This window comes from Nonomuraea sp. K271 (assembly GCF_009908215.1).
Lineage (GTDB): Bacteria > Actinomycetota > Actinomycetes > Streptosporangiales > Streptosporangiaceae > Nonomuraea > Nonomuraea longispora.
The window spans coordinates 1-48,317 of record NZ_JAAAHR010000056.1; the positions used below are offsets into that span (position 1 = coordinate 1).

The window sequence follows — 48,317 nt, forward strand, 5'->3', positions numbered from 1 at the left end:
GGGTGGGGGTGGCCGTGACGGTCACCGTCGGCTGCGCGGTCTTCGTCCTGGTCGGGACGGACGTCGGCGTGCCCGTGGGCCGCTCGGCCGAGCGGGTCGGCACGGCCGTCGGCTGGACCGCCGTGGGCGTGTAGGTGGGGATCGGCAGGGGCGTGGGCGTGTCCTTCTGGCCGAGCGCCTCGTCGTACTTGCCGACCCGGTGGCCGCTGCCGTCCTTCTGGATGACCAGGGCTGTCTCGCTGAACTGGTCGTTCACCCAGAGCAGCCCGTCCTTGACGAAGACCTCCAGCGGCCCGGCCTTGCCCGTGACGACCTTCTCCGGCTCGAACTTCTTGGCCACGGTGTCGTACACGATGAGCCGGCCCGTGCTCTCGTTCGCGATGTAGATCCGCCGGCCGAGCGCCTGCGGCCTGCCCAGCTTGCCGCCCTTCACCGCGACGGTCGTCAGGGCTCCGCTGGCCGTGTCGACCAGGACGAGCGCGCCCTGCGCGGGCGCCAGCACGGGCACGACGTTGCTCTCGGCCACGGCCGGTACGAGCAGTCCGCCGGTGCCCGCGTCGGTGACGGTGCTGGGCAGGCTGACCTCGAGCCGGGTGCCGGTCGCTCCGATCACCATGGCGGAGGCGCGGGCGGAGTTGGTGACCAGCGGCACGCCGTTCGCGATCGTCAGCGTGAGCGGGTCGCCCGGCTCGCCGACCGTCACGGCCTTGCCCTTCTGGGCGCCGTTGATCTGGACGAGCGTGCCCTCCTCGGGGACGGGCACCCAGAGCGTACCGTTCTTGTCGATGCCCGCCTGCCCGAACGGCGGCTTCAACGTGATGGGCGTGCCGACCGTGGCCACGGTGAGCGGGTCGAGCTGCTGGACGGTGCCGCCGCGCGGGTCCAGCGCGTACGCCTTGCCCGCCGCCATCACGATCTCCATGCCGCCCGCGCCGAGCTTGCCGGTCTGGGCGACCTCCAGCTGGGTGGAGTCAATGCGGCTGACCTTGCCCGTGGACTCGTCGACGACGAGCACGTTGTCGCCGTCCTGCACCACCTTGAGCGCGTCGCCCTCGGAGGAGGCCAGGTCGACCCGGCCGTCCACCTGCCCGGACAGGCCGTTGGCGTGCACGACCTCGCCGTTGAGCGCGCTGGCCAGCCAGGCTCCCACGTCGGAGAGCTTGGGCCGGGCGCTCGACACCCCCGCGCCCAGGAACAGACCGGCCCCCACCAGCACGGCGACGAGCACGGACGCGACGATTCCCGCCACGCGCCGCCCCGCCGCACCCCGCCACCTCATGGCCACTTATTCACATCCCGCGACATTTGTGCACATGCGTATCCGCGCACACCCTAGGGCCGGGCCCGTGCCTGAGAACGTTCCTTCAAACAACCTGGAAATGTCGGTCAGCGCCCGTCGCGCTGCCGATCCTCGATGGCGCGCAAGTGTTCCTCCATCGACGTCTCGTACGACTCCAGCAGATCGCTGAAGTTCTCGTCGGGCAGGCCCACGCCGAGCGTGCCCGCCATGACCGCCTCCACCTTCCGCGCCACGTCGTCCTGGGCCTCCTGCGCGGCCCGCAACATCGCCTCGGCCAGACGCCGGCTGTCCATGCGCATGGCCCGCGGCGCCAGTTCGACCTCCGTCAGCCGGCCCGAGGGGCCGACCGTCACACGCACCTGCCCGTCGGCCGCCTCGCCGCGGCCGACCGCCATGTCGATCTCACTCCTGAGCTCCTCGACGCGGGCCAGCATCTCCTCCGCCCGCGCGGTGATGCGTTCCAGATCCTCGGGGTCGAAGTCGTTCACCGTACCTCCCGGCTCTTCTGCGGGGAGAGTACGGCGGGCCGAGTCCACTTCGGAAAAAGTTGAAGGGTGTCAAAATCGATTGCGCGTACACGAACATTAATGGAGCATTCCCACCAAGTAGCCGGCGGGGAAATACGCCTTACCGATGGCGGCACGCGCACGCCACCGGCCGCCTGTCCCGGGTCCGCGAGTCCTCTCCAGGGAAGGGTGTTCGTGTGAGTCAAGGGTTCGTCTCCATCGGCCCCGGCGGTCTCGACGAGCTCCACAAGGCTGGCAAGGCGTGCGCCGACACGGCCGCCGCGCTGTCCGGCGTCCTGCGCGAGTTCCAAGCCGGCGCCGCCCCCGAGGTGGACACGTACGACCTCATCGAGGAGGGCGCCGCCGAGTTCGCCAAGGGCTACGAGGCGTTCTTCAACGGCCTGTCGTCGGCCCTGTGGAAGCGCGAGACGACCCTGGTGCAGCTCGCCGAGGGGCTGCTGGCCGGCGCGGCCACCTACGACGCGGCCGGCAGCGGGCGGTCCGAACCGCAGCCGGCGCCCACGGCGGCCGAGCCACCGGACCCCGGCACGGTGTCGATCATCTGGAACGCCACCCTGGACATGCTCGGAATGGGCGGCGCGTACGAGGAGCAGCTCGCCCAGATGCGCGAGAGCTGCCTGGCCACCGCGAAGAGCCTCAGAGACGTGCACGACAAGCACATCTCCGCGATCGAGGCGCACGTGAGCCGGGCGGACTGGGCGGGCGACGCCGCCGACGCCTTCCGCGAGACCTGGCGCACCCACGTGAACCCGCCGGAAGGCAATACCGAGACGCCGGGCCTCCCCGACCTGGCCGCGCGGGCCGACGAGGCGGCGGCGATCATCGACAACGCGATCAAGGCCACCCAGGAGACCAAGAAGTACGTCGCCCTCTTCCTGGCCAGCCTCGGGGTGACCGTGGGGGTGGGCGCGGCGCTGAGCCTGGGCGCGCGGGCCGTCAACCGGCTGGCGGCACGGCAGGCGCTCGGCAGGGTGGCGCTCCTGCTGTCCACCCGCCACGCGAAACTCGGCGCCATGCTCCTCCGCCTCAACAGGATGCTGGGGCTCCGCTCCGGGACGCGGCTGCTGGGAGCCAAGGAGGCCGGACGCACGGTGCTGTCGGCGTACGCGAAGAACGCGGGGCTCGTGGCGGGCACCAACTACGTCAACTCCAGCCTGGCCAACACCTTGCGGGGACGCGAGGACCCGTGGGGGATCAACGTCAAGATGGCCGGCACACTGACCGGCCTCTCGCTCCTCGGCGGAGGGGTCGGCTTCGTGAAGGGCCTCGCCCCCGTTGCGCGGCTGGCGCAGAACCATCCGATGGCGTTCGCCATCGGGCTCGAAGGGGCGCTCAACGCGGGCGCCAGCACCGGCCTCAGCCTGCTCTACGACGGCAAGCCGCTGGGGGCGGCGCTGAAGGACGGCCTGACCGTCGGCGGCGTCAGTGCCCTCTTCGGCGGCGGGTACGCGCGGTTCCTACGCGACAGGACCGGCCTGCGCCACCACGCTTTCCACAAGGCGGACAAGTGGGACCTCAGACTGTCGGCGGCGGACCCGTCGAAGCCGCTGACGCCGATGAACGCGCAGTTCACCCCCCGCCGCCTCTTCTCCTGGATGGACCCGGCTAAGCACGGGTACGTGCCGGTGGTGGGGAGAGGCGCGGGCGACCCCACGACCGTCTGGGCGCCGAAGAACAGCGTGTCGGCCAGGGCGCGGGAGTTCCAGTTGTGGAACCCCCAGTCGGCCCTGAACAAGATCAGCAACTGGCCCAAGGCCGCGCAGGTGCCCGCGCAGGGGCTGGTGAACTTCAGCTCCAAGCCGGTCAGCGCCTTTCTGGACGGCTCGCCGTTCGTGAAGGGCCGCCTGCTGGGTCTTCTGCCCGGAACGATCTCCTACGGCCTCGTGCCGCGCGGCCAGGTCGACACCCCGCCGTTGTCCGTCCCCGGGCACGACGACTGGACGTCCGAGGCGCCCGTACCGACCCTGCCGCCGCCCACGCCGGGCGGCGGGGAGCGGATCGTGGCGCCCGGCGACACGCTGAGCCACATCGCCGTGGACGAGTACGGCGACCCGCGCCACGCGCAGACCGTCTACGAGGCGAACGACGACATCGAGGGCATCACCCCCGACCACATCGAACCCGGATGGCGCCTCGACATCCCCGAGATCCCCACCGGCGAGAAGCCCCGCTGAGGTGCGGGAACGTTGACGGTTAACCGTTTCTTGAAGTGGAACGCCCGGTCAATGTTCGTCGCTAGCCTCTGCTGGATGTTCTCTGCTATCAGAAAGTCGGCGGTGGCCGTCGCGGCGCTCGCCCTCGCCTTCGTCGCCGGCGCCGCACCCGCCCACGCCGCCGGGCTCGGCACGTACGGCGATTTCTCCCGCATGTTCGACAAGAGCGCCGGCCAGTTCTGGTCGGGCTCGTGGCGCAACCAGTGGGCATGGGAGCCGAAGGGCGGCAACGTCTCGCACATCAGGTGGGGCGACCCGGCCAAGTGGCCGCCGGCCAACTACGAGAAGTTCCAGCGCGTCGGCGACTGGGTCAAGCTCGACGGCTACGGCAACAGCGAAGGCATGCTCAAGCAGCGCGTCACCAAGGAGCGGATCGGCGACGTCAACTGCAAGAACATGAAGCCGCTGCTGTCGCTCGACGGCAAGCAGCACTATGTGAAGTGGACCGTCCAGCCGGAGGCGTACTGTCTCGAGGCCTGGGGGAAGATCCTCATCCCCGGCGGCACCGACGTGGACTTCTACCACAAGCAGGTGTGGTTCCCGCCGTCCGGGCCCACCTGCGCCAACAAGTACTTCAAGGGCCGAACCTGCATCAAGCAGTTCGAGATCTGGAAGGACAACAACCGGGGCAACGGCGACGTCGGCGGGCCGCTGGAACTGCGGCACAAGCGGGACAACATCTTCGCCAAGGGCATGGGGCCGGCGTTCATCATCCACAACTACTTCCCGAACGACGGCTGGCAGGCCGAACTGCGCCAGGCCTGGACCTACTGACCTCCGTCCTCTCGCCGGCGCGAAGCGGGAGCGGTCAGCCCGGACGGCGGGCGACCAGGGCGAAACGGCGGGCGGTCACCTGCTGGGTGACGAACGTGCCCCCCGGGGGCGAGGAGACGGCGGACCTCGTGCGGGTCGTACGCCTCGTGCCGGTCGACGATCAGCTCGAACGCCCCGGTGGGGAGCGGTAGCGTCCCCTCCCCACCGGCCGCCACCACCTCGACGCCCAGCGGCTCCAGGCGGCGTCGGGCGACCGGCACGTTCGGCGGGTGCCCTTCGGTGGCCACCGTGCGCGGCGGCAGCGGGGCCAGCGACGCCAGCAGCTCGCCGCCTCCCGTGCCCAGGTCGAGAAGCGAAGCCGTGCCGGGCAGCCGCTCGCGCACCATGCCCGCGTAGTCCCACGGCAGGTCGCCCGTCACCGTCATGCGGCCGTCGAACACGGCGAAGTCCCAGCCCTCGAACGGCGTGGCCAGCGCCTCCTGGATCAGCTCGTCGTAACCCACACCGCGATCATGCCTTCTCCTCCGGCCTGGCGCATCCCCGTCGTGTCCTCGGCGTCACGCGGTCGCGTCGTTCCGGACGGCCGGATGTCAACCATCGGATGAAGGGTCGCAACCTCCGGCCGTACCGGCGGGCGGGGCGGCGTTCCTAACGTGCGGGTCATGGATATGAGACGGCGGAACACGGTGGTCGCGGGGGCCGTGGCGCTCCTGCTCGCCCAGGGCTGCGCCACGCCGCAGGGCGGCGCGACGCCCGCGCGGGGTGCCGGTGCGGGCGGTCCTGATGCGGTGCTGGACAGCGGACGGATCCGAGGAGTCCATGACGGGGATGTCGTGCGATATCGCGGTATACCGTACGCCCAGCCGCCCACCGGGGACCTTCGCTGGCGCCCGCCCCGGCCCGTCGCCCGGTGGCAGGGCGTGCGCGACGCGACGACGTCCGGCCCCGCCTGCCCCCAGGCCAGCGAGAACCCCAAGGAGAGCAGCGAGATGGAGAACTGCCTCACCCTCGACGTCACCGTCCCCAGAAAGCCGGCCCCCAGCGCACCTGTCCCCGGTGAACCGGGCTCCCGGAAGGCGGGCTCCGGGAAGACGGGTTCCGGCCAACCAGGCTCGGGCCAAGCCGGCTCGGGCGCGTCGGGCGGCGCGGGCAGGCCGGTGATGGTCTGGTTGCACGGCGGCGGCTTCACCGCGGGCCGCGGCGCCGACTACGACCCGCGCCGCCTGGCCGTCCAGGGCGACGTCGTCGTGGTCACCGTGGAGTTCAGGCTCGGCGTGCTCGGCTACGTCGCGCTGCCCGGCATGCCCGGTGGCGGCACGTTCGGGCTGCAGGACCAGCAGGCCGCGCTGCGCTGGGTACGGCGGAACGCGGCGGCCTTCGGCGGCGATCCGGGCAACGTGACGTTGTTCGGCGAGTCCGGCGGCGGCATCGCCACGTGCGGCCAGCTCACCGCGCCCGGCGGCAAGGGCCTGTTCCACAGGGCCATCGTCCAGAGCGGCTCGTGCGGCACGGCCCTGCTGCCCAACGCGACCGGTCCCGGCACGCCGAAACTGTCGTTCTGGCGCCCGCTGAAGGAGACGTACGCCGCCACCCGCTCGGCGGCGCGGCAGGTGGGCTGCCCGGCGGGGAAGGACGCGGCGAAGACGCTCCGTTGCCTGCGCGGCAAACCGGTCAAGGAGCTGCTGGAACTCACCGGGATGTTCACGGCGGCCTCGTACGGCGGCCCGGCGCTGCCCCTCTCCCCCGAGCGGGCGCTGCGCAAGGGCGACTTCGCCCGCGTGCCCGTGCTCACCGGGCACACCAGCAAGGAGGCGCTGGTGTTCGCCGGCGTGATGAGCCTGCTCGGCGAGCCGGTCACCGACGAGAACCTCCCCGAACTGCTCCGTCAGGGCTTCGGCCGCAGGGCGGAGGAGATCGCCCGCCGGTACCCCAGGGACGACTACGCCACCCCGAGCGAGGCGTGGGCCGCCCCCAACACCGACGCCATGTTCGCCTGCCCCCACGCGAGGGACGGCGATGCCCTGGCCCGCCGGACGAAGGTGTACGCCTACGTCTTCGGCGACGACACCGCGCCGCCGTTCGTGCCGACGTTGCCGGGGTTCCCCGCGGGGGCGCAGCACGCCTCGGAGCTGGCGTACCTGTTCGACGTACGGGACAAGCCGATCAACCTGGACGGCGAGCCCGTGCCGCTCACCCGGACCCAGCTGTCGGTGGCCCGGGATATGGTGGCCGCCTGGGCGTCGTTCGCGCGGACCGGCACGCCGTCCTCCGGCGACCGGGCCTGGCCGCGCTGGGGCTCCGGCGGGCGGGTCGCGCACCTGATCACCGAGCGGCCGGGAAGCACCGCCACGACGCCCGCGCCCCGGTGCGCCCACTTCGATCGACCATGACCGACACCACACCGTCTTCGAGCGACGCCAGGAGGGTCCAGGCCTTCCTGGTCGTCGTCATGGCGGCGTTCGCCCTGCTCGACCTGGCACTCTACCGGAGCGTGCAGCGCACGAGCGGCCCGTTCGGCCCGGCCGCGGGGCTGGCGCTAAGCCTGGCCGCCGACGCCTGCCTGCCGTTCCTCGTACGGTTCACGCGGGTGGTCGCCATGCTCGTCTGCGCGGGCTCGGCGCTCGCCGCCGTCGGCGACACGCTGGCTCCCGGGTCGTTCACGCCGCTCGACCCTGTGACGCCGACGACCGTGCCCCTGTGCACGCCGGCGATCGTGTGGTTCGTTGTCAACAGGCTGCCGCGCCGGGAGGCGGTGGCGTACGTCGCGGTCCTGGCGCTGGCCGCCACCCGGTTGTGGAGGCCCGAGTGGGAGATCGCCTACGGCGGGATCGTCGCCACGGTGCTGCCCGGCGCTCTCGGCGTGTACGCCCGCGCCCGCCGCGAGCTGCTGCGATCGTTGCGGGAGCGGGCGGAGAGCACCGAGCGCGAGCGGCGGCTGCTCGCCGAACGGGCGAAGGCGGCGGAGCGGCAGCGGGTGGCGGGCGAGATGCACGACATCGTCACCCACCACGTCACCGAGATCGTCCTGGCCGCCGGGGCGTTGAAGGTATCGGCGGCCGACCACGAGGTCCGGGCGGCGGCCGAGCACATCCGCGACGCGGGCTCGCGCACGCTGACGGAGCTGCGCGACCTGATCGGCGTCCTGCGCCGCGGCCACGCGCACGAGCCCTGCCAGCCTGCGCGCGTCACGCTCGACCCGTCCGGTCTGGGCGTCCTCGTCGGCTCCGCCACCTCCGCGGGCAACCCGGCCACCCTGCGGGTCACCGGCACGCCGGAGGCGGTGACGCCGGCGATCGCGAGGGGCGCGTACCGCGTGGTGCAGGAGGCGCTCACCAACGCCAGGAAACACGCGCCCGGCGCGCCTGTCGAGGTCGAGCTGGCCCATGACCGCGACCGGCTGACCGTCACGGTCGCCAACGCCCCTCCACCGGCGGGTTCGGCGGCGAGCTCGGCGGCGGTTTCCGTGGCGGCCGGGTCAGGGCTGGCGGCGAGCGGTTCCGGGCTGGGGCTCGACGGTCTGCGGCGGCGGGTGTCGCTGCTGGGCGGCCGTTTCGCGGCTGCCCCCGAAGCGGACGGCGGATTCCGGGTCTCGGCCACCCTGCCCGTGTCAGTGCCCACGGACGACCGCCTGGACACCCCATGATCAGAGTACTCGTGGCCGACGACGACCCCATGGTCCGCCACCACCTTCGCGCCATCCTCACCTCGACGGGCGAGGTGGAGGTGGTGGCCGAGGCCGAGGACGGCGCGGAGGCGGTGGAGGCCGTGCTGCGCGCCGCTCCCGACGTCGTGCTGATGGACATCAGGATGCCCGGCGTGGACGGCATCACCGCCACCGCCGAGATCGCCAGGCTGCGCACGCCCCCGGTGGTGGTGGCCCTGACCACGTTCGACTCGGACACCCACGTGCTGCGCGCGCTCCAGGCCGGCGCGAACGGTTTTGTCGTGAAGTCGACCCCACCGCAAGACCTGATCGACCTGGTCAAGGTCGCGGCCCAGGGCGCCACCGTGTTGTCGCCGTCCGCCGCCCGTCACCTCGTGTCCCGCTCGGCGCCGGCGGACGACGCCGTGCGGGAGAAGCTGGCCGGGCTGAGCGAACGCGAGCGCGACGTGCTGGCCTGCCTCGGCGAGGGCCTGACCAACGGCGAGATCGCGGCCCGCCTGTTCCTGTCCGACTCGACCGTCAAGAGCTACATCTCGCGCCTGCTGGGCAAGCTCGACCTCGCCAACCGCACCCAGGCGGGCCTGCTCGCCCATCAGGCGGGTCTGGTCGGTCCCTGACCAAGACCTATGTCATGACGTCGACATGACGTCTGTCATGTCGAGCCGGTGACAGCGCGGACTGCCCATGACCAGGCTGGATGGATCAGGATAATCGTCATGATCTCCCCTCGAATGCGACACACCAGGCGGCTGGCCGCCGCAGCCGCGCTGCTCACCACGGCGACCCTGATGGCCCCGGGCACCGCCGCGGCCGCTCAGGATCCCGTGCTGGACCGGCAGGCGCTGCAGCAGTCGCTGGACGCCGCGCACAAGGCGGGGATGTACGGCATGCTCTCGACGGTCCGCGACGGGAACCGTACGTGGCAGGGCGCCACCGGCGTCGCCGACGTGACGACCGAACGGCCGATGCACCCGAGGATGACGCACCGGGTCGGCAGCATCTCCAAGACCTTCGCGTCCGTGGCCGTGCTGCAGCAGGTGGCGAGCGGCACCATCGAACTGGACGCCCCCATCGGCCGTTACCTGCCCGACCTCGTTTCCGGCGAGCGCGGCAAGAGGATCACCGTACGGATGTTGCTCAACCACACCAGCCACATCGCCGACTACCTCGCTCCGGCGTTCCCCTCGCTGCTGGAGGGCAAGACCAGCAGCCTGGACGAGCACCGGTTCCGTAAGATCAAGCCGGCGGAGCTGGTGAAGATGGGCCTGGAGGGAACCCCGACGGGCGAGCCCGGCGCGACGCCCGGCTCCTACTCCAACACCAACTACGTGATCATCGGCCTGCTCCTGGAGAAGGTCACCGGCGAGAACGCCGAGCGCCACATCACCCGCAACGTGATCCGCAAGGCGGGCCTGCGGCACACGTCCTACCCGCGCACGCCCCGCATCCCCGGGGCCCACTCGAAGGCGTACGAGTCGTGGTACGGGCTGATCGACCCGCCGCGCGACTACAGCGTCTACGACATGTCGTTCGTGCGCACGGCCGGTGACGTCGTGTCCACGATGGACGACCTCAACCGGTTCTACCGGGAGTTGCTGCGCGGGCGGCTGGTCGGCGCGAAGCAGCTGGCCGAGATGCAGAAGACGGTGCCCGTGAACGCGGGCGGCGGATACCTGCTCTACGGCCTCGGGCTCTACGCCGCCGACCTGCCGTGCGGCCGGTTCTGGGGGCACGACGGAGCCGTCTTCGGCATGGGTGCGCAGTCGCTGTCCAGCCCCGACGGAAAGCGCCAGATCTCGTTCGGGATGAACTTGATGAAGTACCAGCGCGTCGGCGACGACGGCCAGCTGGAGCCGAGCGAGATCGACAACGCGATGGGCAACCATCTGGTCCTGGCGTTGTGCGGGAAGGGCGGCGCGACCGCGAAGTCGGAGCAGAAGCCGTTCGTGCCGTTCCCGACGGGCCGGACGACCGTCAAGCGCTGACCTGCACAAAGGCCGATATATCGCCATACTCGGCCCCTCCGGGGCCGCCTGCGCAAGGTGCCTGGTCTGTGGACTTATCCACATAAGTGCTGTGTGTGGATTTGTCCACAGATGATCGCGGCGAGTCTCCGTAATGTCCCTGGTGTGCCGGGAACGACCGGCACACCGACACGGGGAGGACCCAATGCGTAAGACCCTTGCGATCGCGACTCTGGCCGGCTCGATGGCCGTCACCGGCATCGCTCTCACCCCCGCCGCCCAGGCCGCCACCCAGGCCGCCACCCAGTCCACCGCTACGACCGCCGCCGACGCGTTCCACAGCGGTGGCAGCTGGGGCAAGTTCTTCTCCAGCGACCGCAAGGCGTACACGTTCGGGAAGACCTGGAAGCAGCACGGCAAGGTCCACACGAAGTGGTACGGCGTCGACAAGCGCGGCGGCAAGAAGGCCTGGGTCTGGTTCGAGGTCTACCAGAACGGCCACTGGAAGAGGTTCAACAAGGCCTGGGACGGCAAGGTCGTCGGCAGCTGGAGCGGGCGGGGCGTCAAGAAGGCCTACACGTTCACCTGCTGGGCGGGCAAGTTCGACAACTGCGGCCGCAAGTACCGCATCTACTAGACACCCATCCCCGAGGCCCGGCGGACACCCGCCGGGCCTCGGCCGTGTCATAGAACACGCCCAGCACCGTGGCGAGCCGGCCGGGACGGCTCCGCAGGGATGCCGGAGCCGCGGATCCTGGCCTTACATGATCCGAGCCTAGGCCCCGCCGCGGAAACGGTCGGTGGCCGCGACGAGCCGGTGCAGCGTGCCGGGCTCCGCACCCGCGTGCCCGGCGTCGTCCACGAGCTGGAAGTCGGCCTCCGGCCAGGCCAGATGCAGGTCCCAGGCGGCCTGCGGCGGCGTCTTCATGTCGTAGCGGCCGTTGACGATCACGCACGGGATGTGCCGGATCGCGCCGACGTCGAGCAGCTCGCCGTCGCGCAGGAAACATCCCTGGCTGAAGTAGTGCGCCTCCACGCGCGAGAACCCCACCACGTCGCGGTCGTCCAGCGCCGGCGGCGGCACGGGCAGCAGCCAGTTGGCCGACAGCTCCCAGGCGGCCCACGCATGTGCCGCCGGCACGTGCACCGCCGGGTCCGGGTCGAACAACCGGCGATGGTAGGCGTGCACCATGTCGTCGCGCTCTTCCGCCGGGATGTGGTCGCGGAAGGCCGCCCACTCCTCGGGGAACAGCCGCGCCGCGCCCGTGCCGGTGAACGCCCACGCCTCGTCGGCGGCACTGGCCAGGTAGATGCCGCGCAGCACGAGTTCGCTCACCCGGCCGGGGTGGCGGCGCGCGTACGCCAGCGCCAGCGTGCTCCCCCAGGACCCGCCGAACACCAGCCACCGCTCGATCCCCAGCAGCTCTCTCAGCCGCTCGATGTCCGCGACCAGATGCCAGGTGGTGTTGGCCGCCAGCGACACGCCGGGGTCGCCGGCGTGCGGCCGGCTGCGCCCGCAGTTGCGCTGGTCGAACAGGATGATCCGCCTCGTCGCACTGGGCGATTCCTTAGAACGGAATTCGGCAGCCGATAGACTCGAACCAGTGGCGCCGCCGACCGGGAGAGCACTCAGATGATCTTCATTACCGCCAAGTTCCGCGTCCTGCCGGAGCACGCCGACCGCTGGCCGGAGATCACCGCGGAGTTCACCGAGGCGACCCGCGCCGAGCCCGGCTGCCTGTGGTTCGACTGGACACGCAGCCTCGACGACCCCACCGAATATGTCCTCGTCGAGGCGTTCCGCGACGACGAGGCCGGCGCGGCGCACGTGGGCTCCGACCACTTCCGCAAGGCCCGGCAGACGCTGCCGCCCCACCTCGCCGAGACCCCGCGCATCGTCAACACGACCGTCCCGCAGGACGACTGGTCCGAGCTCGGCGAGATGGCCGTGCCCTCCCGCGGCTGACTCAGCCCCGCAGCCCCAGCAGGCGTGCGGCGTTGTCCTTCAGGATCAGGGGGCGCACCTCCGGCTTGATCTCAAGCTTGTCGAAGTCGGCCAGCCAGCGGTCCGGCGTGATCACCGGGTAGTCGGAGCCGAAGAGCACCTTGTCCTTCAGCAGCGAGTTGGCGTAGCGCACCAGTTGCGGCGGGAAATACTTCGGCGACCATCCCGACAGGTCGATGTAGACGTACGGCTTGTGGGTGGCGACCGCGAGGGCCTCGTCCTGCCAGGGGAACGACGGGTGCGCCAGCACGATCCGCAGCTCGGGGAAGTCGACCGCCACGTCGTCGAGCAGCATGGGGTTGGAATACCGCAGCCTGATCCCGCCGCCGCCGGGGACGCCCGCGCCGATGCCCGTCTGGCCCGTGTGGAACAACGCCGGCACGCCGAGCTCCTCGATGGCCTCGTACAACGGGTAGGCCATGGGATCGTCGGGCGAGAAGCGCTGCACGCTCGGGTGGAACTTGAAGCCGCGCACACCGTAGTTCGCGACGAGACGGCGGGCCTCGCGCGCACCCGCCCTTCCCCGCCACGGGTCGATGCTGGCGAACGGGATCAGCACGTCGGCGTGCTCGGCGCAGCTCTCGGCCACCTCCTCGTTCGCGATCGGCGGATGCCCCGTGGCGTGCTCGGCGTCCACCGTGAACACGACCGCCGCGATCCGCCGCTCCCGGTAGTACGCGGCCATCTCCGGGATGGTCGGACGGGGATGCGCCTTGAAGTATGTCGCCGAGGCCTCGAACAACTCAGGGCTCAGGGACCCGTGCCCGTTCCTGGAGACCTCGGCGTGCGTGTGCACGTCGATCGCGAGCAGGTCGTCGAGGTTCAGCCGCCCCGGCATCTGGTCTGGCACGTGTCCGGCCTCCTGCGTCTCGCCGCGGCGCGACGCCGCGGAACCACACCGGTGACAAATGTACGCCGCGCGGGTCGAAGCCCGGCGCCCTCGCTCCCGCGCGGCGGATCGTGCACCCCGGCTAGACCTCCGGCGCCACGGCCGGGGCGCCGACCTTCTTCACGGGCTCGCGCGCCGCCGCGGTGTACTTGATGCCGCTCACGGCCACCAGGCTCACCGCGCCCAGCACGGTCAGGAACACGGCGACCGGCGTGGACGAGCCGAACGCGGCGTACAGGGCGGGGAAGGCCGGGGTGACGGCGCCGGCGACCGTGCCGCCCGCGGCGTAGGCGATGGAGATGCCGCTGTAGCGGACCTTGAGGTCGAACATCTCGCTGAACAGGCCGCCCTGCGCGCCGGCCATGATGCCCTGCACCACCGCCGCCACCAGGAACGCGATCAGGGCCGGCACGGTCTCGCCGGTGTTGACCAATGCGAACATCGGCACCGGCCACACCACCGCGGTGATCGCGCCGACGATGTAGAGCCGCTTGGCGCCGTACCGGTCGGACAACACCGCGGACGCGATGATCGCGAGGATCCACACCGAGGTCGACGTCAGGATCAGCGTGAGCAGCGTGTTGCGCTCGAAGCCGGCCACCTGGGTCCCGTAGGTGAGCATGTACACGGTGACGGCGTAGCCCACCGCGGGCGGCGCGATCGCGGCCAGGCCGCCCAGGATGAGGTTGCGCGGGTGCCGGCGCAGCAGTTCGGCGAAGGGAACCTTGCTGATCGTGCGCTCCTTCTTCGCCTTGGCGAATTCGGGCGTCTCCGACAGGCGCAGGCGTACGACGAAGCCGACGATGACCAGCGCCGCGCTCAGCAGGAACGGGATGCGCCAGCCGTAGGAGAAGAACGCCTCGTCGTCCATGCCGGCGACGGCCAGGAACGCCAGGTTGGAGGTCAGCACACCGATCGGCACCCCGAACTGGGCGAAACTTCCATAAACCGCGCGACGGTGTGGTGCGGCGTTCTCCGTGGAGATGAGCAGCGCGCCGCCCCACTCGCCGGACACGCCGAAGCTCTGGACGAGACGGAGCGAGACCAGAAGCAGCGGCGCTCCGATGCCGATCGCCGCGTACGTCGGCAACGTTCCGATGAGGAAGGTGGACCCACCGGTCAGGATCAGCGTCAGCACGAGCATCGACTTGCGGCCGATCCTGTCGCCGAAGTGACCGATGACCGCGGCGCCCAGCGGCCGGACCAGGAATCCGGCGGCGAACGCCGACAACGACGCGAGCGTGGCGGCCTCGGGCGACGCGTCCGGGAAGAACAGCCGGGGGAACACCAGCGCCGCGGCCGTGCCGAAGATGAAGTAGTCGTACCACTCGATCGACGTGCCGATGAAGCTGGCAGCGAAGAGCCCTTTGATCGATGGAGGCTTGGACGTGCCGTCGTGGGTCATGGGTGGCACTCCTCAGAGCGGGGTGGATGTCGGCGGTTTGCGGAGTTGTAGGGACCGTATTTCGTACGGGTGCCGCAGATCGTGGGTCATCTGCGGCACCTGGACTACGTCATCTGTCGCGGTCGCGGCCGGCAGGGGCCGCGACGGGCGGCGGCCGGCGCGAGGGCCCGCCGTCGACGTCGAGGAGGTGCCCGGAGATCCACCGGGCCCGGTCGCTCAGCAGGAACAGCGCGGCCTGGGCGACGTCCCAGGCGGTGCCCTCGGTCATGAGCGCGGTGCTCTCGCGCCGCGCCGCGCGCGCCTCCTCGGGCATGTTGGCGGCGGCGAACGACCCCCAGATCATGCCGACCCGCACGCCGTTGACCCGGATGCCCTGCGGTCCGAGGGTGGCCGCGGCGCCTTCGGTCAGATTCTCCAGCCCCGCCTTGGCCAGGGAGTACACCATCCCGGGCCCGCGCGCCCGCACGGTCACCGAGGAGATGTTCACGATCGAGCCGCCACGCGGCAGCACGGGGACGGCGTGCCGGGTGACCTGCCAGGCTGAGGTGAGGTTGACCGTCATCAGTTCGGCGAACCGGTCGGGAGTGACCTCGAACAACCCCGCGGGGTCGCCCGACGCGACGTTGTTCACCAGGGCGTCGAGCCCGCCGAGGCGGGCCGCCGCCTCGGTGACGGCGGCGGCGCACGCCCGGTCGGAGGTCACGTCGGCGACCACGGGCACCGCATCGCCGCCGTCCTCGCCGATCACCTTCACGGTACGGCCGGCGGCGGCCGCGTCCCGGTCGAGCACCGCGACCCGCGCGCCGTGCGCGGCGAGCACCCGGGCGATGGCGTAGCCGACGCCCGGCAGCGCTCCGTTCTGCCCGGCCCCGGTGACCAGGGCTGCGCGACCCGCCATCCACCGGGCCCCGGCACCGGCGAACGGATCGGCCGGCGGATCGTCGGACATGAGCTCCTCCCCTGTCGAACGGCCCTGCCACGAGCCCCCGGGACCGCGCGGAAGGTCCGGGGCCGGGGTCGTGTGCTTCATGGGGCCGGAGGCGCCGCGCCGTCGCGGGGTGGTTCGACCCTGGCCGAGATGCCGGACCAGTTGGAGAACACCCGGACCACCATGGAGATCCCGGCGTTGCGGGCCCCCGCCACGACGATCGGCAGGTTCTTGGGCGCGCCGTCGGCGAAGTACCGGTGGAAGGCGCCGGGCTCGCCGTCGTCGCTCTGGCGCCGGACGTTGCCGTGCACGTGGTTCTTGCCGGCCCTGGCCAGGTCGGCCTCGGACCGCCCGCAGCGCTCGATCAGCCAGTCGCGCACGTCGGCCTTGCTCATTCCGGCCGCGGCCAGCATCTGGGCGTGCTCCGGGCAGAAGACCACGCCCGCGCTGGCGTGGCGGAAGATCCAGCTACCGGTACGCGAGATCGTGTCGGCGAAGTCGCCGAGCAGCGCCTCGGGGTCGTCGGTGTGCCGGTTGTCGACGAACTCACTGGTCCTGAGCAGGGTCGTGGAGACGGCGTCGACGCCGGCGGCCACCCCGCCGTCCACCGAGAGCGGCTCCCACGGGCTTTCCTCCTCGTTCTCGGCGACGCACATCGCCCACCGTCCGGGAACGCCCTGGGTCGCCTGCTCCAGCACGTGCGGCACCACGCCGAGCCCGTTGCGCACGATCAGCCCGATCGCCCTGGCCACGGTGGCGTTGGCGCGGAAGCCGGGCCCGAACACGCCGCCGGTGGCGTTGAAACCCAGCCGCCGGCGTACCGGGCCGTTGACCACGATGAGCGGCGCGGGGCCGCTGGTGCTCTGCCAGCCGCCGCCCACGGTGGAGCGTTCGGCCATCAGCGCGTCCCAGGCGCCCAGCACCACAGGGAAGTATTCGGGCCGGCAGCCCGCCATCGCCGCGTTGATGGCGGCCAGCTCGACCGAGACCTCCCGTTTGAGGTGGTCGAGCCGGCCGATGACCTCGTCGGCGGGCCGTGACGTGGTGGCGAGGAACGTGTCGACCAGTTCGCGCGTCGCCGGCACGACGGGCAGGCCGTCGGTCCAGCCCTTGTCGTACATGTACTCGATGGACCTGTGCGCGCCGTCCAGAGGGTCGGTGACCTGGGCGTCGAGGGTGCCGCCGGTCATCGGGAGGGCTCGCAGACCCGGCCGGCCACGTCGGCGACCAGCTGGGCGGCGCGTTCGGCGATCTGCTCCTCGTTGAGCACGGCCACCGGGTGCGGGGTCAGCAGCATCTCGAAGTTCTCGTCGCCGTGCACGCCGGCCATCGCCCGCGCGGTCACCTCGAACGCGTCGCTGACGATCACCGCGGCCGGGACGCCCACCCGTTCGAAGGCGATGCCGTCGGCCGCCGCCGCCGCGCTGCACGACCCGCAGTCGCCCACGCCGGTGATCACCACGTCGCTGACGGCGGCGATCTCCTTGAGCATCGGCTCGTCCACCGGGAAGGCGACATGCGGCTTGGTGCGCTGGATCGTCACCACCGCGCCGTAACGGTCACGGAGCAGGTCGCCGAGCTCGGTCAGCAGCTGCGCGGCGTTCCGCTTGGTATTGTTCAACAATCCGACGCGGGCGCCGGCCAGACTCAGCAGCCTTCTCGCGGACACCGCCACGTTCGCGGGCCGTACTGACAGGCCGGTCGGGTCAAGGATTCGGTCGAACATCCCTCAAACACCTCTTCTCGGCTCGTGGCCCCTCATCAGGCGTGGTTCGCCGGAGCGACGTCGCTGGGATAGGAGAGCCGGATGCCGTCGGGCCCCACGCCGAGGATCGGCGCCAGCATGCTCACCATCATGTTCTTGGGGACCAGGCAGTCGGGGCAGCTTCCGGCTCCGGCGGTGATCCGCACGTCGAAGCCGGGGCCCGCCTCCTCGACGGTCAGCTTGTAGCCGTCGACGGCCAGGGTGGACCGGATCTGCTCCAGGCGTGTTTCGTCGCGCATCTTCGCCTCACTCGTGATCGGGGCCGCGGGGTACGTCCGGCGGGGTGACCGGGTGCGACTACGACCCTGCTCAGAGCAATGTAGACCGTGGCATCTCAGATGAAATCTCGACTTTCGTGACACGGAAGGGCTAGTTGCATTTCGTCCGCATGCCCTGTTTGCCGTTCGAGAGGGAAGCCCCCTTTCCGTCCAGCGGAAGGGATTTTCGCCCAATTTGTGCTACTATCGAAAGGCTGTCCGTTTATGTAGCCTGGTTTACGCCCATGTAACCTAGGTCACGTCATACGGACAGGCAGGTGAATTGGTGACTGTCCTGGCAGACAAGTCTCTCGAACCCCATCGCCTGACATCGGCCCAGCGCGTGCTCTGCATTCTCGGCGTCTTCGACACCGAGAACCTGGCGCTGTCCCTCAGCGACATCAGCCGCAGGACCGGCCTCACGCTCAGCACGACCCATCGGCTGCTGAACGAACTACGCCGCTGGGGTGCGCTGTCCCGGCACAGCGACGGCAAGTACAGCATCGGCCTGCGCATCCTGGAGCTCGGCACCCTGGCGCCGCAGGGCGGCCAGCTGCGGGAGATCGCGCTGCCGTACCTGCACGACCTGCAGCACGCCACCCGGGGTAACATCCACCTCGGCGTGCCGGAAGGGCACGACGTCATCTACGTCGAGTCGTTGCGCGCCCGCGACACCGTCCCCGTGCCGAGCCGGCTCGGCGGGCGCTGGCCCATGCACGCGACCGGCACCGGGCTGGTGCTGCTCGCCCACTCCTCCCAGGAGTTCCAGGAGGAGGTGCTCGCCTCCAAGCTGCGCCGCTACACCGACCACACGCTCACCGACCCCGACGCGCTGCGGCACTTCCTGGCCGAGGTGCGCAAGTCGGGCGTCGCCATCGTGCAGAGCCAGCTCACCTACGACGTTATGGCCGTCGCCGTCCCCATCCGCGGCCCGCGCGACCGCGTCGTGGCCGCGGTCGGCATCACCGTGCCGCTCGGCTCGCCGTCCCCGCACTCCCTGGTGCCCGCGCTCGCCGCGACCTCCCGCAGCATCTCGCGCGCGCTCGGAGCGCCCTCGGCCGTCGCCGACGCCGGGGTGCCGCGCCAGACCGCGCACTGGCAGGTGCGCGAGGTGAAGTACTCCAGCCCCGTGGGCTCCTGAGCGGCGCGCCTCACGCGAACGCGCCGGGAACGGCCCGCTCCCCTGACGCGGGCCGGTCCCGTACGCGGCCGGTCACTCCCCCGACGGCACGGAGGTGATCGGCTCGATCGAGTAGCGGTGCGGGGGGCCGCCCTCGACCGGCATGATGTGCCCGGATATCCACCGGGCCCGGTCGCTCAGCAGGAACAGCGCGGCGTGGGCGATGTCCCAGGAGGTGCCCTCGGTCTTCAGCGAGGTGCCCTCGCGGCGCTGTTCGCGCATCTCCTGGGTCATGGGGCCCTTCGCGGCGAACGCCCCGTAGATGGCGCCGACCGCGACGCAGTTGACGCGGATGCCCTGCGGCCCGAGCGTGGTCGCCGCGCCCTCGGTCATGTTCTCCATGGCGGCCTTGGCCACGCAGTAGACCAGTCCGGGCCCGCGCCTGCGCGCCCCGACGGACGAGATGTTCACGATGGAGCTGCCGCGCGGCAGCACGGGGACGGCGTGCCGGGTGATCGACCACGCGGACTTGAGGTTGATGTCCATCAGCCGGTCGTAGTGCTCGGGGGTGGTGTCGAACAGCCCGCTCCGGTCGCCCGCCGCGACGTTGTTGACCACCGTGTCGAGAGCGCCCAGGCGGTCGACCACCTCGGCGACCGCACTCGCGCAGGCCCGGTCGTCGGTCACGTCGGCGATCACGGAGATCGCCTCACCGCCGTCCTCCGCGATCAGCTTCACCGTGCGCTCGGCGGCCTCCACGTTCCTGTCGAGCACGGCGACCCGGGCGCCGTGCCTGGCCAGCACCCGGCAGATGGCGTACCCGACACCCGGGTAGGAGGTGTTCTGGCCGCCCCCGGTGACCAGCGCGGTGCGTCCGGTCATCCACCGGGGCCCCGCGTCGGCGAAGGGGTCGATCATCGGATCGTCTGACATTGCCTGCTCCTATCCTGGTGTGCCTGACCGGCCCGCCCGCGGCCGGGCCGTCAGCCGGCGATCCGGGTCAGGCGGGACTTCATCTCCGTACGCTCCAGCGAGCCCGGCGGCACGAGCACGACAGTCGCCCGTACGGTCAGCCGGGCCCTGATCAGCTCCTCGATCTCCTGCCGCAGCCGCTCCTGGTCGCACGGTTCCTCGCCGAGCTCCACGTCGACCCGCAGCGGCGGCTCCACCCGCGGTCCAGGGCCGGGCAGGACGACCTGGACCACGCCGTTCGTCCGGGGATGCAGGGTCTGCGCCAGATCGCGGATCGCGGTGGGGAACACGTTCACCCCCAGCACGATCAGCATGTCGTCGGTACGCCCCACGCACCGGATGAGCGGCGCGCCGTCGCCGGCGAGCCCCGTCACCAGCACCCGGTCCCGCGTACGGAACCGGACGAGCGGGCAGCACTCGCGGTCCACCGAGGTGTAGACGAGCTCGCCCGTGGCGCCCGGCTCGGGGTCGATCGGCTCCCCCGTGTCCGGGTCGATGAGCTCCACCACCACGTGCCGGCCACCGGTGAACCGCATGCCGCCGGCCCCCGGAGGCTCGGCGAACAACACCGGCGCCATGTCCGCGTTGCCCAGCCCCTCGGTGACGCGGGCGCCCCACTCCTCCTCCATGCGCTGCTGGAACGCGGGCTCCCCGCCGCCGGGCTCGCCCCCCACGAAGATCTTGGTGATGCCGAACTCCCTGGGGTCACGTCCCAGCTTGCGTACGTATTCGGCCAGGTAGCGCACGTACGAGGGGGTGGCGTGCAGCGCGGTGACGCCCAGGGACTCCAGTGCCTGCACCGCCTTGTCCGACGCCCCGGTGCCGATGGGGACCATCGTGCAGCCGATGCGTTCCAGCGCGTCCCTGATCGGCAGCCCGCCCACGAACAACGTCAGCCCCGAGCCGTGCAGCACGACGTCCTCGCGCCGCGCGCCCATGGTCATGAACGCGCGGGCCACCATCTCGGTCCACGTTTCGGAGTCACGCCGGGTCACGCCCACCCAGCTCGGCTTGCCGGTCGTGCCGGTGGAGGCGTGGACGCGGATCACGTCGGCCATGTCCGCGCCCGCGTGCCGCCCGAGCGGGGGCGAACCGGCCTGGGATTCGCGCAGCAGCTGTTTGTCCGTGAAAGGCAGTTTGCGCAGGTCGTCGAGGGAGACCAGCGCCGCCGTGTCGACTCCGTGCCCGGCAAACAGGTCGGCGTAGAACGGAGAGCGCGCCGGCAGCCCGGCGAGCTGCGCGCGGAGCATCGCGGTGACGGTCTCTCGGTCCTCTGCCGCGACGAAGCCGGGTTTGATCACTGATCGTCCTTCCGGAGAGGTGGGAGTGCCGGTGCTCGGATGGGCGGCGGAAGCACTCACGGTGCCCCGCGCCACGAAGCCGTGGCGAAGCGGCCGCGGCGCATGAGTCGGAGTCGAGGCGAGGCCTTCGAGCGAAGGTCAGCGGTGCTTCACTATGCCCAGCGGGCCGGATGACGGGCCACCTGACTTTCGCGTCGCGGAAAGCAAATGCACGCCCGTGAACAGCGCGCATGATTGCTTTCCGTGACGTGAAATCCTCGTCGCATTCCCCTGCCGTCGCCGACATCCTGGCAGCGAAACCCGCCAGGAGAGAGGCCCGCATTCGATGGCAGACACGGTACGCGCGGCAGTGCAGATCGCCCCCAACAAGATCGAGGTGCGCGAGTTCCCCCGTCCGCGGATCGGCGAGGACGACGGACTGCTGCGCGTTGAGGCCAACGGCGTCTGCGGCAGCGACGTCGAGATCTTCAGGGGGCACCTCGGGTCGATGGACCAGGAGAACCCGAAGCCGTTCGTGCCCGGCCACGAGCCGATGGGCATCGTCGAGGAGGTCGGCGAGCGGGCCGCCGAACGGTGGGGCGTCAAGCCCGGCGACCGGGTGGCCGTCGAGATCATCATCCCGTGCCACGCCTGCCGCCGGTGCCTGACCGGGCACTACCAGTCGTGCCCCAACCGCAGGCCGGGCCACGGAGTGGCGTCGCTGGACGTGGCGCCGTCGCTCTGGGGCGGGTTCGCCGAGTACATGTACCTGTCGCCCCACACGATCCTGCACCCCATCGACCCGGCCCTCCCCGCCGAGGTGGCCGCCATGTTCAACCCCCTCGGCGCGGGCGTGCGCTGGGCCTGTCATCTGGGCGGCGTGGGGCTCGGGGACACCTTGCTGGTGCTCGGGGCCGGGCAGCGCGGCCTGTCCGCCGTCATCGCGGCGCGGGCGGCCGGCGCCGGCACGATCATCGTCACCGGCCTGGAGTCGGACGCCCACAAGCTGGCCCTGGCCCGCGAGTTCGGAGCCGACCACACGATCGTCGTCGACGGCGAGCAGGCCGAGGACACCGTGGAGCGGGTACGCGAGATCACCGGCGGCGAACTGGCCGACGTCGTGCTGGAGCTCACCCCCATGGCCGCGGGGCCGGTCACGGACGCGCTGCTGTCGGCGCGGCACGGCGGCCGGGTGGTGCTGGCCGGGCTCAAGGGCCGCCGCGAGATCCCGCTGCGCACCGATCTGATCATCAACCGCGCCCTCACCGTCGTCGGCGCGTTCGGCGTGGACCACCGTGCCTACCGCGAGGCGATCGGCATCATCGAGTCGCGCCGCCATCCCCTGGAGAAGCTGCACACCCACTCCTTCGGGCTGGACGACGCCGTCCTCGCCATCGAGACCCTCGGCGGCGGCGTGCCGGGTGAGGCCGCCGTACACGTCTCGGTACACCCCCACTCCTGAGGTCTCTGAGGTTCGCCATGCTTGTCGACGCCCACGCCCACCTGCTGCCCCGCGACTACCCGGCCGACGCCCCCGGATGTTTCCCGCGCATGGAGCCGATCGACGGCGACACCGCGCGCCTGCTGGTGTTCGGCGCGACCCGGTTCCGCGCCCGCGAGGTGTTCTTCGACGCCGAGCGCCGCGTCGAGGCGATGGACGCCTCCGGTGTCAGCGCCGAGGTGCTCACGCCCATGCCGCCGCTGCTCCGCTACGACCTGCCACCCGCCGACGGGCTGTCGCTGGCCCGGCACGTCAACGAGTTCACCGCCACGCTGTGCGCCGCCGACCCCCGGCGGCTCATCGGCTTCGGCATGGTGCCGATGCAGGACCCGGACGCCGCCGCCACCGAGCTCAAGGCGGTACGCGAGGCGGGCCTGCACGGCGTGGAGATCGCCTCCAACGTCCTGGGCGCCTCCATCGGCGACGAACGTTTCCTGCCGTTCTTCGCCGAGGCCGAACGGCTCGACCTGCCGATCTTCGTGCACGCCATGCCCGCCCCCACCGACCGGCTGCCCCGCTCGGCCATGGGCACGTACGTCGTGGGCCTGGAGGGCGCGCTGGCCGCCGCGTCGCTGATCACCGGCGGCACCGCCGCGGCCTGCCCGGACCTGCGTGTCTCCTTCAGCCACGCCGCGGGCGGTTTCCCGCTCATGCTCCCCCGCGCGCAGTACTTCTGGAGCGGCACCTGGAACGAGGAGCCGCCCGTCCCCGAACGCGCGATCGCGCACACCGAGGGCCCGTCGCCGCTCGACCACGCCCGCCGCTTCTACTACGACTCGATGGTCTTCGACCGCCGCGCCCTGCGCTATCTCATCGACCTGCTCGGGCACGACCGGCTGCTCGTCGGCTCCGACTTCCCCGCCATGGAGCGCGAGGACCCGGCCGGGCGCACGCTGCGCTCCCTCGACCTGCCCGAGGCCGTCCTGGCCGACATCACGTGGCACAACGCCTACCGCTTCCTGGGCGTCGACCCGCCCCGATGAGCCGGTCCGCGCTGGTCACGGCAACCGTGTCACGGCCCCCGGTGAAATCTTTTCGCAGGGCGAAAGGGCGGTGGCGGGCCGATATCGGCCAGCACATAGTGGCGTGACAAGAGTCGCACCCGATGAGGTCGCGGCGATCTGCCGCGCGCCGCCGGACCCTTTCTGACCACGCGGGCCGCCCCTCCCTAGCAACTCCCCGATGACGAAGGAGCGACGACGGTGCCGTCCCCACCGCTGCTCGAAGTGAAAGATCTATATGTCCGTTTCCCTACTCCAGCCGGACCGGTGAACGCCGTCGCCGGCGTGTCGTTCACGGTCTCGGCCGGTGAGACGGTCGCGGTGGTCGGTGAGTCGGGTTCCGGCAAGAGCGTGTCGTCGCTCGCGCTGCTGGGGCTGCTCGGCTCGGGCAACATCTCGGCGGGCTCGGTGCTGCTGCGGGACGAGGAGCTCGTGGGAGCCGGACCCGAGCGGCTGCGGCAACTGCGCGGCTCCGAGCTCGCCATGATCTTCCAGAACCCGATGAGCTCGCTGGACCCGCTGTTCACGGTCGGCGACCAGCTGGTCGAGGCGTTGCGGGCACACCGGCCCATGTCGCGCAGGGCCGCCAGGGCACGCGCCGTGGAGTTGTTGCGGGAGGTCGGGCTCCCGGATCCGGAGCGGCGCGTACGTGCCTATCCGCACGAGTTGTCCGGCGGGCAGCAGCAGCGGGTCATGGTGGCGATCGCCCTGACGGGTGAGCCGGCGCTGCTCATCGCCGACGAGCCCACCACGGCGCTGGACGTGACCGTCGAGGCGCAGATCCTGGAGCTGCTGCGTACCATGCAGCGCGAGCACGGCACGGCGCTGCTGCTCATCACGCACGACATGGCAGTGGTCGCGGAGACGGCCGACCGGGTCGTGGTGATGTACGCCGGGCGGGTGGTGGAGCATGGCCCGGTGGCGGAGGTGCTGCGCTCGCCGCGCAACCCGTACACGCGGGCTCTGATCGACTCTATCCCGACGCCGGCCACCCCGCGCGACCGGCCCATGCCGGCCATCGCGGGGAGCGTGCCGACGCCGGCGGAGGCGCCTTCCGGCTGCCGGTTCCATCCGCGCTGCCCGTCGGCGCTGGAGCGCTGCTCGGAGGCGGAACCCCCGCTGTACGGGCTGGAGCCGGGCCGGGCCAGCCGGTGCTGGCTGCACGAGGGCGCGCCGCAGACCCCGCCCGCGACGGCCGGCGAGGTGCACCATGTCGCCTGACGCGCCCACGTCGGAGGCGCCGCTGTTCGAGGCGCGTGACCTGGTCAAGCGGTTCCGGTCGCGGGGCACGGTGGTCCAGGCGGTCAACGGCGTCTCGCTGCGGATCCCGCGCGGCCGCACGGTGGGGCTGGTGGGCGAGTCGGGGTCGGGCAAGTCGACGGTGGCCCGGCTGGCCCTGCGCCTGCTCGATCCCACCTCGGGGCAGGTGACCTTCGACGGCGTCGACCTGCTGCGCGCCTCGCGGGGCCAGATGCAGGCGCTGCGGCGCCGGATGCAGATCGTCTTCCAGGACCCGCTCGGCTCGCTGAACCCGCGCATGCGGGTGCTGGACGCGGTCGGGGAGCCGCTCGCCGTGCACCGCATCGCCAAGGGCTCCGCCCGGGTGGACCGCGTGGTGGAGCTACTGGAGCGGGTCGGGCTGCGCTCGTCCGACCTGTACAGATTCTCCCACCAGTTCTCCGGCGGGCAGGCGCAGCGCATCGGCATCGCGAGGGCGCTGGCCACCGCCCCCGACCTCATCGTGTGCGACGAGGCCGTCTCGGCACTCGACGTCTCGGTGCAGGCCCAGATGCTGAACCTGCTCAAGCGGCTGCAGTCCGAGCTCGGGCTGTCCTACCTGTTCATCGCGCACGACCTCAACGTGGTGCGGTACATGGCCGACGAGGTCTGCGTCATGTACCTCGGGCAGATCGTGGAACGCGGCGACGGTGACACGTTGTTCGCCGACCCGCGTCACCCGTACACCGAGATGCTGGTCTCCGCTCTGCCCGAGTTCGCGCCCGAACGGGCCGACGGGCGGGCGCGACGGGCGGTGCCGCGCGGCGAGCCCGCCAGCCCGAGCAGTCCCCCGCCCGGGTGCCGATTCCATCCGCGCTGCCCGAAGGCGATGCAGCGGTGCCGGGAGGAGGCGCCCGCCCTGCACGGCGTCGCGGACGGAAGGGCCGTGGCCTGTCACCTGTTCGACGCCGGGCGGGAGGCGAGCGCACAATGATCGGCTACACGCTGCGCAGGCTGGGGTACGGCGTGGTGGTCATGTGCCTGGTCACGGTCTTCGTGTTCGTGATCATGCGGCTGGTGCCCGGCGACGCGGTGAGCCTGCAGTTGCAGGACACCGGCGTCAGCAAGGAGGCGGCCGACGCGCTGCGCGGCGAGTTCGGCCTGGACGACCCGGTGTGGGTGCAGTTGGGGGAATGGCTCGCCGGCGCCGTCCAGGGAGATCTCGGCACCTCCTTCTACAACAAGGAGCCGGTCATCGACCTGTTCCTGGCGCGGGTCCCGGTGACCGTGCAGCTCGGTCTGCTGGCGATGCTGGTCGGCACGGCGCTCGGCCTGACGGTCGGAATCATCGCCGCCGTCACCCGCGGCTCGGTCACGGACAGCGCGCTGCGGGTGTTCGCGGTGGCGTTCCTGTCGGTCCCGAACTTCGTCATCGCCCTGCTGCTGCTGACCGCGTTCGCGCTCTGGTTCGCCTGGTCCCCGCCGCTGGTGTACGCCCAGCCGACCGAGGACTTCACCAGCTGGGCCCAGCAGATGGCGATCCCGGTGTTCGCCCTGGGCACCGGGGGGATGGCCGCGGTCGCCCGGCTGACCCGCTCGTCGATGCTGGAGTCGCTGGGCTCCGACTACATCCGCACCGTGCGCGCCAAGGGCGTGCGGGAGCGCACCGTGGTGCTCAAGCACTCGCTGCGCAACTCGACGATCGCGGTGCTGACGCTGCTCGGCCTGGAACTGGCCACCGTGCTCGGCGGAACGGTGATCATCGAGCGCATGTTCGGCCTCCCCGGCACCGGACAGCTCATCTACCAGGCGGTGCTCGACCGGGACTATCCGGTGGTGGTGGCCTGCACGATCTTCTACGCGGCCCTGTTCGTCGTCACGATCATCCTGATCGACCTGCTGTACGCGCTGGTCGATCCGCGGATCCGGACCGGGAAGGCGCTGTCGTGACCGAGAAGCAGACCTTGACCGGGACGCGCCCGGTCTCTCCCGCGCCCCGGCCGCCGCGCGGAGCCGCGCTCCGGCGCGGGCTGAAGGCACTGCGCGTCTTCATGCGCTCGCAGCCGCTGGGCGCCGCCGCGCTGCTGCTGATCTGCTTCTTCGTGCTGGTGGCGCTGCTCGCTCCGTGGATCTCACCGTACGATCCGCTGGAGCAGTTCCGCAGGGACATCCTGGAGCCGCCCTCGGGCACCTACCCGTTCGGCACCGACGACCTGGGCCGCGACGTGCTGAGCCGGACGATCCACGGCGCACGGACCTCGTTGATCGTCGGCGTCACGACCACCGGTGTCAGCCTGGTGCTCGGCACCGTGATCGGCGTGACCTCCGGCTATTTCGGCCGAGGGCTGGATCTGGTGGTGCAGCGGGTGATGGACGCGGTGCAGGCCGTCCCCGGGATCGTGCTGCTGCTGTTCATCGCGGTGATCCTGGGCCCGTCGGTGCGCAACACGATCATCGCGCTGACCGTGGTCATCACCCCGTCGTTCAACCGCATCGCCCGCGCCGAGACGCTGCGGGTCCGCCAGGAGCCGTACGTCGAGGCCGCGAGGGCGACCGGAGCACGCGCGCCGCGCATCCTGGCCCTGCACGTGCTGCCCAACATGCTGGCCTCGGTGCTGACCCTGGGCAGCCTCATCTTCGCCGGCGTGATCATCGCGGAGTCGGCGCTGAGCTTCCTCGGCATCGGCGCGCCACCGCCCACCCCGTCATGGGGCCTGATGCTCTCCGAAGGGGTGCGCTACGTGGAACGCGCCCCCTGGCTGATCATCGTGCCCTCCGTCGCCCTGTCGATCGCCGTGTTCAGCTTCAACCTGCTCGGCGACGCCCTGCGCGACCATCTCGACCCCCGCCTGCACCGGTCGGCCACCGACCGGGTCACCGGGCTCTGGTGGGGGCGCCGCATGCTGTCCCGGCTGGCCCCGAGCCTGGCCCGTGCGACCGAGCAGAACGTTTCCACCGGCGGGGCGGCCGGTGGAGCCCCCCGTCCCTCGGAGCCACCGCGCTGAGGCGCGCTGATCAAGTGGAGGCAGGAACATGGAACACGCACGGAAAGGACGGTACGCCCCGACCGGCGAGGCTGCCGGCGAGGCTGCCGGCGAGGCGAACCTCCCATCGGCCCGCGCGACGATCGCCGTTTCTCCCCGGAGGCCCGCGTGATACGCCGTACGCGACGGGGCGCGGCGGCACTCATCGCGGCGCTGCTCCTGTCCGCCTGCGGCGGTGACGGCGGTGACGACGGCGAGGCGAGCGGCAACGCCGCCCCGGCCGGCGACCCCAGGCCGGGCGGCTCCCTCGTGCTGCAGCTCCCCACGGAGATCGACGAGGGCCTCAACCCGATGACCACCAGCGACCCGTCCACGATGGGGCTCATCTCGGGCGTCGTCTACGAGAAGCTGGTGGAGTACAAGACCGGGCCGGACGTCACGTCGCTGGAGATCGTGCCCGACCTGGCCGAGTCGTGGAAGATCTCCAAGGACGGCAGGACCTACACCTTCAAGCTGCGCGAGGACGTGCGCTGGCACAACCTCCCCCCGGTCAACGGACGGCCCTTCACCTCCGACGACGTGGTGGCCACGTTCGAGGCGCTGCAGAAGACGACCGAGGTCCACAAGTGGATGATCGAACCGGTCGAGAGCATCGAGGCGCCGGACGACCACACCGTGGTGTTCAAACTGAAGCACGCCTACAGCCCGCTGCTGGACTACCTCGCCTACCACTTCAACATGATCTTGCCCAGGGAGGGTCTCGAGGGCGAGTTCGACATGCAGAAGCAGGCGATCGGCACCGGCCCGTTCATGCTGGACAAGCACACCCCGAACGTCGAGTGGGTGTTCAAGAAGAACCCCGACTACTACATCAAGGGCAGGCCGTACCTCGACGAGATCCGGCGCCCGATCATGAGTGACATCGCCGCCGTCACCGCCGCGCTGCGCAGCGGACGCCTCGACGTCGGCACCACCAGCGACGTCAACGTGGCCAGGAGCCTCGACGACAAGGGCTTCACCGTCAACGAGACCCCGGGCGCCCCGGTCAGCGTCTTCATCAACCCCGAGAGGGAGCCGTTCGACGATCCGAAGGTCCGGCAGGCCTTCATGGAGGCCATCGACTGGGACGGCATGGGTCAGAACATCCGGGGCCGCTACAACCTGACCTCCCTGGTCAGGCCGGACATCTCCACCGCGGCGCTGAGCAAGGAGGAGGTGCTGAGGCTCAGGCCGTACAGTCCGCAGAACGCCAAGAAGCTGCTCGCGCAGGCCGGGCTGCCCAACGGGTTCAGCACCAAGCTCATGGTGCAGCGCGTGGACGACGAGGACGTGCGCGAGGCGCAGTGGATGCAGGACGACCTCGCCAAGGTCGGCATCAAGATGGAGCTGGAGATGGTCGACCCGAGCACGGGCATCGACCGTCGGCGCACCCACGACTTCGCGGTGGCCAAGGCGCTGCGCGGTGTGCACCTGCCCGACCAGGTCTGGCGGGACTTCGAGCCCGACTCGCTGGAGAACTACACCCAGATCGACGACAAGGAGCTGTACGAACTGCTCGACCGCTCGCGCACCGAGCTCGACGACGACAAGCGCAACGAAATCTACAAGCAGATGCAGATCCGGATGGAGACGGTGATCCGCCAGGTCCACTACCCGATCCAGAAGTTCGACTACTCGATCTACAGCGAGCGGGTGCGCGACCTGTACGACAGCCCGATCTATCAGGGCAAGCGGCTGGCGGACGTGTGGCTGAGCGACTCGTGACGGCCGCCCGTCGCGATCACGCAGCGCCCGGGGCCGTTACGTGAACGTTATAGTTCGCCCTCGAACTCTTTCGTGCCCGCGCCTTCGCAGCTCAGGAGGGTGATCGGGGGCAAAGATTGATTTTTCCGGGTTATTGACGAAAAACACGGTGGCTAGGCAGACTCGGCCGTATGTCACAACCCGGTGGCCCCCTGTCACAGCTCCGGCGCGGGCACGAGGAGCTCGTGCTCGGGCTGCTGCGCAAGCACGGCCCGCTCAGCCGCGGCGAGCTAGGCAGGCGCTGCGGGCTGTCCCGCACCACCCTGTACGACATCCTCGCCGAGCTCGTGGCCGCCGGCGCGGTCGTCACCGCGAGCCGGCGTGAGGCGCCGCGCGGACGCGGCAGGCCGGCCGAGACCCTGACCCTCAACCCGGAGGCCGGCCAGGCGATCGGCATCGACTTCGCCCGTCGCGGGCTGCACGTCGCGGCCGTCAACCTGGCGCACGAGATCGTCGGCTCGGCCAGCGAACCGCACGACGCGGACCTGCCGTGGGAGCAGCGGGCCGAGCTGGCAGGCCGGCTCGTCGGCTCCCTCACCGGCGGCACACTCAACCTGGGAGCGCTCAGCGCGATCGGCGTCGGCGTGGTCGGCCCGGTCGGCGACCCCGACGACGACTCCGGGAAAGGAACGGACGGTCCGCACCCGGCGCAAGTGCTGCTGCGCGAGCGGTTCGGCGTGCCCGTGCTGCTGGACAACAACACCAGGCTCGCCGCTCTGGGCGAGGCGATCTGGGGCGCCGCGGCCGGCGTACGCGACGTGCTGTACCTGCGGTTGTCCCACGGCGTCGGCGGCGGGCTGGTGGTCGGCGGATCGCTGCACCGCGGCGCGTACGGCCTGTCCGGCGAGTTCGGCCACATCACCGTCGACCAAAACGGCGCCCGCTGCGACTGCGGCGGCGCCGGCTGCCTGGAGACCGTCGCATCGATCAGGGCCGTCCTCGACGCCTACCGCGCGGCCGGAGGGCACGCCGGCCACGCGGCAGGCGTGCCCGAGCTTGCCAAGGCGGCCAGGGCAGGCGACGCGGCGGCGCTGACCGTGCTGGACGGCGTGGGCACCCACGTCGGCGGCGTGCTCGCCGCCCTGTGCAACGCGATCGGCCCCAGCGTGATCGTGGTCGGCGGCGAGCTGGCGGAGACCGGGACGGCCCTGACCGACCCGATCGAGCGGGCACTGCGCGCCCACGTCATGCCCGTCTCCCGGCACCGGGTCAGCCTGCGCCGCGCCACCCTCGGCGAGGTCGCCGGCGCCCTCGGCGGCATCGCCCTGGTGCTGCACGAGTCCCCACTGCTTTCTCGTTATCCGGCCGGCCCGGATCTCGCGAAGGAGCCCCAATGACACCTCACCACACCGAAGCGGCGGAGGTGGGCTCGTGACACCGCTCACCGCGCTGGGCAAGTCGCCGGCGGCCCCGGCCGCGCGGCGCGGTCCCGGACGTCCCCGGCGCGCCATCGCGCTCAATCTGCTCGCGGTCGTCCTCGGCCTGATCATCTGGACGTTGCTGGCGTCGATCGGCGTGCAGGGCCTGCCCGGCCCGCTGCAGGTGGCGGCCAAGGCGGGCGAGCTGATCGCCGACGGCACGCTGCTGGACGACGCCCTCGCCAGCCTGCGCAGGGTGCTGCTGGGCTTTCTGCTCGGCACTTTCCTGGCCGTCCCGATCGGCTTCCTCATGGGCTGGTACACCACCGCGCGCGGCCTGCTGGAGCCGTACGTGCAGTTCTTCCGCACCATCCCGCCACTGGCGATCATCCCGCTGGCGATCGTGCTCATGGGCATCGGCGAGGTGCCGAAGGTCTTCGTGATCTTCCTGGCGTCGTTCCTGTCCAGCGTCGTGGCGACGTTCCAGGGCGTGGTGGACGTGGACAAGACGCTGATCAACGCGGCCCGCGTGCTCGGCGCCTCCGACCGGACCATCTTCCTCAAGGTCGTGGTGCCGGCGTCCACGCCGTTCATCCTGGTCGGGATGCGGGTCGGGCTGGGCTCGGCCTGGGGCACGCTGGTCGCCGCCGAACTGATCGCGGCCCAGGAGGGCCTCGGCTTCCGCATGCAGCAGGCCCAGCTCTACTACGACCTGTCCACCATCTTCGTGGGGCTGATCGCGATCGGCCTGCTGGGCCTGCTGATGGACCGGCTGCTGCTGCTCGCCGAGCGGCGCCTCACCGGCTGGCAGGAGCGCCGATGAACACCAAGATCTCTTTCACCGACGTGGCCAAGACCTACCCGGTCAAGGACGGCACGTTCACCGCGCTCGACCGGGTGTCGCTGGACATCGCCGACCGCGAGTTCGTCACGGTCGTGGGACCCTCGGGCTGCGGCAAGAGCACGCTGATGAGCATGGCCGCCGGGCTCGTCGAGCCGACCTCGGGCGAGGTGCTCGTCGACGGCGTGCCCGTCGCCGGCCCCGGACCCGACCGTGGGGTGATCTTCCAGCAGTACGCGCTGTTCCCGTGGCTGACGGTGCGCAAGAACGTCGAGTTCGGGCTGAAGCTGACCGACCTCCCGGCCGGGGAACGACGACGGCGGGCCGAGCGGGCGATCGAGCTGGTCGGGTTGTCCGACTTCGCCGACGCGCTGCCCAAGACGTTGTCCGGCGGCATGAAGCAGCGCTGCGCGATCGCCCGCGCGTACGCGGTGAACCCGCAGGTGCTGCTCATGGACGAGCCGTTCGGCGCGCTCGACGCACTGACCAGGGTGCAACTGCAGGACCAGCTGCTGGACACCTGGAGCCAGGAGCAGCGCACGGTCATGTTCATCACCCACGACGTGGACGAGGCCGTCTACCTGGCCAGGAGGGTCATCGTCATGGCTGCGAGGCCCGGCCGCATCCAGCAGATCATCGACGTGGACCTGCCGTACCCCAGGACGGAGGAGATGCGGCTGTCGCCCGAGTTCGGACGGATCCGCAACGAGGTCTGGCACGCCGTCTACCACCAGGCCCCGGCCTGACCCCTCCGGACCCCGCTGTCACCACCAGGAAAGGACTGATCCGCCATGCGTTCTCTTCGCCGCGCCCTGACGGCCGCCTCGGCGGTGAGCCTGCTGACACTCTCCGTGACCGCGTGCTCCGACGACGGCTCCACGGTCAGGTTCGGCTACATCAGCGACTACAACGGCGCGAGCCTCCTCGCCATCGCCGACAAGCAGGGCCTGTGGGACAAGCAGGGCCTCACTCCCGACATCAAGGTCTTCACCAACGGGCCCCTGCAGATCCAGGCGCTCGGCGCCGGCGACCTCGACTTCGGCTACATCGGCCCGGGCGCCATGTGGCTGCCCGCCACCGGCAAGGCCAAGGTCGTGGCGGTCAACACGCTCGCGTACGCCGACCGCGTCATCGGGCGGCCGGGCGTCAAGACCATGCAGGACCTCAAGGGCAAGAAGGTCGGCGTGCCCGAGGGCACGTCCGGCGACATGGTGCTCAACCTGGCCCTGGCGAAGGCGGGCATGACCGCCAAGGACATCCAGAAGATCCCCATGGACCCGGCCACGGTCGTCTCGGCGTTCTCGGCCGGGCAGATCGACGGCGCCGGCATCTGGTACCCGCTGATCGACACGATCAAGCAGAAGGTGCCGGGCATGGTGGAGCTGGCCAGCACCAAGGAGTTCCCCGACAGTTCGTTCCCGACCGCGTTCGTCGGCGGCACCGGCGTGGACAAGGAGGTCACCCGCAAGGTGATCAAGGTGCTGCAGGAGGCCAACGACTGGCGGGCCGCGCATCCCAAGGAGTCGGTCACCGAGGCGGCCGCGCTGCTCAAGCTCGACGAGGCCAAGGTCACGGCCGACGCGGCGAACGTACAGGTCATGAGCACCTCCGACCTGGTCGCCAAGACCAAGGACGGCACGGTCGCCAAGTGGCTGAACAGCCTGGGCGACTTCTTCGTCAGCACCGGCCAGCTGAAGTCGCGCCCGGACCCCGCGACCTACTACACCGGCGACCTCTACACGGAGGCCTACCAAAAGTGAACCTGCTGTTCCTGATGACCGACCAGCACCGCGTCGACACCCTGGGCTGTTACGGCAACCCGCACGTGGCCACGCCCAACCTGGACCGGCTGGCCGCGACCGGCACGCGGTTCGACCGGTTCTACACGCCGACGGCCATCTGCACGCCGGCACGGGCGAGCCTGCTCACCGGGCAGGCGCCGTTCCGGCACCGGCTGCTGGCCAACTACGAGCGCAACGTCGGCTACCTGGAGGACCTGCGCGAGGACGCGTTCACCTTCCCCGAGGCGCTGAAGGAGCGCGGCTACCAGCTCGGGCTGATCGGCAAGTGGCACGGCGGCACGAGCCGCAACGCCGCCTCCTACGGCTTCGACGGGCCCGACCTGCCGGGCTGGCACAACCCGGTCGACCATCCCGACTACCTGGCCTACCTGGAGGAGCGGGGGTTGCCGCCGTACCGGATATCGGACCTGATCCGGGGCACCACGCCCAACGGCAACCAGGGCAACCTGCTGGCGGCTCGGCTGCACCAGCCGGTGGAGGCGACGTTCGAGCACTACCTGGCGACCCGGGCGATCGAGCACATGGAGCGCTACGCCGCCGACGGGCGGCCGTTCTTCCTGGCCACGCACTTCTTCGGGCCGCACCTGCCGTACCTGCTGCCGGACGAGTACTTCGACATGTACGACCCGAGCCTGGTGGAGCTGCCGCCGTCGATCGCGGAGACGTTCGAGGGCAAGCCGCCGGTGCAGCGCAACTACAGCGCGCACTGGACGTTCGACACGATCCCGATCGAGGTCACCCGCAAGCTGATCGCGGTCTACTGGGGTTACGTCACGCTGATCGACGAGCAGATCGGCCGCATCCTCGACCGGATGGACGAGCTGGGGCTCACCGATCAGACCGCGGTGTTCTTCACGGCCGACCACGGCGAGTTCACGGGCGCGCACCGGCTGCACGACAAGGGCCCGGCGATGTACGAGGACATCTACCGCATCCCCGGCATCGTCCGGATTCCCGGCGAGCAGCCGCAGGTCAGGAACGAGTTCGTCTCGCTCACCGACTGCACGGCGACAATCCTGGAACTGGCCGGGTGCGACACCAAACCGGCCGTGGACAGCCGCAGCCTGGCGCCGATCGTCCGCGGCGAGCAGCCCGAGTGGCCTGGCGAGCTGCTCGCCGAGTTCCACGGCCACCACTTCCCCTACCCGCAGCGGATGATCCGCGACGACCGCTACAAGCTGATCGTCAACCCGGAGTCGGTCAATGAGCTGTACGACCTGCACGCCGACCCGCACGAGCTGAGCAACCGCTACACCCACCAAAAGCTGGCCGCGGTCCGCCGTCGCATGATGCGCCGCCTGTACGACCTGCTGCGCGAGCGCGGCGACAACTTCTACCACTGGATGACCCCGATGTACGACATCGGCGCACTCGACTACGACCCCACGCTGAGCTCCTTCGAGAAGGAGGGCACCGCCGGATGAGGACCCCCTTGGCCATCGCCGCGTTGCTGGCCGGCATGGTCACCGCCCCGTTACCCGCGGCCGCCTCCCCCACCTACACCAACCCCGTGTCGGCGGGTGCGGTGGACACGTTCCCCGACCCGACGATGATCCACGCCAAGGACGGCCTCTGGTACGCCTACGGCACCCAGAACCCCGTCTTCAACAGCAAGGGCGAGGACGGCGAGCGCATCCTGCCGATCCTGCGTTCGAAGGACATGGTCACCTGGGAGTACGCGGGTGAGGTGTTCACCCCGCAGACCCAGCCGGCCTGGCACGACGGCGCCCGCCTCTGGGCGCCCGACATCAGGTACATCAACGGCACGTACTACCTCTACTACTCGGTCTCCCCCAAGGGTGGTGACCTCGGGCTGGCGACGGCGCCGACCCCGGCGGGCCCGTGGACGGACAAGGGCGGCATCCTGCCCGCCGCCACCCGGGCGACGTGCCCTACCGGCCACATCGACTCGGCGCAGTTCACGGACGTCGACGGCGCCCACTACATGTACTGGGGCAGCTACGACGTCGTCTGCGTGGCCAGGATGAACGCCGACGCGACCCGCGTGGAGGGCGCGGCGACGCAGGTGGCCAGAGGCCGCAGGATGGAGGGCGCCTACGTCGTCCGCCGCGGCGGGCACTACTACATGCTCTACTCCGACGGCGGCTGCTGCCAGGGCTCCTTCAGCGGCTACCAGGTCAAGGCGGGCCGCGCCACCAGCCCGTTCGGTCCGTTCACCGACGACGAGGGCGCCGGCCTGATGGACCTGACCAGCAAGGGCGCGATCGTCGCCGGCGCGAACGGCAACCGCTGGACGGGCACCGGGCACAGCGGCTTCCAGACGGACCTGTCGGGCCAGGACTGGCTGGTCTACCACGGGGTCTCGACGGACGACCCCGACTTCCCGCCGATCGGCGGCGGGAGGCTCACCAACCTCAGCAAGCGCCCGTTGCTGATCGACCGGCTGGACTGGATCGCCGGCTGGCCGGTGGTCCGCGCCGGCGCCGGTCCGTCAGAGGGCGCCCAGCCCGCGCCGGTGACCTCGTTCGACGCCGGAGGCACCCTCAACGAGGGCCTGACCGGCTGGCGGGCCGAGGGCGGCTGGTCGCACAAAACCGAGCAGGACGCCAAGGGCTACGCCACGCACGCGGGCCACGGAGACTCCTTCCTGGTCTCGGCGCGCAGGACCGCGTCCGCCGACGTGCGGGCCCAGGCGGACCTGCGGGTCACGTCGGGTAAGGCGGGGCTCGCCCTCGCGCACGTCAACCGCCGCAACCACGTGGTCGCCTGGCTCGACAGGAACCGCAAGGCCCTGGTCACCGACGTGGTGATCGGCGGCAGGAGCCGCGGCGCGTCGGTGACGGCGCTGCCTGCCGGGTTCGACTTCGGTGTCTGGCACAACGTCGTAGCCGAGCTGCGCGGCACAAAGCTGACCGTCCAGGTGAGCGCCGGCCGGCTGGGCGACCCCGTCGCTGAGCAGACTCGCAGCGTGCCGAGAGCGGCCGCCCGTCGCGGCGCGGTGGGCGCGGTCGCGCGCGGCACCGCCGACGCCGACAACGCCGGTGCCGCCAGGCTGTACACCCCGGTCACCGAGCGGGTACCCGAAAGGGAGCCCGGCGAGCCGCTGCCCGCCCACAGCGACGAGTTCGACGGCACCTCGGTCGGCGAGCCCTGGCAGTGGGTACGCGGCCAGGCCGCGGGGGTCACCGTGTCCGGCGGCGTGCTGTCCTGGCCCACCCAGAACGCCGAGCTGTTCCGGGACACCAACACCGCGTCGGTACTGCTCAGGGACGCGCCGGAGGGCGACTACACGGTGGAGGCGAAGCTGAGGTTCGCGCCGGCGCAGGGCAACCAGCAGGCCGGCATCCTGCTGTACGAGAACGACGACCGCTACTTCAAGCTGGCGCACTCCGCGCTCCCGCTGTCCAGGGGGGACGGGGCGGTGCTGCGGATGAGCGAGTTCGCCAAGGAGGGCGAGCGGCCGACGGCCACGCCGCCGATCTCCGATGCCAACGGCGCGATGTTCGGCGGTCCCGCCGCGGAGACGATGTGGTTGCGGTTGTCGTACCACCATGACACCGCGAACGACGAGAGCGAGGTGCGCGCCGCGACGAGCAGGGACGGCGAGCACTGGGTGCGCAACGGTGTCTGGACCCTTCCGGCGAAGGACCAGCTCAGGATCGGCCTGTTCTCGATGAACAAGGCCGGCGCCGTGGCCGGGTTCGACTATGTCCGGACCTACCGACACTGATCACCGCCCGGTGGCGGACGTCCCCGCCCGCCACCGTGGGCCTGTTGCTGTCGCGGGTGACCCGTCGCAAGTGCTCGTCAGCGCATGGCGTCCAGGCCCCTCACCACGCTGGTGGTCAGCGTGCCGACGTCGGAGATGGTGATGGTCACCGTGTCACCGTCCTGGAGCGTGAACGGCAGGTCGGGGACGAGGCAGGTGCCGGTGGCCAGCACCGCGCCGTCGGGGAAGACGTCGGCGCGGAACAGGTAGGAGGCCAGGTCGTCGAGGCGCCGGTTGAGCTGCGAGGTGTTCGCCTTGCCGTCCCACACCGTCTCGCCGCCCCTGGTGATGGTGAGCGTGATGTCCAGCGCGTACGGGTCGGCGACCTCCCACGCGGGCCTGATCCCGGGGCCCACCGCGCACGCGCCCAGATAGATCTTGGCCTGCGGCAGGTAGAGCGGGTTGACGCCCTCGATGGTGCGCGAGCTCACGTCGTCGACCACCGTGTAGCCGGCGATCTCCCCTGCGGCGTTGAGCACCAGGCCGAGCTCGGGCTCCGGCACGTCGATCTCCGAGTCGTCGCGCGCCGCGATGCGTCCGCCGTGCCCGGAGACCTTCCAGGCCGCGGACTTGAAGAAGAGCTCGGGTCTTTCCGCGTCGTAGACCAGTTCGTACACGTCGGCGGCCCGCTCGCTCTCCACGACCCTGGCCTCGCGCGAGCGCCGGTAGGTCACGCCGGCGGCCCACACCTCCATCCGCCCGTCCACCGGAGGCAGGAGCCGTACGTCGGCCGGGGCGTGCCGGGGACCGTCGGCGTCCTCGCACAGCGCGCGCATGCCGGCGGACGGGTGCCGGAGCAGTTCGCCGACGGTGGTGATCCCGGGCAGTTCCACTACCTGTTCACCGTTGTCGATCCCGACCGCGTCCGCACCGGTCAGAGGGTTGGTGAACCGTACGATCTGCATTGCCTGCTCCTAGCTCCATCAGACGAGGGGCAAAGTGTCATCGGATGAATTGTCCCCTATCTCGTCAAGTGTGGAGGTTTGTCCGCCCGAGACCGGACGCCACGGCATCGCCGGGCGAACACCCCGGAAAAACACCGCGCCTCTACGCATCCGAACGGGTACGCTGCGTGACTGCGGATCGTACGCTTCGATGGCGGTGACCAGTGGCACAGGACGGCGCGCTCCTCTTCCCTCCCCGGCCCGACGCGGCCATGACCTGGGACGGCTACGTCGCCGGCCTGCGGGCGCTGCGGGCCTGGGCGGGAGCTCCCGGCGACGCCGAGCTCGCCGCGGCGGTGCGCGGCCTCACCGCTCACATGATCGACGACGTGCTGGGCGAGGGTCGCACGGACATCCCCGACCGCCGCACGTCCGAGCAGATCGTACGCGCCTGCCTGCTCGTACGGGGCCGCTCCGACGAGGAGATCGCCCAGGAACAGGCCCTGTGGCGCACGGCGTGGGACCGCGTGCACGGCGCCGAGCAGGACCCGGCCCCGCGGGGCAGGACGTTCAAGGTCGCCCTGAGCGTGCTCTTCCCGGCCGTGACCGGTGTGGCGGGCAATCTCGCCACCAGCAACCTGCACAACCCATGGGTGTGGGGCGCGCTCGCTGCGGTGCTGGCCGTGCACGCCGGTCTGCTGCTGGCCGGGCCGTCACGGTGGGTGCGCGGGCCGCTGCGGGTCGCGGCCGCCTCGCTGGCCGCCGTCGTCGTGACGGGCTGCCTGGTCCTCGTGCCCGTGTCCCCTGGCACACCGCCCGCGTGCTGGAGAGCCGACCCCCGCACCTACATCAAGCCGCCGGTCGACGACCCTGACCTCGGGGTCACCTGGGAGAAGGGCTTCGCCTGCGAGAACGCCGGAGGAACGGTGCACGCGGGGCCGGGCGCGGCCACCACGAAGGTGGGACGGCTGGACCGCGAGGGCCCCGACATCTTCCTGTGCGTCGTCGAGGCGGACGACGGGCACTGGTACCGCACCATGGCCGACGAGTCGTGGGCGAACCGCGGATGGGGCTACATCCCGCAGGCGCACGTCAGGGCCGAGCATCCCGTGCCCGGCATGCCCCCCTGCCCGGGGGTCTAGAGAAACACGAGGAACTCGTCCTGCGACGGCGGTGTCCTCCGGTCGGTCCGCGCCTCCGGGTGCGCTGACGCGCGGGCGTCAGCCGTTGACCGGGGTGCCGAGCGCGCTGCCGGCCAGCCAGTCCTCCCACGACTTCGCCCACGGCGTCGGCCCGTTGCCGAACCTCAGCTTCCTGGACGTGCCGGTGACCTCGATGATGTCGCCCCGCTGGGTGAACTCGTAGAACCAGCGGGCGTTCTCCGGGCTCGCGTTGACGCAGCCGTGGCTGACGTTGCGGCTGCCCTGCTCGCCGGTCGACCAGGGCGCGGCGTGAAAGAACGTGCCGCTGTAGGTCATGCGCACGTTCCACTTCGTACGGATGCGGTATTCGCCCGGCTTGCCGACGGTGGCCGAGTCCATGACGATCTCCGGCGCCTTCTCCTGGGCGATCATGACGCCCGAGTAGCTGTCGTCGTCCGGCTTGCCCAGGCTGACCGGCATGGTCTTGACGACGTCGCCGTTCTTCCGCACCACCGCCTTGTGCGCCTCCGCGCTGACCTTGGTCACGTGCTCGGGCCCGACGGTGAACGTCAGCCGGCGATCCTTGGAGCCCCACAGGCCGTCGCCCGCCCGTACGCCCGCAAGATGCGCCACCACCGTCACCTGCTCCCCCACCGGCCAGTACTCGCGCGGCCTGAACTGCACCTCACGGTCGCTCACCCAGCTCCACGCCCCCTCGACCGGCTGGGACATCCGCACCTCCAGCGACCGCTCGACCGCGGCCCGGTGCTTCCCGCCCGTCACCGGCCGGGACAGCAGCAGTTGCACGGGCATCCCGACCCCCACCGTCTCGCCGTCCAGGGGCGACATGCCGCTCTTCAGCACACGCTCCGGCTTCAGCGTGGTGAACGTGGTCGTGCCGGTGACCGGCCTGCCGTCGGCGCCCGTGGCCCGTGCGTTGACCGTGTACCGGGTCGAAGGCCGCAGCGACCAGCGGGGACGCCACGTGCCGTCGGCGCCCACGGAGCCCCGTACCTCGCGTCCCTTGGCGTCGGCCACGGTCAGCGCGACGACCTCGCCGCCCGTGACCTTGACGCCGACCCCGGTGTCCGGGGCGACCCGCTCCGCGCCGTCGGCGGGGGTGATCGACAGCTTGGCCGCCGGTGGCCGTGCCCCGTCCGGGGCCTGCGAGCCGCCGCCCGCCGTGCATCCGGCGATCAGGAGCAGTGCCGCTGTGAGGGTGCCGCCGTGGGTCGTGCCGGTCCGGCCGTTCCGCATCACTGATGCCTCCGTGCCTGACGGATAGGGGTTTCGCTGCCAGATGCCCTACCTGCCCAGAACGGGCGGGGCCCATGCGGCGGCTCACCGGCGAGCCTCCGCGCGGGACGGTGTTGCGACCGTGACCGGCCGCCGAGGATCATCGACGGGGTGGACTACTACGTGATCACCACGTCGGGCGAGCCGTCAACGGCGGCCATCCTCGTCGAGGAGTTCCTCCTCGACGACGACTACACCGCCACCGGCATCGACACGACCGTCTGGCGACCGGCACCGGACGGGCCGGGGGGCGAACCGGCGCGTGCGGCGGCCGGTGGAGAGGGGCCGTCCGACGTGGTGCCCGGGGCCCGGGGCTGGGCGGGCGCCGCGCGGCTCAGCCGCGCCCTGCGTTCCGACGCCGGGTTGCGGGCGAGGATGACGGCGGTGGACCGGCGGGCGGCGGCGGAGGCGTACACGCGGGTGTGCGGCGGCGAGCTGCCGTCCGAGCCGGAGCTGCGGACGCGCTCCGAGCGCCAGCCCCTTCCCGGGGAGACCCCGCTCGACCTGGGGACCCTCGGCGGCTCGTCGGGCGGCGCACGCCGCTACCGCATCCTGTTCGCCGGAGAGCTCGACGCCGGCGCGCTGGCGAGCGCGCGCACCGCGCTGCGGCTGGAGCCGAGCGACGACCCGCGCGTGGCCGGGGCCGCCTCGGCCGGCGCCGACGGCCACGGCTTCTCCTGGGAACTGCGCCGGATCGGTACGGGCATCGCCTGGTGCGTGGACGTGACCGCGCGGCTGGGCCCGGCCCCCGCCACGGCGCTCGGCACACTGCTGCACCACCACCGGCAGGCGGTCCGCGCGCTGGGGCCGGTCCCCGTCACGGTCGAACGCTTCGCCTGAGGCCGCCCGGTGTCACATCCTCCGCGCCTGTCCCGTCTTGTTAGGTAACGGGCTAACCATGACATAGGCGGGTTGAGGATGAAGGCCAGCTCTTTGGCGGGAGCACTCGACGACCGGATCGGCGGGGCCGGTTTCCTGAAGAAGGCGATGCGGAAGATCTTCCCCGACCACTGGACGTTCCTGCTCGGCGAGATCGCCCTGTACGCGTTCGTGGTCGTGCTCCTCACCGGTGTCTTCCTCACGTTCTTCTTCAAACCGAGCATGCAGGAGGTGATCTACGACGGTTCGTACGTGCCGCTGCAGGGCGTCGCGATGAGCGAGGCGTACGCCTCCACCCTGGAGATCAGCTTCGAGGTGCGGGGCGGCCTGCTGATGCGGCAGATGCACCATTGGGGCACGCTGATCTTCCTCGCCGCCATCGTCGTCCACATGCTGCGCAACTTCTTCACCGGCGCCTTCCGCAAGCCGCGCGACCTGAACTGGCTGATCGGCGTGGCCCTGTTCGGGCTGGTGATGCTGAACGGGCTGTTCGGCTACTCGCTCCCCGACGACCTGCTGTCGGGTGCCGGACTGCGCATTCTGCACGGGGTCACGATCTCGGTGCCGCTGGTGGGCACGTACCTCGCGATGTTCCTGTTCGGCGGCGAGTTCCCCGGAGGGGACATCATCCCTCGCCTGTACAGCCTCCATGTCCTGCTGATCCCCGCGCTGCTGCTCCTGCTCATCCCGCTGCACGCGGTGGTGCTGACCTGGCGGCAGACGCACACGCAGTTCAGGGCGAAAGGGTTGACCGACCGGGTGGTGCGCGGCGCCCCCTTCTTCCCCACGTTCCTGGCCAAGACGACGGTGTTCTTCCTGTGGGTGCTGGCGGTCATCACGCTGCTGGCGACGCTGTTCCAGATCAACCCCATCTGGTTGTACGGACCGTACCTGCCGAGCACGATCAGCGCGGGCTCGCAGCCCGACTGGTACATGGGCTTCCTGGAGGGCGCGCTGCGCATCATGCCGCCGTGGGAGTTCACCGTGCTCGGGCACACGGTGACCATGGGTGTGCTCATCCCGGCCCTGGTGGCGCCGGGACTGCTGTTCACCGCGCTGGCGCTCTACCCGTTCCTGGAACGGTGGATCACCCGCGACCACGCCGTGCACCACCTTCTCGACCGGCCGAGGGACGTGCCCGTACGCGCCGGCCTCGGCGTCGCCGGGATCGCCTACTACGGCGTGCTCTGGCTGGCCGGCGGCAACGACCTGATCGCCTCGACGTTCCACATCTCGTTGAACGCCACGACGTGGATCTTCCGCGTCGCCATCGTCGCCGCGCCCGTGCTGGGCTACGTGATCACCCGGCGGATCGCCCTCGGGCTGCTGGCGCGCGACCAGCACACCGTCGCGCACGGTGTGGAGACCGGGGTCATCGTACGGGGCCACGACGGTGCGTACAGCGAGATCGAGAGGCCGGTCACCGAGGAGGAGGCCGCCGTGCTCGTACCCGCCGAGCTGCCCGCCCTCCCCCGTGGGAACGGTTCCCCGGACGACGGGGTGCCGCCGCCCCGGGGCCGCAGGTTCCGGGACGCCCTCCAGCGTTCCTGGAACCGCTGAAGGGGCCGCTCGCACGCGACCAGGGCCCCTGAGGCCGGCTGAGCGAGCCGGTGAACTGGAGCGACCGCTGCTGTCGTTCGTCGAACCGACCAGGGCGGGGCCGGGCTCGATGCACTGCAACCCTCTGACCCATCGTCCGAGCGTCCTTCCGTTCCAGGCACCGGCAGCGCAGTCTCGGGGACTTCACCTAAGGGTGGGGCAGGCACTACCGACGAGTGGCCCGCCAACGTCAATGTCGCCGCTCACAAGGATCTCTAGAGTCTTTCCCATGACGGCCACCCAGCGCCTCACCGACGTCGGCCACGTCGACCACAATGTGCCGGTGCGCAGGGCCCTGCCGAACATGGCCCGAGCGATTCGCCTCCAGGGGACCGCCGGAGTCCTGTACAGCCGGAACACTCAGTATTGGACATCATGAAGACGCAGAGAACGGCGGTGACCGCGAGCCTCCTCGCGCTCGTGGCGGTGTTGACAGGGTGCGGCTCCAGCGGCTCGCTGGATGAGGCGGTCGTGTCGTACGACGTCACCGACAAGGTGGCGGCGCTGCACGTCGGAACCGACGCAGGGACCGTCGAGGTGGTCCAGTCGGATCGCCGGGGCATCCGCGTGACGGAGCGGTTGACCTGGCGCAAGAACAAGCCGGAGACCAGTCACAAGGTGAAGGGCGACACGCTGGAGCTGACGTTCGCCTGCCCCACCACGTGGGGGTGGGGCGCCATCGGCGACTCCTGCGACGTGAACTACCAGGTGGAGGTGCCCGAAGGACTCCAGGTCAAGGTGAGCTCCGACTCAGGGACGCTGACGCTGAAGAACCTGTCGGGCGACGTGGACGCCCTCACCGACTCCGGGACGATCGGAGCCACCGGGCTGACGGGCCGGCGCGTCGTCACGAGGACCGACTCGGGTGACACGAACCTGGCTTTCACCGGGCGGCCCGACCAGGTCACGACCACCACGGACTCGGGCAGGACCGTGATCGAGGTGCCGCGGGGGCCGTACAACATCGTGGCCCGGACGGACAACGGCGACAAGGACATCAAGGCGCCGAGCGACCCCTCGGCCCAGCGGACGATCGAACTGAACAGCGACTCGGGAGACCTGGCGGTCGTGACACCCTGACGGGCGCCCCCTGGGTGCTGAACCGTTGCCGGGCGGCCGCCGTATCTCCTCGTGTGAGCGGTGATCGCGTTTGAACGCCGACCAGAAAGGAAGCGGCACCGGCAGCAGGGACACCGCGCGGGCCGGCCGGGCCGGCCTGCGCGGGCTGCGGGCGGCGGTGTTCGCGGTGGTCAGCGTGTTCGCCGCGCTGGGCATGCACGTGCTGGCCGGAGGCCCGGACGCCCGCCTGGTGACCGTCGTCGCCGCGACCCTGGTGACGGGTGCGGGCGCGTACGTTCTCGCCCGGCGGCAGCGGTCACTGGGCACCCTGCTCGCCGCCTCCTTCGCCGCGCAGTACGGCATGCACCAGCTCTTCGGCTCGGGCGCTGCCGCCTTCCCCGGCCATCATGGCGGCGGCCTCCACACCGGGACCGAGCTCGGCCCCGGGACCGGCATGGTGTTGGCCCACGTGCTCGTCGCGGCGGTGTCGGCGTGGTGGTTGCGGCGCGGCGAGACGGCGCTGCTGGCGTTGGCGTCCCTGCTGGCCTGCTCGCTGCGCGGCCTCTGGGACCGGCTGACCACCCGCCTTGCGCCGACCCCTGCGCCACGCCCCGGGCTCGTCCCCGCGGCTCCCGGCGACGTCGCCGTCCCGCCCGTGCTGGCCTGGACGTTGTGCCGGCGGGGGCCGCCTCGGTAACGGGCGCCCGCCCGCGATCTCGTACCCACCGGAACGTTCCGCCCCGGCACCTCGGCAGCGCGCACAGGACGTGCCGCCCACAACGCCTCGGCAGCGCTCACACCAGACGTTCCCACCCACGACGCCTCGGCATCCCACACGCCGGACGTTCCGCCCAGGGCCGCTGACCGTGCCCGCCCGCCTTCGGCGCGGCTCGCCGTCCCGCTGTGAGACGGCCGGTTCGTCATGGCCGCCTGCCGGTCACGCTGCCGGTCACGCTGCCGGTCGCGCTGCCGGTCGCGCTGCCGGTCGAGGCCGCCCCGCGTTTCCCGCGCCCGCCCTTCGCGTGCGCGCACTCCGGAACGGAGCCCCCATGACCTCTGTCCAAGCGCGGCCGGAAACCTCCCGGCCCGCGGCAGCACCCTCCCCCGCCTCCTCCCAGCGGTACCGGGTCGTCTGGCGCTGGCACTTCTACGCCGGTCTGTTCGTGGCCCCCGTCCTGCTGGTCCTCGCCGTCACGGGCTCGATCTACCTGTTCAAGGAGCCGTTCGAGGCGTGGCGCTACCAAGACGTACGCACCCTCGCCGAACCCGTCACCGCGCCCCGCCCCCTGTCCGAGCAGATCGCCGCCGCGCAGAGCACGCTTCCCGGTACGCCCGTCATGTCCGTCATCCCGCCCACGTCCCCCGACCGCACCACCCGCGTCATTCTCCAGGGCTCGGAGTCGGGCCCGTTCGCCGAGGGCATCTCGGTGTACGTCGACCCCTCGACCGCGCAGGTCGTGGGCCGGATCGACGACTCGGCCACGTTCATGCGCGTCGTACGGACGGTCCACGGCGAACTGATGTCCGGCACGGTCGGCGACCGGATCGTGGAGATCGCCGCGTGCTGGGCGCTGATCCTCGTCGCCACGGGCACGTACCTGTGGTGGAGCGGCCGGCGTACCCGCACGAAGCCCGCCAGGTCGGGACGCGGCCGGCTGCGTCGCGTGCACATCGTGACCGGCGTCGGCGGGGGCGCGGTGGTGGTGTTCCTCGTCCTGTCCGGGCTCCCGTGGTCGGGCGTGTGGGGTGACGGCCTGCAGCGCATCCAGGCCGGTACGGGCTCCACGACCCCGAGCGCGGACGACTACCCGAACACCTCCGCCCCGCCCCTGTCCGGGGACCTGTCCGACCACCCGGACGCCAAGGTGCCCTGGGCGGCGGAACGCCTTCCCGTGCCGCCGTCCGGCGACGAGCACGCCGGGCACGGCAGCACGGCCGGCGTGCTGCAGCCCGGCGCCCTGCCCGTCGAAGCCGCCCTCACCGCCGCCGAGCCCAGGATCAGGCAGTGCCCGGCCGCCGAGTGCGACGTCAAGGTGCTGCTTCCCGACGGGCCGCGCGGCGTCTACACGATCGTGACCGACCACCGCCGGGACCCGTCGGCCGCGCAGACCCTCCACGTCGACCAGTACAGCGGCCGCGTGCTCGTCTCGTACGGCTGGGACGAGTACGGCGTCATGGCCAAGGCCGTCGAGCAGGGCATCGCGCTGCACGAAGGCCGCAGGTACGGCACCGCCAACCTGGTCGTCATGCTCGGCGCCTGCCTGACCCTGATCACGCTGGTCGTCACCGGGACATGGATGTGGTGGAAGCGCCGCCCGCGCGGCCGGGCCGGCGCCCCCGCCCGCGCCACGAACCGGCGCACGGCGTACGGCGTGATGGCCATCATGGCGCTGCTCGGCCTGCTGTTCCCGCTGGCGGGCGTCACGATGGTCGCGGTGCTGCTGCTGGACTGGCTGGTGCTGCGCCGGATCCCGGCGGCCGCGCGCGTGTTCGGCTGACCCCGCTCGTGTCGATGCGCTGGTCCCCGAGGTAGTCCTGGCACTAGTTCGGGGACGGGCCGCTGCACGATCGAGATCCGGCGGTGCGGCGGCCAGCCTTGGAGGCATGCATCTGACAGCAACCAGCCTCCTCCTGCTCGGCTCGCTCACCGTCGTTCCCTCCTCCTCCCACACTCTCGAATGGGGTTCGTGCCAGGGCGACGACCGGCCCAAGGACCTGCAGTGCGCCTCCATCCAGGTGCCGCTCGACTGGAAGAAGCCGCAGGGCCGCACACTGACGCTGCGGATCGCCCGGCTGCCCGCGACCGGGGCCGGCAGGGGCACCGTGTTCAGCATCCCGGGCGGGCCCGGCGGGTCAGGCATCGACGACCTGTCCTACCGGGGCGCCACCTTCTCCGCCCTGCGCGAGCAGTTCGACGTGGTCAGTTTCGAGCCGCGCAACGCCACCACGTACGGCCGGCTGCCGGTCAGGTGCTTCGCCACCGGGCCGTGGCTCACCCGGCCGGACACGCCCGGCGCGTACGCGAAGCTTGGAGCCAAGGTGCGGCGGAGCGCCCAGGAGTGCAGGAAGCTCGACCCCGCCTTCTTCGACCACCTCGACTCGGCTTCCGTGGCGCAGGACATCGACGCCGTCCGCTCCGCGCTCGGCCAGAAGCGGCTGAGCTTCGTCGCCACCTCGTACGGAGGGGTGCCCGCCGTCGCCTACGCCCGGCTGTTCCCCCACCGGGTGCGGGCGATGTACCTCGACGGGGCGGTCAACCAGCTGCGCGACGCGGCGACGGATGCGCGTGTCCGGTATCGCACGTACGAGGCGCAGTTCGGCCGTTTCGTGTCATGGTGCGAGTCGGTGGACGTGTGCGGCAAGGACATGGGCGGGCGCTGGCGCACGCTGGTCGCGAAGGCGGACCGTGCGCCGATCCCCGTCAAAGGCCGGCCGGACGGGGAGAAGGTCACGTACAGCGGGTTCGACCTCCAGGTGGCCGCGATGCCGAACCTGGTCGGGCCGGGGCCCGCGCCCGCGTATCCGCGCTGGCGGCAGCTCGCCGCGGCCGTACGCCAGGCCGAACGCGGGGACGCCGCCGGGTTCGCGGACTACGTGCACGCAGGGGTGGGCAGCCTGAAACCGCCGTCGTTCGTGGGCATGAACGCCACCCAGTGCGCCGACGGGCTGCGCTTCCGCGGCTACCGCGAATATCGAGCCGTGCGGGCGATGGGCGAGCGGGTCTCGCCGAACCTCGCCGGCATGGGGCTGTGGCACCGCCTCGGGTGCACGGGATATCCCGTGCCGGTGAGCAACCCGGCCAAGCCGCTGCCGTCAGGGCTGCCGCCGTTCCTCGGAGCGGGCACGTGGACCGACCACGACGACACGGCCGACATCGTAGGCCGGGTGCCGGGGTCGGCGACGGTCCGCTTCGACGGGCACGGCCACGGCCTCTACCTCACGGGCAACGCCTGCGTCATCGCGCACGCCAACGCCTACCTCACCGACCTGCGGCTGCCGCCCGCGGGCACCACCTGCCACCCGCCGAAGCCGTGACCCTCACGGGCCGGAACGGGTCTCGCCGCACACCACGACGTACGGCGAGACCCGTCCGTACCCCCGGGACGAGGGAGCTCGTCAGGTGAGCAGCCCGGCGAGGGCCAGGGCGGGTTCGGGGT

General features: G+C 71.1%; 43 protein-coding genes and 1 pseudogene. 30 read left to right on the plus strand and 14 right to left on the minus strand.

The features are described 5' to 3' along the window. A pseudogene (locus GUY59_RS20465) lies at positions 1-1,279 on the minus strand (hypothetical protein); the annotation flags it as partial. 107 nt (positions 1,280-1,386) lie between these two features. Continuing rightward, entirely contained in the window at positions 1,387-1,788 is a 402-nt protein-coding gene (locus GUY59_RS20470; protein WP_138201988.1) for a YbaB/EbfC family nucleoid-associated protein, read from the minus strand. Positions 1,789-2,003: 215 nt separating this feature from the next. Between GUY59_RS20470 and GUY59_RS20475 the strand changes: the two genes are divergently transcribed. After that, entirely contained in the window at positions 2,004-4,001 is a 1,998-nt protein-coding gene (locus GUY59_RS20475) for a LysM peptidoglycan-binding domain-containing protein (protein ID WP_138201989.1), read from the plus strand. A 75-nt stretch (positions 4,002-4,076) separates the two neighbouring features. Continuing rightward, complete coding sequence (locus tag GUY59_RS20480) at positions 4,077-4,814, plus strand: hypothetical protein (protein ID WP_132333752.1); 738 nt, start codon at positions 4,077-4,079, stop codon at positions 4,812-4,814. On the opposite strand, the gene GUY59_RS20485 is transcribed toward GUY59_RS20480, so the two are convergent. Beyond that, positions 4,808-5,317, minus strand: a complete 510-nt coding sequence (locus GUY59_RS20485; protein WP_252375011.1) for a class I SAM-dependent methyltransferase — start codon at positions 5,315-5,317, stop codon at positions 4,808-4,810. The genes GUY59_RS20480 and GUY59_RS20485 overlap by 7 nt on opposite strands. A 159-nt stretch (positions 5,318-5,476) precedes the next feature. Between GUY59_RS20485 and GUY59_RS20490 the strand changes: the two genes are divergently transcribed. The 5 genes from GUY59_RS20490 to GUY59_RS20510 all read left to right on the plus strand — a co-directional run bounded on the left by GUY59_RS20490 (position 5,477) and on the right by GUY59_RS20510 (position 11,079). Then, positions 5,477-7,204 carry a carboxylesterase/lipase family protein gene (locus GUY59_RS20490; RefSeq protein ID WP_138201990.1) on the plus strand — a complete coding sequence of 576 codons (1,728 nt, stop codon included), beginning with the start codon at positions 5,477-5,479 and terminating at the stop codon, positions 7,202-7,204. After that, positions 7,201-8,457 carry a sensor histidine kinase gene (locus GUY59_RS20495; RefSeq protein WP_132333750.1) on the plus strand — a complete coding sequence of 419 codons (1,257 nt, stop codon included), beginning with the start codon at positions 7,201-7,203 and terminating at the stop codon, positions 8,455-8,457. Before GUY59_RS20490 ends, GUY59_RS20495 begins: the two co-directional genes overlap by 4 nt. Continuing rightward, on the plus strand, positions 8,454-9,095 hold the full coding sequence (locus GUY59_RS20500) for a response regulator transcription factor (protein ID WP_132333749.1): 642 nt from the start codon (positions 8,454-8,456) through the stop codon (positions 9,093-9,095). Before GUY59_RS20495 ends, GUY59_RS20500 begins: the two co-directional genes overlap by 4 nt. Before the next feature lie 99 nt (positions 9,096-9,194). Further along, a complete protein-coding gene (locus GUY59_RS20505) occupies positions 9,195-10,463 on the plus strand; it encodes a serine hydrolase domain-containing protein (RefSeq protein WP_138201991.1) in 1,269 nt (422 codons plus the stop codon). 184 nt (positions 10,464-10,647) lie between these two features. Then, complete coding sequence (locus GUY59_RS20510) at positions 10,648-11,079, plus strand: hypothetical protein (protein ID WP_236667335.1); 432 nt, start codon at positions 10,648-10,650, stop codon at positions 11,077-11,079. A gap of 138 nt (positions 11,080-11,217) precedes the next feature. Here the strand turns inward: GUY59_RS20510 and pip are convergent, their stop codons facing one another. Beyond that, positions 11,218-12,117, minus strand: a complete 900-nt coding sequence (gene pip / locus GUY59_RS20515) for a prolyl aminopeptidase (protein ID WP_138201993.1) — start codon at positions 12,115-12,117, stop codon at positions 11,218-11,220. Here pip and GUY59_RS48855 point away from each other — a divergent pair. Continuing rightward, positions 12,076-12,408 (plus strand): putative quinol monooxygenase, encoded by a 333-nt coding sequence (locus tag GUY59_RS48855; protein ID WP_138201994.1) that lies wholly within the window; start codon positions 12,076-12,078, stop codon positions 12,406-12,408. The genes pip and GUY59_RS48855 overlap by 42 nt on opposite strands. A gap of 1 nt (position 12,409) precedes the next feature. Here GUY59_RS48855 and GUY59_RS20525 read toward each other — a convergent pair whose 3' ends face one another. The 6 genes from GUY59_RS20525 to GUY59_RS20550 all read right to left on the minus strand — a co-directional run bounded on the left by GUY59_RS20525 (position 12,410) and on the right by GUY59_RS20550 (position 17,673). After that, positions 12,410-13,297, minus strand: coding sequence for an amidohydrolase family protein (locus GUY59_RS20525; RefSeq protein WP_289514051.1), 888 nt, complete (start codon positions 13,295-13,297; stop codon positions 12,410-12,412). A 121-nt stretch (positions 13,298-13,418) separates the two neighbouring features. Next, entirely contained in the window at positions 13,419-14,741 is a 1,323-nt protein-coding gene (locus tag GUY59_RS20530) for an MFS transporter (protein WP_138201995.1), read from the minus strand. A gap of 109 nt (positions 14,742-14,850) precedes the next feature. Then, the gene (locus tag GUY59_RS20535; protein ID WP_201761113.1) at positions 14,851-15,690 is read right to left on the minus strand and encodes an SDR family NAD(P)-dependent oxidoreductase; all 840 of its coding nucleotides are present in this window, start codon (positions 15,688-15,690) and stop codon (positions 14,851-14,853) included. A gap of 77 nt (positions 15,691-15,767) precedes the next feature. Next, positions 15,768-16,859 (minus strand): hypothetical protein, encoded by a 1,092-nt coding sequence (locus GUY59_RS20540; protein ID WP_138201996.1) that lies wholly within the window; start codon positions 16,857-16,859, stop codon positions 15,768-15,770. Continuing rightward, positions 16,856-17,395: a UGSC family (seleno)protein gene (locus GUY59_RS20545; RefSeq protein ID WP_138201997.1), complete on the minus strand. Its 540-nt coding sequence runs from the start codon at positions 17,393-17,395 to the stop codon at positions 16,856-16,858. Before GUY59_RS20545 ends, GUY59_RS20540 begins: the two co-directional genes overlap by 4 nt. 35 nt (positions 17,396-17,430) lie before the next feature. Then, positions 17,431-17,673, minus strand: a complete 243-nt coding sequence (locus tag GUY59_RS20550) for a hypothetical protein (RefSeq protein WP_138201998.1) — start codon at positions 17,671-17,673, stop codon at positions 17,431-17,433. Positions 17,674-17,977: 304 nt separating this feature from the next. On the opposite strand from GUY59_RS20550, the gene GUY59_RS20555 reads away from it, so the two are divergent. Next, a complete protein-coding gene (locus tag GUY59_RS20555; RefSeq protein WP_201761114.1) occupies positions 17,978-18,832 on the plus strand; it encodes an IclR family transcriptional regulator in 855 nt (284 codons plus the stop codon). A gap of 72 nt (positions 18,833-18,904) precedes the next feature. On the opposite strand, the gene GUY59_RS20560 is transcribed toward GUY59_RS20555, so the two are convergent. Both GUY59_RS20560 and GUY59_RS20565 read right to left on the minus strand, forming a co-directional pair. Next, positions 18,905-19,744, minus strand: coding sequence for an SDR family NAD(P)-dependent oxidoreductase (locus GUY59_RS20560; RefSeq protein ID WP_201761115.1), 840 nt, complete (start codon positions 19,742-19,744; stop codon positions 18,905-18,907). Positions 19,745-19,794: 50 nt separating this feature from the next. Beyond that, positions 19,795-21,084 (minus strand): phenylacetate--CoA ligase family protein, encoded by a 1,290-nt coding sequence (locus GUY59_RS20565; RefSeq protein WP_138201999.1) that lies wholly within the window; start codon positions 21,082-21,084, stop codon positions 19,795-19,797. A gap of 325 nt (positions 21,085-21,409) precedes the next feature. On the opposite strand from GUY59_RS20565, the gene GUY59_RS20570 reads away from it, so the two are divergent. The 13 genes from GUY59_RS20570 to GUY59_RS20630 all read left to right on the plus strand — a co-directional run bounded on the left by GUY59_RS20570 (position 21,410) and on the right by GUY59_RS20630 (position 37,262). Further along, complete coding sequence (locus GUY59_RS20570; RefSeq protein ID WP_138202000.1) at positions 21,410-22,525, plus strand: zinc-dependent alcohol dehydrogenase; 1,116 nt, start codon at positions 21,410-21,412, stop codon at positions 22,523-22,525. A gap of 17 nt (positions 22,526-22,542) precedes the next feature. Then, a complete protein-coding gene (locus tag GUY59_RS20575; protein WP_138202001.1) occupies positions 22,543-23,547 on the plus strand; it encodes an amidohydrolase family protein in 1,005 nt (334 codons plus the stop codon). A 285-nt stretch (positions 23,548-23,832) separates the two neighbouring features. Next, positions 23,833-24,786: an ABC transporter ATP-binding protein gene (locus GUY59_RS20580; RefSeq protein ID WP_252375012.1), complete on the plus strand. Its 954-nt coding sequence runs from the start codon at positions 23,833-23,835 to the stop codon at positions 24,784-24,786. After that, positions 24,776-25,777 (plus strand): ABC transporter ATP-binding protein, encoded by a 1,002-nt coding sequence (locus tag GUY59_RS20585; protein WP_161714627.1) that lies wholly within the window; start codon positions 24,776-24,778, stop codon positions 25,775-25,777. The genes GUY59_RS20580 and GUY59_RS20585 overlap by 11 nt, the downstream gene beginning before the upstream one ends. Further along, positions 25,774-26,733 carry an ABC transporter permease gene (locus GUY59_RS20590; protein WP_138202002.1) on the plus strand — a complete coding sequence of 320 codons (960 nt, stop codon included), beginning with the start codon at positions 25,774-25,776 and terminating at the stop codon, positions 26,731-26,733. Before GUY59_RS20585 ends, GUY59_RS20590 begins: the two co-directional genes overlap by 4 nt. Continuing rightward, positions 26,730-27,788, plus strand: coding sequence for an ABC transporter permease (locus GUY59_RS20595; RefSeq protein ID WP_201761116.1), 1,059 nt, complete (start codon positions 26,730-26,732; stop codon positions 27,786-27,788). The genes GUY59_RS20590 and GUY59_RS20595 overlap by 4 nt, the downstream gene beginning before the upstream one ends. A gap of 147 nt (positions 27,789-27,935) precedes the next feature. After that, positions 27,936-29,531: an ABC transporter substrate-binding protein gene (locus tag GUY59_RS20600; RefSeq protein ID WP_138202003.1), complete on the plus strand. Its 1,596-nt coding sequence runs from the start codon at positions 27,936-27,938 to the stop codon at positions 29,529-29,531. A gap of 170 nt (positions 29,532-29,701) precedes the next feature. Continuing rightward, positions 29,702-30,907, plus strand: a complete 1,206-nt coding sequence (locus GUY59_RS20605) for an ROK family transcriptional regulator (protein WP_138202004.1) — start codon at positions 29,702-29,704, stop codon at positions 30,905-30,907. Positions 30,908-30,941: 34 nt separating this feature from the next. Continuing rightward, the gene (locus GUY59_RS20610) at positions 30,942-31,751 is read left to right on the plus strand and encodes an ABC transporter permease (RefSeq protein ID WP_138202005.1); all 810 of its coding nucleotides are present in this window, start codon (positions 30,942-30,944) and stop codon (positions 31,749-31,751) included. After that, positions 31,748-32,515, plus strand: a complete 768-nt coding sequence (locus GUY59_RS20615) for an ABC transporter ATP-binding protein (protein ID WP_138202006.1) — start codon at positions 31,748-31,750, stop codon at positions 32,513-32,515. Before GUY59_RS20610 ends, GUY59_RS20615 begins: the two co-directional genes overlap by 4 nt. A 45-nt stretch (positions 32,516-32,560) precedes the next feature. Continuing rightward, positions 32,561-33,529, plus strand: coding sequence for an aliphatic sulfonate ABC transporter substrate-binding protein (locus GUY59_RS20620; RefSeq protein ID WP_138202007.1), 969 nt, complete (start codon positions 32,561-32,563; stop codon positions 33,527-33,529). Then, the gene (locus tag GUY59_RS20625) at positions 33,526-34,995 is read left to right on the plus strand and encodes a sulfatase-like hydrolase/transferase (RefSeq protein ID WP_138202008.1); all 1,470 of its coding nucleotides are present in this window, start codon (positions 33,526-33,528) and stop codon (positions 34,993-34,995) included. Before GUY59_RS20620 ends, GUY59_RS20625 begins: the two co-directional genes overlap by 4 nt. After that, positions 34,992-37,262: a family 43 glycosylhydrolase gene (locus GUY59_RS20630; RefSeq protein WP_138202009.1), complete on the plus strand. Its 2,271-nt coding sequence runs from the start codon at positions 34,992-34,994 to the stop codon at positions 37,260-37,262. The genes GUY59_RS20625 and GUY59_RS20630 overlap by 4 nt, the downstream gene beginning before the upstream one ends. 77 nt (positions 37,263-37,339) lie before the next feature. Here the strand turns inward: GUY59_RS20630 and GUY59_RS20635 are convergent, their stop codons facing one another. After that, complete coding sequence (locus tag GUY59_RS20635) at positions 37,340-38,206, minus strand: fumarylacetoacetate hydrolase family protein (RefSeq protein ID WP_138202010.1); 867 nt, start codon at positions 38,204-38,206, stop codon at positions 37,340-37,342. A gap of 203 nt (positions 38,207-38,409) precedes the next feature. Here GUY59_RS20635 and GUY59_RS20640 point away from each other — a divergent pair, with 203 nt between their 5' ends. Further along, a complete protein-coding gene (locus tag GUY59_RS20640) occupies positions 38,410-39,327 on the plus strand; it encodes a hypothetical protein (RefSeq protein ID WP_138202011.1) in 918 nt (305 codons plus the stop codon). 78 nt (positions 39,328-39,405) lie between these two features. On the opposite strand, the gene GUY59_RS20645 is transcribed toward GUY59_RS20640, so the two are convergent. Beyond that, positions 39,406-40,584, minus strand: coding sequence for a L,D-transpeptidase (locus GUY59_RS20645; RefSeq protein ID WP_138202012.1), 1,179 nt, complete (start codon positions 40,582-40,584; stop codon positions 39,406-39,408). Between the two features lie 150 nt (positions 40,585-40,734). Between GUY59_RS20645 and GUY59_RS20650 the strand changes: the two genes are divergently transcribed. From GUY59_RS20650 to GUY59_RS20680, 7 genes are all read left to right on the plus strand, one after another. After that, positions 40,735-41,463: a hypothetical protein gene (locus GUY59_RS20650; RefSeq protein WP_161714628.1), complete on the plus strand. Its 729-nt coding sequence runs from the start codon at positions 40,735-40,737 to the stop codon at positions 41,461-41,463. A gap of 78 nt (positions 41,464-41,541) precedes the next feature. Further along, complete coding sequence (gene qcrB / locus GUY59_RS20655) at positions 41,542-43,062, plus strand: cytochrome bc1 complex cytochrome b subunit (RefSeq protein WP_138208687.1); 1,521 nt, start codon at positions 41,542-41,544, stop codon at positions 43,060-43,062. A 414-nt stretch (positions 43,063-43,476) separates the two neighbouring features. Further along, positions 43,477-44,181, plus strand: coding sequence for a DUF4097 family beta strand repeat-containing protein (locus tag GUY59_RS20660; RefSeq protein WP_138208688.1), 705 nt, complete (start codon positions 43,477-43,479; stop codon positions 44,179-44,181). Between the two features lie 70 nt (positions 44,182-44,251). Continuing rightward, positions 44,252-44,857: a hypothetical protein gene (locus tag GUY59_RS20665; protein ID WP_138208689.1), complete on the plus strand. Its 606-nt coding sequence runs from the start codon at positions 44,252-44,254 to the stop codon at positions 44,855-44,857. A gap of 206 nt (positions 44,858-45,063) precedes the next feature. Then, a complete protein-coding gene (locus GUY59_RS20670) occupies positions 45,064-45,213 on the plus strand; it encodes a hypothetical protein (RefSeq protein ID WP_161714629.1) in 150 nt (49 codons plus the stop codon). Then, positions 45,210-46,658 (plus strand): PepSY-associated TM helix domain-containing protein, encoded by a 1,449-nt coding sequence (locus GUY59_RS20675; RefSeq protein ID WP_161714630.1) that lies wholly within the window; start codon positions 45,210-45,212, stop codon positions 46,656-46,658. Before GUY59_RS20670 ends, GUY59_RS20675 begins: the two co-directional genes overlap by 4 nt. Before the next feature lie 106 nt (positions 46,659-46,764). Then, complete coding sequence (locus tag GUY59_RS20680; protein WP_138207355.1) at positions 46,765-48,195, plus strand: alpha/beta fold hydrolase; 1,431 nt, start codon at positions 46,765-46,767, stop codon at positions 48,193-48,195. Positions 48,196-48,317: the final 122 nt, after the last annotated feature.

Coding starts and splice junctions, on each gene's coding strand:
- GUY59_RS20480 (WP_132333752.1), top strand. CDS start 4,077: ATGTTCTCTGCTATCAGAAAGTCGGCGGTGGCCGTCGCGGCGCTCGCC.
- GUY59_RS20490 (WP_138201990.1), top strand. CDS start 5,477: ATGGATATGAGACGGCGGAACACGGTGGTCGCGGGGGCCGTGGCGCTC.
- GUY59_RS20495 (WP_132333750.1), top strand. CDS start 7,201: ATGACCGACACCACACCGTCTTCGAGCGACGCCAGGAGGGTCCAGGCC.
- GUY59_RS20500 (WP_132333749.1), top strand. CDS start 8,454: ATGATCAGAGTACTCGTGGCCGACGACGACCCCATGGTCCGCCACCAC.
- GUY59_RS20505 (WP_138201991.1), top strand. CDS start 9,195: ATGATCTCCCCTCGAATGCGACACACCAGGCGGCTGGCCGCCGCAGCC.
- GUY59_RS20510 (WP_236667335.1), top strand. CDS start 10,648: ATGCGTAAGACCCTTGCGATCGCGACTCTGGCCGGCTCGATGGCCGTC.
- GUY59_RS48855 (WP_138201994.1), top strand. CDS start 12,076: ATGATCTTCATTACCGCCAAGTTCCGCGTCCTGCCGGAGCACGCCGAC.
- GUY59_RS20530 (WP_138201995.1), bottom strand. CDS start 14,741: ATGACCCACGACGGCACGTCCAAGCCTCCATCGATCAAAGGGCTCTTC.
- GUY59_RS20535 (WP_201761113.1), bottom strand. CDS start 15,690: ATGTCCGACGATCCGCCGGCCGATCCGTTCGCCGGTGCCGGGGCCCGG.
- GUY59_RS20540 (WP_138201996.1), bottom strand. CDS start 16,859: ATGACCGGCGGCACCCTCGACGCCCAGGTCACCGACCCTCTGGACGGC.
- GUY59_RS20545 (WP_138201997.1), bottom strand. CDS start 17,395: ATGTTCGACCGAATCCTTGACCCGACCGGCCTGTCAGTACGGCCCGCG.
- GUY59_RS20550 (WP_138201998.1), bottom strand. CDS start 17,673: ATGCGCGACGAAACACGCCTGGAGCAGATCCGGTCCACCCTGGCCGTC.
- GUY59_RS20560 (WP_201761115.1), bottom strand. CDS start 19,744: ATGTCAGACGATCCGATGATCGACCCCTTCGCCGACGCGGGGCCCCGG.
- GUY59_RS20570 (WP_138202000.1), top strand. CDS start 21,410: ATGGCAGACACGGTACGCGCGGCAGTGCAGATCGCCCCCAACAAGATC.
- GUY59_RS20575 (WP_138202001.1), top strand. CDS start 22,543: ATGCTTGTCGACGCCCACGCCCACCTGCTGCCCCGCGACTACCCGGCC.
- GUY59_RS20585 (WP_161714627.1), top strand. CDS start 24,776: ATGTCGCCTGACGCGCCCACGTCGGAGGCGCCGCTGTTCGAGGCGCGT.
- GUY59_RS20590 (WP_138202002.1), top strand. CDS start 25,774: ATGATCGGCTACACGCTGCGCAGGCTGGGGTACGGCGTGGTGGTCATG.
- GUY59_RS20605 (WP_138202004.1), top strand. CDS start 29,702: ATGTCACAACCCGGTGGCCCCCTGTCACAGCTCCGGCGCGGGCACGAG.
- GUY59_RS20615 (WP_138202006.1), top strand. CDS start 31,748: ATGAACACCAAGATCTCTTTCACCGACGTGGCCAAGACCTACCCGGTC.
- GUY59_RS20620 (WP_138202007.1), top strand. CDS start 32,561: ATGCGTTCTCTTCGCCGCGCCCTGACGGCCGCCTCGGCGGTGAGCCTG.
- GUY59_RS20630 (WP_138202009.1), top strand. CDS start 34,992: ATGAGGACCCCCTTGGCCATCGCCGCGTTGCTGGCCGGCATGGTCACC.
- GUY59_RS20635 (WP_138202010.1), bottom strand. CDS start 38,206: ATGCAGATCGTACGGTTCACCAACCCTCTGACCGGTGCGGACGCGGTC.
- GUY59_RS20645 (WP_138202012.1), bottom strand. CDS start 40,584: ATGCGGAACGGCCGGACCGGCACGACCCACGGCGGCACCCTCACAGCG.
- qcrB (WP_138208687.1), top strand. CDS start 41,542: ATGAAGGCCAGCTCTTTGGCGGGAGCACTCGACGACCGGATCGGCGGG.
- GUY59_RS20660 (WP_138208688.1), top strand. CDS start 43,477: ATGAAGACGCAGAGAACGGCGGTGACCGCGAGCCTCCTCGCGCTCGTG.
- GUY59_RS20675 (WP_161714630.1), top strand. CDS start 45,210: ATGACCTCTGTCCAAGCGCGGCCGGAAACCTCCCGGCCCGCGGCAGCA.
- GUY59_RS20680 (WP_138207355.1), top strand. CDS start 46,765: ATGCATCTGACAGCAACCAGCCTCCTCCTGCTCGGCTCGCTCACCGTC.